The 52,481-nt window shown below is 70.8% G+C and carries 39 protein-coding genes, 2 tRNA genes and 1 riboswitch; of the genes, 25 read left to right on the forward strand and 16 right to left on the reverse strand.

Annotation, left to right across the window (positions count from 1 at the left end):
* The first annotated feature begins 214 nt into the window (after positions 1 to 214).
* Positions 215 to 1,750 (forward strand): amino acid permease, encoded by a 1,536-nt coding sequence (locus ACIBCJ_RS35345; RefSeq protein ID WP_362106919.1) that lies wholly within the window; start codon positions 215 to 217, stop codon positions 1,748 to 1,750.
* A 117-nt stretch (positions 1,751 to 1,867) separates the two neighbouring features.
* A tRNA-Lys gene (locus ACIBCJ_RS35350) sits at positions 1,868 to 1,940 on the forward strand.
* Between the two features lie 34 nt (positions 1,941 to 1,974).
* Here the strand turns inward: ACIBCJ_RS35350 and xerC are convergent.
* Both xerC and ACIBCJ_RS35360 read right to left on the reverse strand, forming a co-directional pair.
* Positions 1,975 to 3,612, reverse strand: coding sequence for a site-specific integrase (gene xerC / locus ACIBCJ_RS35355; RefSeq protein WP_365979609.1), 1,638 nt, complete (start codon positions 3,610 to 3,612; stop codon positions 1,975 to 1,977).
* Positions 3,609 to 4,295, reverse strand: coding sequence for a helix-turn-helix transcriptional regulator (locus ACIBCJ_RS35360; protein WP_365979610.1), 687 nt, complete (start codon positions 4,293 to 4,295; stop codon positions 3,609 to 3,611). The genes xerC and ACIBCJ_RS35360 overlap by 4 nt, the downstream gene beginning before the upstream one ends.
* Before the next feature lie 96 nt (positions 4,296 to 4,391).
* Here ACIBCJ_RS35360 and ACIBCJ_RS35365 point away from each other — a divergent pair, with 96 nt between their 5' ends.
* The 6 genes from ACIBCJ_RS35365 (at position 4,392) to ACIBCJ_RS35390 (ending at position 10,718) form a co-directional block, all read left to right on the forward strand.
* Entirely contained in the window at positions 4,392 to 4,631 is a 240-nt protein-coding gene (locus tag ACIBCJ_RS35365; RefSeq protein ID WP_360063471.1) for a hypothetical protein, read from the forward strand.
* Between the two features lie 287 nt (positions 4,632 to 4,918).
* Complete coding sequence (locus ACIBCJ_RS35370) at positions 4,919 to 6,193, forward strand: DUF3631 domain-containing protein (protein WP_365979611.1); 1,275 nt, start codon at positions 4,919 to 4,921, stop codon at positions 6,191 to 6,193.
* A gap of 478 nt (positions 6,194 to 6,671) precedes the next feature.
* A complete protein-coding gene (locus ACIBCJ_RS35375; protein ID WP_365979612.1) occupies positions 6,672 to 7,460 on the forward strand; it encodes a DUF2637 domain-containing protein in 789 nt (262 codons plus the stop codon).
* A gap of 336 nt (positions 7,461 to 7,796) precedes the next feature.
* Positions 7,797 to 8,357: a MobC family plasmid mobilization relaxosome protein gene (locus ACIBCJ_RS35380; RefSeq protein WP_365979613.1), complete on the forward strand. Its 561-nt coding sequence runs from the start codon at positions 7,797 to 7,799 to the stop codon at positions 8,355 to 8,357.
* Entirely contained in the window at positions 8,354 to 10,066 is a 1,713-nt protein-coding gene (locus ACIBCJ_RS35385) for a relaxase/mobilization nuclease domain-containing protein (protein ID WP_365979614.1), read from the forward strand. The genes ACIBCJ_RS35380 and ACIBCJ_RS35385 overlap by 4 nt, the downstream gene beginning before the upstream one ends.
* 130 nt (positions 10,067 to 10,196) lie before the next feature.
* On the forward strand, positions 10,197 to 10,718 hold the full coding sequence (locus ACIBCJ_RS35390; protein WP_365979615.1) for a hypothetical protein: 522 nt from the start codon (positions 10,197 to 10,199) through the stop codon (positions 10,716 to 10,718).
* A 492-nt stretch (positions 10,719 to 11,210) separates the two neighbouring features.
* Here the strand turns inward: ACIBCJ_RS35390 and ACIBCJ_RS35395 are convergent, their stop codons facing one another.
* The 5 genes from ACIBCJ_RS35395 to ACIBCJ_RS35415 form a co-directional block, all read right to left on the reverse strand.
* Positions 11,211 to 11,798 (reverse strand): class IV adenylate cyclase, encoded by a 588-nt coding sequence (locus ACIBCJ_RS35395; protein ID WP_365979616.1) that lies wholly within the window; start codon positions 11,796 to 11,798, stop codon positions 11,211 to 11,213.
* Between the two features lie 11 nt (positions 11,799 to 11,809).
* Positions 11,810 to 12,472, reverse strand: coding sequence for an SAM-dependent methyltransferase (locus ACIBCJ_RS35400; RefSeq protein WP_365979617.1), 663 nt, complete (start codon positions 12,470 to 12,472; stop codon positions 11,810 to 11,812).
* Entirely contained in the window at positions 12,390 to 12,962 is a 573-nt protein-coding gene (locus tag ACIBCJ_RS35405) for a hypothetical protein (protein ID WP_365979618.1), read from the reverse strand. Before ACIBCJ_RS35405 ends, ACIBCJ_RS35400 begins: the two co-directional genes overlap by 83 nt.
* 61 nt (positions 12,963 to 13,023) lie before the next feature.
* Positions 13,024 to 13,926 carry a radical SAM protein gene (locus ACIBCJ_RS35410; RefSeq protein ID WP_365979619.1) on the reverse strand — a complete coding sequence of 301 codons (903 nt, stop codon included), beginning with the start codon at positions 13,924 to 13,926 and terminating at the stop codon, positions 13,024 to 13,026.
* A gap of 105 nt (positions 13,927 to 14,031) precedes the next feature.
* Entirely contained in the window at positions 14,032 to 14,724 is a 693-nt protein-coding gene (locus ACIBCJ_RS35415) for a haloacid dehalogenase-like hydrolase (RefSeq protein WP_365979620.1), read from the reverse strand.
* A 97-nt stretch (positions 14,725 to 14,821) separates the two neighbouring features.
* On the opposite strand from ACIBCJ_RS35415, the gene ACIBCJ_RS35420 reads away from it, so the two are divergent.
* Positions 14,822 to 15,586, forward strand: coding sequence for a helix-turn-helix transcriptional regulator (locus ACIBCJ_RS35420; protein WP_365979621.1), 765 nt, complete (start codon positions 14,822 to 14,824; stop codon positions 15,584 to 15,586).
* Positions 15,579 to 16,046: an NUDIX domain-containing protein gene (locus tag ACIBCJ_RS35425; RefSeq protein WP_365979622.1), complete on the forward strand. Its 468-nt coding sequence runs from the start codon at positions 15,579 to 15,581 to the stop codon at positions 16,044 to 16,046. Before ACIBCJ_RS35420 ends, ACIBCJ_RS35425 begins: the two co-directional genes overlap by 8 nt.
* Here the strand turns inward: ACIBCJ_RS35425 and ACIBCJ_RS35430 are convergent.
* On the reverse strand, positions 16,034 to 16,597 hold the full coding sequence (locus tag ACIBCJ_RS35430; RefSeq protein WP_365979623.1) for an HD domain-containing protein: 564 nt from the start codon (positions 16,595 to 16,597) through the stop codon (positions 16,034 to 16,036). The two genes, ACIBCJ_RS35425 and ACIBCJ_RS35430, sit on opposite strands and share 13 nt — an antisense overlap.
* 248 nt (positions 16,598 to 16,845) lie before the next feature.
* On the opposite strand from ACIBCJ_RS35430, the gene ACIBCJ_RS35435 reads away from it, so the two are divergent.
* The 5 genes from ACIBCJ_RS35435 to ACIBCJ_RS35455 all read left to right on the forward strand — a co-directional run bounded on the left by ACIBCJ_RS35435 (position 16,846) and on the right by ACIBCJ_RS35455 (position 24,621).
* Positions 16,846 to 20,400 (forward strand): DEAD/DEAH box helicase family protein, encoded by a 3,555-nt coding sequence (locus ACIBCJ_RS35435; RefSeq protein ID WP_365979624.1) that lies wholly within the window; start codon positions 16,846 to 16,848, stop codon positions 20,398 to 20,400.
* 53 nt (positions 20,401 to 20,453) lie between these two features.
* Entirely contained in the window at positions 20,454 to 21,860 is a 1,407-nt protein-coding gene (locus tag ACIBCJ_RS35440; protein ID WP_365979625.1) for a restriction endonuclease subunit S, read from the forward strand.
* A gap of 86 nt (positions 21,861 to 21,946) precedes the next feature.
* Complete coding sequence (locus ACIBCJ_RS35445) at positions 21,947 to 23,521, forward strand: class I SAM-dependent DNA methyltransferase (protein ID WP_365979626.1); 1,575 nt, start codon at positions 21,947 to 21,949, stop codon at positions 23,519 to 23,521.
* A 335-nt stretch (positions 23,522 to 23,856) separates the two neighbouring features.
* On the forward strand, positions 23,857 to 24,228 hold the full coding sequence (locus ACIBCJ_RS35450) for a hypothetical protein (protein WP_365979627.1): 372 nt from the start codon (positions 23,857 to 23,859) through the stop codon (positions 24,226 to 24,228).
* Positions 24,229 to 24,234: 6 nt separating this feature from the next.
* Positions 24,235 to 24,621 carry a hypothetical protein gene (locus ACIBCJ_RS35455; protein WP_365979628.1) on the forward strand — a complete coding sequence of 129 codons (387 nt, stop codon included), beginning with the start codon at positions 24,235 to 24,237 and terminating at the stop codon, positions 24,619 to 24,621.
* Here the strand turns inward: ACIBCJ_RS35455 and ACIBCJ_RS35460 are convergent.
* Positions 24,602 to 25,561 (reverse strand): MerR family transcriptional regulator, encoded by a 960-nt coding sequence (locus ACIBCJ_RS35460; RefSeq protein WP_365979629.1) that lies wholly within the window; start codon positions 25,559 to 25,561, stop codon positions 24,602 to 24,604. The genes ACIBCJ_RS35455 and ACIBCJ_RS35460 overlap by 20 nt on opposite strands.
* Positions 25,562 to 25,758: 197 nt before the next feature.
* Here ACIBCJ_RS35460 and ACIBCJ_RS35465 point away from each other — a divergent pair, with 197 nt between their 5' ends.
* The 5 genes from ACIBCJ_RS35465 to ACIBCJ_RS35485 all read left to right on the forward strand — a co-directional run bounded on the left by ACIBCJ_RS35465 (position 25,759) and on the right by ACIBCJ_RS35485 (position 30,955).
* Positions 25,759 to 26,889 (forward strand): dihydrofolate reductase family protein, encoded by a 1,131-nt coding sequence (locus ACIBCJ_RS35465; RefSeq protein ID WP_365979630.1) that lies wholly within the window; start codon positions 25,759 to 25,761, stop codon positions 26,887 to 26,889.
* Positions 26,890 to 26,956: 67 nt separating this feature from the next.
* Positions 26,957 to 27,030: transfer RNA gene (locus tag ACIBCJ_RS35470), tRNA-Met, on the forward strand.
* Positions 27,031 to 27,199: 169 nt separating this feature from the next.
* A complete protein-coding gene (locus ACIBCJ_RS35475; RefSeq protein ID WP_362107000.1) occupies positions 27,200 to 28,426 on the forward strand; it encodes a PP2C family protein-serine/threonine phosphatase in 1,227 nt (408 codons plus the stop codon).
* A 224-nt stretch (positions 28,427 to 28,650) separates the two neighbouring features.
* Positions 28,651 to 28,807: riboswitch (cyclic di-AMP (ydaO/yuaA leader) on the forward strand.
* 11 nt (positions 28,808 to 28,818) lie between these two features.
* The gene (locus ACIBCJ_RS35480; RefSeq protein WP_362106904.1) at positions 28,819 to 29,862 is read left to right on the forward strand and encodes a M23 family metallopeptidase; all 1,044 of its coding nucleotides are present in this window, start codon (positions 28,819 to 28,821) and stop codon (positions 29,860 to 29,862) included.
* Positions 29,863 to 30,010: 148 nt separating this feature from the next.
* On the forward strand, positions 30,011 to 30,955 hold the full coding sequence (locus ACIBCJ_RS35485; protein ID WP_365979631.1) for an aldo/keto reductase: 945 nt from the start codon (positions 30,011 to 30,013) through the stop codon (positions 30,953 to 30,955).
* Positions 30,956 to 30,976: 21 nt separating this feature from the next.
* Here ACIBCJ_RS35485 and ACIBCJ_RS35490 read toward each other — a convergent pair whose 3' ends face one another.
* The 4 genes from ACIBCJ_RS35490 to ACIBCJ_RS35505 form a co-directional block, all read right to left on the reverse strand.
* Positions 30,977 to 32,371 carry a PrsW family intramembrane metalloprotease gene (locus ACIBCJ_RS35490; RefSeq protein ID WP_365979632.1) on the reverse strand — a complete coding sequence of 465 codons (1,395 nt, stop codon included), beginning with the start codon at positions 32,369 to 32,371 and terminating at the stop codon, positions 30,977 to 30,979.
* Between the two features lie 10 nt (positions 32,372 to 32,381).
* A complete protein-coding gene (gene trmB / locus ACIBCJ_RS35495) occupies positions 32,382 to 33,290 on the reverse strand; it encodes a tRNA (guanosine(46)-N7)-methyltransferase TrmB (RefSeq protein ID WP_399284351.1) in 909 nt (302 codons plus the stop codon).
* Positions 33,291 to 33,369: 79 nt separating this feature from the next.
* Entirely contained in the window at positions 33,370 to 34,593 is a 1,224-nt protein-coding gene (gene lhgO / locus ACIBCJ_RS35500; protein WP_399284354.1) for an L-2-hydroxyglutarate oxidase, read from the reverse strand.
* Between the two features lie 156 nt (positions 34,594 to 34,749).
* Positions 34,750 to 36,171, reverse strand: a complete 1,422-nt coding sequence (locus ACIBCJ_RS35505; protein WP_362106895.1) for an MFS transporter — start codon at positions 36,169 to 36,171, stop codon at positions 34,750 to 34,752.
* Positions 36,172 to 37,086: 915 nt separating this feature from the next.
* Here ACIBCJ_RS35505 and ACIBCJ_RS35510 point away from each other — a divergent pair.
* Entirely contained in the window at positions 37,087 to 39,204 is a 2,118-nt protein-coding gene (locus ACIBCJ_RS35510) for an asparagine synthase-related protein (RefSeq protein WP_362509811.1), read from the forward strand.
* A gap of 628 nt (positions 39,205 to 39,832) precedes the next feature.
* Entirely contained in the window at positions 39,833 to 43,132 is a 3,300-nt protein-coding gene (locus ACIBCJ_RS35515; RefSeq protein WP_365981560.1) for a BTAD domain-containing putative transcriptional regulator, read from the forward strand.
* On the opposite strand, the gene ACIBCJ_RS35520 is transcribed toward ACIBCJ_RS35515, so the two are convergent.
* Together ACIBCJ_RS35520 and ACIBCJ_RS35525 are read right to left on the reverse strand one after the other, a co-directional pair.
* Positions 43,119 to 45,218, reverse strand: coding sequence for a sigma-70 family RNA polymerase sigma factor (locus ACIBCJ_RS35520; RefSeq protein ID WP_365981559.1), 2,100 nt, complete (start codon positions 45,216 to 45,218; stop codon positions 43,119 to 43,121). The two genes, ACIBCJ_RS35515 and ACIBCJ_RS35520, sit on opposite strands and share 14 nt — an antisense overlap.
* Before the next feature lie 414 nt (positions 45,219 to 45,632).
* Positions 45,633 to 46,454, reverse strand: coding sequence for a helix-turn-helix domain-containing protein (locus ACIBCJ_RS35525; protein ID WP_362107952.1), 822 nt, complete (start codon positions 46,452 to 46,454; stop codon positions 45,633 to 45,635).
* Between the two features lie 373 nt (positions 46,455 to 46,827).
* Here ACIBCJ_RS35525 and ACIBCJ_RS35530 point away from each other — a divergent pair, with 373 nt between their 5' ends.
* Both ACIBCJ_RS35530 and ACIBCJ_RS35535 read left to right on the forward strand, forming a co-directional pair.
* The gene (locus ACIBCJ_RS35530; RefSeq protein WP_362107955.1) at positions 46,828 to 48,207 is read left to right on the forward strand and encodes an NAD(P)/FAD-dependent oxidoreductase; all 1,380 of its coding nucleotides are present in this window, start codon (positions 46,828 to 46,830) and stop codon (positions 48,205 to 48,207) included.
* Between the two features lie 180 nt (positions 48,208 to 48,387).
* Positions 48,388 to 50,055, forward strand: a complete 1,668-nt coding sequence (locus tag ACIBCJ_RS35535; protein WP_362107958.1) for a SpoIIE family protein phosphatase — start codon at positions 48,388 to 48,390, stop codon at positions 50,053 to 50,055.
* A gap of 42 nt (positions 50,056 to 50,097) precedes the next feature.
* On the opposite strand, the gene ACIBCJ_RS35540 is transcribed toward ACIBCJ_RS35535, so the two are convergent.
* Positions 50,098 to 51,375 carry an MFS transporter gene (locus tag ACIBCJ_RS35540; RefSeq protein ID WP_365981561.1) on the reverse strand — a complete coding sequence of 426 codons (1,278 nt, stop codon included), beginning with the start codon at positions 51,373 to 51,375 and terminating at the stop codon, positions 50,098 to 50,100.
* Between the two features lie 146 nt (positions 51,376 to 51,521).
* Here ACIBCJ_RS35540 and ACIBCJ_RS35545 point away from each other — a divergent pair, with 146 nt between their 5' ends.
* Entirely contained in the window at positions 51,522 to 52,070 is a 549-nt protein-coding gene (locus ACIBCJ_RS35545) for a MarR family transcriptional regulator (protein ID WP_362107961.1), read from the forward strand.
* The last annotated feature ends 411 nt before the right edge of the window (positions 52,071 to 52,481 follow it).

The raw sequence follows: 52,481 nt of genomic DNA on the forward strand, positions 1-52,481 counted from the left end.
CCCACCCACCAACCCCCCCCCCCCCCCCCCAAACCCCCCCACCCCCCCCCCCCCCCCCCGCCCCCCCCCCCCCCCCCCGCCCCCCCCCCCCCCCCCCCCCCCCCCCCCCCCCCCCCCCCCCCCCCCCCCCCCCCCCCCCCCGCTTCGCGTTGCGGTCCGGTTTCGGCCACGGAGTGACGCATGTCACGCTCGCCGCGAGGGAATTGCTGGGGGCATGACAGATGACGCCAAGGTGAGTGGGCTGTCGGACGAGGAACGGCTGGCCCAGCTCGGCTACACCCAGGTTCTGGCCCGCCGCATGTCGGCGTTCTCCAACTACGCGGTCTCCTTCACGATCATCTCGGTCCTGTCGGGCTGCCTGACCCTCTACCTCTTCGGCATGAACACGGGCGGCCCCGCCGTCATCACCTGGGGCTGGGTCGCGGTCGGCCTGATGACCCTCTTCGTCGGCCTGGCGATGGCGGAGATCTGCTCGGCGTACCCGACCTCGGCGGGCCTGTACTTCTGGGCGCACCGCCTGGCGCCGCCCCGGACGGCGGCGGCCTGGGCCTGGTTCACGGGCTGGTTCAACGTGCTGGGCCAGGTCGCGGTGACCGCCGGCATCGACTTCGGTGCCGCCTCCTTCCTGGGCGCCTACCTGAACCTGCAGTTCGACTTCGAGGTGACGCCGGGCCGCACGATCCTCCTCTTCGCGGCGATCCTGGTCCTGCACGGCCTGCTGAACACCTTCGGCGTCCGCATCGTCGGCCTGCTGAACAGCGTGAGCGTGTGGTGGCACGTCCTCGGCGTCGCGGTGATCGTCGGCGCGCTGACCTTCGCGCCGGACCACCACCAGTCGGCGTCCTTCGTCTTCGGCGAGTTCGTGAACAACACGGGCTGGGGCAGCGGCGTCTACGTGGTCCTGATCGGTCTCCTGATGGCCCAGTACACCTTCACCGGCTACGACGCCTCCGCCCACATGACCGAGGAGACCCACGACGCCTCGACGGCCGGCCCCAAGGGCATCGTCCGCTCCATATGGACGTCCTGGATCGCGGGCTTCGTCCTCCTCCTCGGCTTCACCTTCGCGATCCAGTCCTACGACGGCGCCCTGACCTCGCCGACCGGCGCGCCGCCCGCGCAGATCCTCCTCGACGCCCTCGGCGCCACGGCCGGCAAGCTCCTGCTCCTCGTCGTGATCGGGGCGCAGCTGTTCTGCGGGATGGCCTCGGTCACGGCCAACAGCCGCATGATCTACGCCTTCTCGCGCGACGGAGCACTCCCGTACTCCCACGTCTGGCACTCGGTGAACCCGCGCACCCGCACGCCGGTCGCGGCGGTCTGGCTGGCGGCACTGGCCGCGCTGGTCCTCGGCCTCCCGTACCTGATCAACGTCACGGCGTACGCCGCGGTGACGTCCATCGCGGTCATCGGTCTCTACATCGCCTACGTCATCCCGACGCTCCTGCGGGTCCGCAAGGGCGCCGCCTTCGAACGCGGGCCGTGGCACCTGGGCCGCTGGTCGCAGGCGGTCGGGGTGATCGCGGTGACGTGGGTCGTCGTCATCACGGTGCTGTTCATGCTGCCCCAGGTGTCCCCGGTCACCTGGGAGACCTTCAACTACGCGCCGATCGCCGTCCTGGTCGTCCTGGGCTTCGCCGCCACCTGGTGGCTGGCCTCGGCCCGCCACTGGTTCCTCAACCCCGACCACGAACGCACCCGCGCCCGCGCCGCCGCCCGCGCGAACACCCCCGAGCCGGTGGACCCGTAACCCCGGAGCCCCGCTCTCCCCGACGCGGCCGGGACCCCGATACCCGATCGGCGTCCCGGCCGCGGCGGGCTATGCTCGGTGTGGCAACATCACGCAACACCGCGCGACACACCGCCTGGGCCCTTAGCTCAATTGGCAGAGCAGTGGACTTTTAATCCATTGGTTGTGGGTTCGAGTCCCACAGGGCCTACGGGTGCGGGGGAGGGGATACCCCCTCTGACCTGCTACGCAGCGCTCGGATCGGCCTCGGTCGACTCGGGCGCTGCTTCGTTTTCCGGCTCTTGCGTGAGCGATGCGTGAGCGGATGCGCCTGTGTCCTGCGGATCGGCCGGGACCGAGGCGGACGGTTCGGCAGCTGCCGGACGAGACCGGGGGATCAGCTTCGCCGCCTTCTCGGCGATCTCACGGTCCAGCTCGGGGAGCAGGCTCGTGTAGGTGTCCGAGGTCAGCGTGATGGTGGAGTGCCGGAGCGTCTCCTTCACCGTGTGGATGTCGCCGCCTCCTCCGTGCGTGAGCGTCGCGGCCACGTGACGCAGGTCCCGCAGGGTGATGGGCGGCAGGTCGGTCGTGGCGAGGATGCGGCGGAAGGTCTCCGAGACCGTCTCCGGGTGGAGCCAGGAGCCGTCCTCCTTGGTGAAGACCTTGCCCGTGTCCTGCCAGGCGCTGCCCCAGGCCGCGCGTTCTTTGTCCTGACGGGCCTTGTGTTCGCGCAGCACGGCGATGTTCATGCTGTCGAGCGCGATGGTGTTGGCGCTGCCGTCAGTTTTCGGCTCGGACTCGTAGGGGTCCCAGCCGTCGACCACGATTTCCTTGGCGGGGGTGATGAGGCCGGCGCCGAGATCGACCTCGTGCCAGTCCTGGCCGACCGCCTCGCCGCGGCGGAGGCCGCGGGTGCCCATCAGGTGGAAAGCCGCGTACAGACGGTCGCTCTCGGCGGCATCGAGGAAGACGCCGAACTGCTGCGGGGTCCACACCATGACCGGGCCAGGGATTTCACCCGTCTCCCGCCAGCGCCGTACCCGTTCATCGGTCCAGAGGAGCGGCTTAGGGCGCCGGCCGGACTCAAGTTCGACGTGGGAGGCCGGGTTGAAGGTGATGAGCTGCTGGGCGATCGCGGAGTTCAGGGCCGCGCGCAGGGTGCGGCGGATCGCCTGCCGGGTGGCTGGGCCAGTGACCTTCCGGAAAGGCTTCATCTCCGCCAGCTTGGCCCGCTCGACCGCGAGGAGCCTCCGCTCGGCACCCACGGGGCGGCCGGGCTTGCTCGGCTTACAGCGGGCGATCTGCTCGCGGCGGGCCTCGTTCTCGGCCGCGATCACCTCGTTCTCGTCGGCGATCGCGTCGAACATCTCGACGAGATGGCCGACGTTGAGTCGGTCGAGGCGTACATGGCCGATGCGCGGCTTCAGGTGGACGCGGATGTGGGAGGCGTAGCCGTTGAGCGTGGTCTTGCGGCGCTTCTTCGCAGCGAACCACTGGTCCAGCCACTCGCCGACGGTGAGGCTGCCACGGAGGGCAAGGCCCGCCCTGAGGCGGCGTCGGGTCTCCTCGATGGCCGGCAGTGGGGCCTTCTCGGCTGCGACCTCCTCCAGCATGGTGACGAGGCGCTGGAGGCTGTCGGGGTCGTCCTTGTCCGCCAGGGCGAGCAGGGAGCGGACGTGGTCCAGGTCTGCCTGAGCGTCCTTCAGGGACTCATAGCCGGCGCGGCTGAAGGAGCGGCGGGTGCCGTCCTCGCGGGGTGGCAGCTCCTGGCGTATGGAGTAGTAACCGTGCTTGCGGCTCTTGCGCTTGGGGCAGGCGGAGCCGAGTTCCTTGCCGGTCTTCGGGTTACGGCAGGAGCAGCGGCGGTAGGTGGAGCCCTTCAAAGGCGTTCCTCCGGGGTGGTTTCGGTATCGGGCTCGGGCGGGTCGACGTCACCCAGCGCGGGTGGCAGGTCGGGTGGGGTGGCTCCCTCCTCGCGGAGGTCGCGGCGGAGGTGACGGAGTCTGTACTTGGCGGAGATGGCCTGGTCGGCGTACTTGCCCCGCTGGCGCTCGGCCTCTTCCTTCTCGGCGCGGCTGGTGGCTGTCTTGGCCGCGAACCGCGCCCGTTCTTCCTCTTCGATCGCGGCGAGAGCGGTGCGGACGAGGCTGGCGTGAAGCTCGAAGTCGGGGACCAGGCCCGCGTCGTGGCCGGGCACGTCCTCCTCGCCGGTGAAGCGGCGCAGGGCGTCCCAGGTGGGCACGAGGTGCTGGAAGGGGAGTTCCTGGGTCTGTTCGACGTAGCCGACAGGGAAGATCAGGCAGACCGGGTACGTCTCCAGGGCGGCGGCCAGGGCCATGACGTCCACGAGGGGGAGGTTGGCCCGGCGGCCGGACTCCATGTTGGCGATCACGTTGCGCGGGATGGGGTGCCCGAGTTCCTCGCACCGGTCCGCCAGGTCCTGTGCGCTCCATCCCATCTCCTTCCTTCTGCGCCGGACTTCGCCGGCCACGTTGGCCTTGATCCGGTCCGCCCACTCGGGGACGTCGTCCTCGTCGCTTCCATCATGGGAGCCATGTTGTGTCATGAAGACACAGTAGCTTCGTCATCCTGGTTTGTAGACGCCTGGAGACGGATGTGATGACCGCGTTCGCCGAGGGCCGCATGGAAAGGAGTGCGCTGTATGCGCGACGACGCGACGGCCGCAGACTCGAAGGGTGTGAAGGGGATGAGCCGGGAAGAGGTACTCGCCCTTCCCGTGGCGGTTGACCTGGACACGAGCAATCGGGCGCTGGGGCTCGGCCGGAGCAAGGGGTATGAGTTGGCGAAGCGGGGCGCCTACCCGTGCAAGGTGTTGCGGCTGGGCAACGCCTACCGGGTGGTGACCGCAGATCTGTGGGAGCTGCTCGGGCTGGCGGCGTGAAGGCGGGGGAGTGTAGCAGGCGGTTCTGCGCTGAGCTGACACAGAAACGCTGGACTGTTGCCGGGGGTGGACCTACTGTCCGTGTTCCCTCGGGGAGCAGACCGCGTGTCCCGAGAAGGGACAGAGCACGTGTCCCGAGTCGGGACAGAGCGCGTGTTCCGACTCGGGACACGGCGAGCCTCCGGCGCGGCAACGCCAGAGGCTCGGGAATCCCCGTCGCCCGCATCCAACGAACGATCCGCGCCGTCGGGCCTGCATGCCCGGCGCCGCAGAAGAGGAGCCGCCCAGTGCAACCTGACAACCCCGCGCCCTATTCCGCCCCTGTACCTGCCGCTTGGCCGCCGGTCGCGGTGCCGGGCAAGCCTGACCAGGGCGACACCCAGCCCACCGCGCCGGTCGAGGCGGCCGGGACTCTGGTGCCGGCTCCGGCTCCGGCTCCGGATCCGGAGCCGACCGCCGGGTCGGCGCTGCTGGACGAACTGCGTGCGCAGATAGCGAAATTCGTGATCCTGCCCTCGCCGGAGGCGCTGGACGCGGTGACGCTGTGGGTGGCGGCGACGCATCTGCAGCCCGCTTGGCAGCACGCGCCGCGTCTGGCGGTGGTGGGGCCGGCGAAGCGGTGCGGCAAGTCGCGGCTGCTGGACGTGCTGACCGAGACGGTCCACGAGCCGATGCTCACCATCAACACCACCCCGGCTGCGGTGTTCCGGTCGATCACCGAGGAGCCGCCCACGCGCCTGGTGGACGAGGCGGACACCATCTTCGGTACGCCGAAGATGGCGGAGAAGAACGAGGAGATGCGCGGTCTGCTGAACGCCGGCCACCAGCGCAACCGCTTCGTCACGCGGGTGGTCGGCAACGACCACACCCCGCACCGGTTCGCCACCTTCGCCATGGCGGCGCTCGCGGGGATCGGTGACCTGCCCGACACGATCATGGATCGGGCTGTGGTGATCCGTATGCGCCGCCGGGCGGAGGGTGAGCGCGTCAAGCCCTTCCGCTCCCGGCGCGACATCCCCGCCCTGCACGACCTGCGCGACCGGATCGCTGCATGGGCGAGGCCGCTGCTGGACGAGGCGGCGGACCTGGAACCGGACATGCCGGTGGAGGACCGGGCCGCGGACACCTGGGAGCCGTTGGTCATCATCGCCGACCTGGCCGCCGGATCCTGGCCCCGGCGCGCCCGCCAGGCGTGTGCACGGATGGTCGCCGCCGAAGTCGAGGCAGAGGAGGACCGGCCCGGCGGAGCCCGCATCCTCGCCGACATCCGCAGGGTGTTCGCGGCCCAGCGCGAGCCCGACAGCCTCACCACGGACGAACTACTCCACCAGCTTCGCCAGGATGCCGAGAGCCCCTGGGCGGAGTGGGGACGCAACGGGCTGAACGCCAAGGACCTGGCAGCGATGCTCCGGGAGTTCGGCATCAGGCCCGGCAACGTCCGCCTCGCCGACGGAACCCAGCGCAAGGGCTACATGCGCAACAAGTTCCTCGACGCCTGGCGGCGCTACTGCCCCACCGTTCACTCAGTGAACGCCGCACCGGCCGCCCCCGCCGCAGACTGAACCCCACACCCCCGGGTCCCCGTACCTGCCGTCCCTGCCGTGATCTCGCAGGTCATACGGCATACAGGCAAGACGGCAACCGGGGCCAATACGGCAACTCGATCATGGTGATCGCTGGCTGCCGTCAGGACGCCGCCCGGATCCGTCTTGTGCCGTCCCGCGCGTCCCCGCCGTATCACCGCAGGTCAAAGCCCAGTCCGCCGGGACGGCACGACGTAACGGTGCCGTCCCGGCCCGCAGGGGATACATCGAGACGCAACCGGCCGATCGCGCGCCGCGAGGCCGCGCCCCGCACACGCCGGACGGCACGCGAACGCCGCGGGTACGGCAGATCAAGGCCCTGCCGTACCGGCCCTGACCTGCGCTTGCAACGGCCAAGACGGCAAGACGGATCACACCACCCACCCCAGGAGCACCCCGCTTGACCCTCCCCACCCCCATGAGTCGGGGGCACCGCCCCGACGAAGGACGGCTGTCGATGACCAAGCAGGACATCGAGCGATACACGCTCGGTGCGGCCGGAGTCGTCATCGTCGCCCTCACCATCAGCGGATTCTGGCTGTCGTACGCGCACCTCGCCGAGGTTGCCGGCCAACACGGGCTGCGCAGCTCTCCCACCCGCCGCTGGGCCTGGCCGGCCACTTTGGACGCCTTCATCATCGCGGGCGAACTGCTCATGCTCCGTGCGGGCCTGCGCAGGGTGACCGACAAGTGGGCCATCGCCCTCACGGCCACTGGATCGGTCGGCTCCATCGCGCTCAACGTGGCCGGGGTCAACGGCACGGGCGGTGCGAGCACCGTGCCGCTGCTCGACTACGTGGTCGCCGCCGTTCCGCCGACCGCCGCGCTGCTGGCCTTCGGCGTCCTGATGCGCCAGATCCACCAGCTCGTCGACCAGCCCGCAGGCCATCCGGATCCCTCCCCGGTTCAGGCGCCGGAACCACCGGACACCACCCTCGTCAAGGCCACCGAGCCCGTACAGCCCACCGCGCAGGCGCCCGCCGTACCTGCCCAGCCGCCGGAACCACCTTCCGAGCTTACGGAGAGCAGGCCACGCGGCGGCCGTCCGCCCAGCGCCACGCTTGAGGAACTCGTGGAGATCGGCCGGATCGCCCTCGCCGAGCACGGCACGCTCACCCGGTCCCTCCTCCGGAAAGCCGTCAAGGACAAGGGGCTGACGATCAGCAGCGAGCGGCAGACCGACGTGATGAGCGTCCTGCGGCCCGAAATCGAAGCCACCGCCGAAACCGGTCCGGACGGCAACTGACCGGAACACCTACGGGGTGACCGGAACCCTTCCGGTCACACCGGCCAGCCAGCCACGTCGCCCGCTCATCCACAACCTGTGGACCGCGCGCTGGCCACCAGTGCCGGCCAGCCCTCTCCTACGACCCGCATGCGCATTGCGCCCCCTTTCGGAGAACCGCCCGTGACGTCACCCCTGCCCCGCACCGGCCACCCTGCCGACGAGCCACTGACCCAGACGAAGTCTCCTACGCTGATGGGCCGTCTGAGGAGCGCGTTCGGACGGGGTGCCCCTGGCGGAGCCAGTAGTACCCCGAGTCCGACTCAAGGCCGCACTTCGGGGGTCTCCGCCCCGGGGGTGGCGGAGACGGCCCAGCGCCAGGGGGCGCCGGACCAGGAGGTCGTGACCGAGGGCGGCTCCGACACCGACGCACTCCACGCTGTGCAGCGCGATGTCCTCCGCCCAGCCCGCGCCAACCAGACCCTCGCCGGCGAGCCCGCCGTGCACAGCGTGCAGCCTGCCATCCGCCGCTTCACCGGCACCAAGCGCGTGGTCCGAGTCGGCCCTCTGCGCTTCACCGGCGACGAACACATTCGGCTTCAACGAGCAGCCGCCGAGCACGGCTACAAGGGCGACTCCGGCTTTGCCGCCGACATCGTCCTCGCCTTCATCGCCGGACGGTTCACCGCCAACCTGCCCCTGTCCGAGGACCGCCGCCGCACCCACCACTTCCGCGCCCAGGTGCTGCGCCAGCTCAACCGGATCGGCATCAACGTCAACCAGATCGCCCGCGCCCTCAACAGCGACCACACCCCACCCGACATCCGTCAGCGCCTGACCGAACTGCAGCAGTTGCTGGAGCTGATCGCCGAAGCTCTGCGTCAGCCAGTCGACGAGGAGCCGGAGGCAGTCGCGTGATCGCCGCCATCAAACCGGTCGGATCCAACACCCGCGGCCTGCTCGCCTATCTCTACGGCCCCGGCCGCCACGACGAACACCTCGACCCGCACATCGTGGCCGGGTTCGCCATGCTCGGGATGCCCGATCCCGGCCGCAACGAGAACGCCACCCTCACCGAACTAGCCCGGTACCTCGACGAGCCCGTGCGACTGCGCAACAGCGAGTTCGGACGGAAGGTCACCGACCGCGTCTGGCACTGCCCAGTCCGCGCCGCACCCGAGGACCGCTACCTCTCCGATGCCGAATGGGGCGAGATAGCCCAGCGCATCGTTGAGGCGGCCGGCATCGCCCCGGCGGGTGACGACCTGGCCTGCCGGTGGATCGCCGTACGCCACGCTGACGACCACATCCACATCCTCGCCACCACCGTCCGCGAAGACGGCCGCCGCCCCAAACTCCACGACAGCGGCCTGCGCGTCGGCGACGCTTGCCGCGAGATCGAGAAAAACTACGGGCTCAGGCAGTTGAAGAAGGGCGACCGCACCGGCGCCCGTCGCCCCACCCAGGCCGAGATGCACAAGGCCGAACGCCTCGGCTGGGACAAGACCAGCCCCGAATGGCTCCAGGACGGTATCCGCGCCGCCATTCCCCACGTGACCAACGCCGAGGAATTCATCGCCTACCTCGCAGCCGACGGCATCGAGGTCAAGGCCCGGCGCGGCCCGTCAGGTGACCTCCTCGGTTACGCCGTCGGCCGTCCCGGCGACCTCAACGAGAACGGCCAGCAGATCTTCCACTCCGGAGGCAAGATCGCCCCCGACCTCTCCCTGCCCAAGATCAAGGCACGCCTCGAATCCAGCCTGCCCGAAGAACACCCCACCGCCCGCCGCAACCGCCCCAGCACCCCGTGGCACCAGGCCACCGACGCACTCGACACCCTCCACACCGACCTGGTCGACGACACCAACGCCCAGGCCCACATCGCAGCCCTCGGCGAACTGATCGAAGCCACCGCCCAGAAAGCACCCGGCAACCTGCGCGCCGAACTCCAAGCCGCCTCAGCGGCGTTCGCCCGAGCCCAGCGCTCCCAGATCCGCGCCGAAGACCGCGCCGCCCGCGCCGTGCGAAGCGCGGCGCGCGACATCGTCCACACGGCCACCGGCCCTGACGGCAGCGCGCTGGCTGCCCTGCTCGCAGCCCTCGTCTGGGCCGCCGTCGTCGCTGGGCGCTGGCACGAGGCGAAGGACCATGCTCACCAGGCCGATGCCGCCCGCCAGGCCGTCCAACACCTTCAGGCAGCCGTAGACCGTGCCCTCGCTCCGACGCTCGCCGAACTCACAGCCCGACCGCCCAGGAAGGAAGCCCGTCGCGTTGTCGCGAACGACGTGCGAGCTGCTGTCCCCGACCACGCGGAACGGATCCTCGCCGACCCAGCCTGGCCGGCGCTCGCCACCGTCCTTGCCGACGCCGAAGCCCGTGGCCACCAGCCCCACCAGCTCCTTATGGAGGCCGCTGCTCAGCGCGAGCTGACCACCGCCCGGCAGCCCGCCCGCGTGCTGATCACCCGTATCCAGCACACCGGCCGCAACCCGGCACCCAACCGCCGAGCCGAAGCCGCCCGCCGCCGCTCAACCAGCGGGGCATGGCCTGCGGGAGGCGCGATCCCGGCACCGCAGCAGGCCGCCCGTGTCGCCAGTCCAGGACGGGACACCCGTCCCCGGCGTTAGTGGCTGATGCTCTCGGGGATCTTGGCTTCCTCCCTGTACGTGCATTACGCGTAGTGGGATGTTGGAGGGCCGGCGCCGGTCGGGTTGTCGTCGGCCTCAGGTGTTCCACTCGCCCTAGGAAGGGTCGACCGTGGCTTCTGATCACGACATGCTGTGGCGTCGCTGCGCGCACCTGGGTCGTGTCCTGTTGCCTGTGGTGGATGAGGAGGCGTGGCGCCAGGCCCGACGTCACGAGCGTCTGGGGGCCTGGGGCATCAACATCGCGGCAGGCGAGCGGCTGATTGAAATCTTCGCGGCCCTTGCCGCCCATGCCGTCGCGATCGACACCGCCGTGTCTGCCGCAGAGCTTGACCTCCTGCCTCTGAGTACGGTGGCTGACGCGGCGACCGGTAAATGCGACTCCGAGTTGCTCGCCGGTCTCCCGGGCACCTTCGCCGACGGCCGAGATGAACTGGCCGTCAAGGTCTTTCGGTTGTACGCCTACAGGGGCGGGCAGTACAGCCGTTGGCTCTTCCAGCTGAGCACGGAATTGCGCAGTGCACTGAGTGTCCTCGCCGAACGCTCGCGCATGCCGTTGCCCCGGTGCGGGCACGTCTTTTTCTGGGCGGCTGCAGCCGGCCTGCCCGGTGATCACGGAAACTTGACGAGCTGAGGTCACGTGGCGTCCGGGGGGCGTACTGCAGAAGACCCGCCCTGGCCACGGGGCTCGTGCCGTGGGGGAACGGCAGGCTCTCCCGAGACCAGGGCGGGGGCTCAACTGCGTCGCAGGAACCTGCTCTGGCCGCGGTGCCTGCCGGTACGTCGGGCCGAGGGCGGTCCCGCGACCGTGGCTGCGGGAGAGGGATCAGAGGAAGCCGGTTCATCCCTGCTGAGCAGCGACTCCCAGACGCGCGCTTGGAGTTCGCGGATGCAGGGCCCGCACGCGTACATGGGAGCCTGAGCGCCGGCGACGCTCGCGGGGCCGATCCACAGCACGCGTGTCCAGCGTCGGCCGCAGTAGAGCCAGCAGAACCCGTCGACCCATTCGTTGCCGTCGTCCGTGGCTGCTGGGGCGGGTAGCCCGCCCCGGGCGAATTCCGCGATCCCGGGTATCACCCTGTGCTGTAAGGCGATTTCCGTCAGCATGGTTCGTCGGTTTCCTCGATCAGGAGCCCTGGGCCACCGCGGATGCGCTCTCCTGCTTCTCGTCGTCGGAGAACAGCAGGGTGGGCTCGGCGAGGATGTCGCGGCCGGCCTCGCTCTTGTAGATCTCGTCGACGCTGCCGAACCGGGCCTGGGAGTAGTCGAGCCCCAGAAGATCGGCGGCCTGGCGGACGGACGCCTCGTCGGGCCCCTCGATCTCCAGGAACGTGGGGAGGTCGGGCCAGGTGTCGAAGTCGAAGGCGACCTCTCCCAGGCGCCACTCCTCGCGGTAGTTCTCCTGGTAGCGGACCTCGGTGAGGCCGACCCGGCGGAGGATGTCGGCCATGGCGTGCAGGTCGGCAACCTCGGTCTCGATCTCCTTGGTGCCGTCGATCGTCGTGGCGTCGGTGACCTGCTTGAGCGTGAGCGTCGAGCGGGTGCCCTCGTCCCGCAGGCGGAGCCACGCCCCGCCGTCGAGCGAGTCGTTCTCGAAGATCTTGCGGGTGAGGAGGGTGCGGGGGAGCGCCTGGACGGCGCCGAGGGCAGCCAGCTTTGCCTGCAGATCGGCGACGTCGACGGCCAGGAACTTCGCCTCGTACTCGTGCTTCATGGATCCTTCTCTCAGAGACGGTCGGTGAGGGTGGACGAACGGGCCGCCAGGAGCAGGCCCATGCGATGGATGTGGTCGTGTGGCTGGCCGATGTGAGGCCGCTCGGTGAACTCGTTCGTGCGCAAGGTGAGCAGCACGTCCCAGTCCCCGAGGAAGTGACGGTGCAGGCGCTCCGGAGAGGTGTAGTGCTCCACCAAGTGATGGCGCTTATCCACGGGCATCATGAACTCCGCACCGAACACACCGCCCGGGCGGACCAGGCGCTGCATGCGGTCGACGAACTCGGCGAGAGGGCGGTGGTGGTTGGCACTGTAGTGCCACGAGCAGCTCGTCCAGACCGCCTCGCACGGCACGTCCAGAGGTTTCCCCGCGAGGAAGTCCTCTTCGATCACCCGCACACGGTCGTGGAGTTCCTCCAGCTTGAGCCGGTCGATCAACCCCATGGCGTGCACCTGGCTGTCACCCGGGAGGCGTACCTCACCTCCGTGCACGGCGAGCGCGTCGCGTTCGATGGCCACTACGCGGTACCCGGCGGCGGCCAGGGGCAGGACGAACTTGCCGTCGCTCGCACCGACGACCGCGATGGTGGAGTCAGGAGCAACACGTTCCCGCAGGGTCGCGAGGAACTGAGGGAAGAAGGTGAGGGTGTGCTCCCACAAGCTCTGTGTCTGCATGGGAGGGCGCTCCTTGCGTATCGGTGGCGGTGATCACGCGGAGGACTTGTTCGGGGGTGAGCCCCGTGGTGTCGATGCGTCGCATCGGGAACGAGGCGTAGGCATCCGCCACTTGGTCCGTGACGGTCTCCGTCAGCGCGTCCCATCGCGATATCGGCTTGTCCCGGGCTGCGAGGCGGCGCCGGCGTTCGTCGTCAGCGCAGACGAGGTAGTACGTGACGGGAGTCGGCAGCCAGGCCGGCAGAGTGACGCCGAGCCGGGCGCCCAAGGCTCGGTGGTTGGTGAGGCACCGGGCGAAATAGCTCTCCACGACAACCGGAACGCCGTTTCTGAGGTGCCGCTGGATCTCTTCGGCTGCTGTGAACAGTGCGGAGAGGTAGAGGCACATCCGAGCCTCGACGTTCGTCCGCCTGTCCACCTCGCGCCTGAGGGGCTGGTAGAAGGCTGGCACGGTGGGCACAAGGACGGCTTGACGGGCAACGGCGAGCATCGGAGCGATCGTCGACTTCCCAGTGCCCCGTAAGCCTTCCAGGCTCTCGAATCTCGGCTGGTCAGGCACGGGCGTACACCACGTCCGGTACGGAGAGCGTGAGCTCATCGGTGGCGGAGGGCCTGTGGACGATGCGGTTCGCGGCCTTCTCGTACCAGAACGCGTGGGAGTCCTTGCCCACTGCCTTGCACGACATGGTGAGCGCACCGCGCGGGTCGGCCTCGATCCGCTCGATCTCGCGGGGCCCGCCGGACGGAGCGCAGACCTCTGGCGCGCCGGACTCGGAGAGGTCCTCATCGACGATCACTTCAAGCGGCAGCCTGGTCTTCGCGAGCTCTTCGCGGAGCCGGCCGTAGGCGGTCGTGTCCGTGACCAGCAGCTCGGGGTGGTCAGCGGCATTGCCTACCGGCCGTAGGTGGTGGAGCTTCAGCTGCCGGACGCCGAGCTGCCCGAGGATGCTGGTGAGAGGGAGGACCTCGCCGATGTTCTGAGAGGTCACGGTCATGGTCGCACCCGTCGGGACACCGAGGTCCCTTGCCAGGCTGAGTGAGCTGAGGGCGCTCTGGTAGCTGCCGCGCTTGCGGATGCCGTCGTTGGTCGAGCCGACACCCTCCAGGGAGACCCGGAGCAAGTCCAGGTGCGGAGCGATCTCGGTCAGGCGGCGCTCGATCCGGTATCCGTTGGTGCAGATCTCGACGCGCTGGCCCAGTTCCTGCTTGGCGTGCCGGACGACCTGCGGCAGCTCCCGGTAGACGAACGGTTCCCCGCCGAGGAGGGTGACGGCCTCCGTGCCGTACTCGTCTCGCATCAGGGAGAGAAGACTGACGGCTTCCTCGGCGGTGAAGGCGTCGGCGTACTGAAGCCGCTTGCCGTGGAAGCAGTGCAGGCACGTGAAGTTGCAGCGGTACAGCAGCTGCAGGTACAGCATCCGGATCTTCCTGATCCCGGTAACTTCCCCGATCACATGGGCTCCTTCGGCTGACTGCCTGGTGGGAACCCTGATGGTGGCGGTCTGCCAGGGGACCTCGTCACCGCGTTCGGGGACGGTCCGAGGACGTCCTGGGACGTTTTACGTGCCCGCGAAGGACTCCAGGATGCCGAGAACCCGCCTGGTGTCCGACAGGTCCGGCAGGATCTCGTGGGCGCCGGAAGCGGCCAGCTCCTCGGCACTGTGGACACCGGAGGCGACCGCAAGGATCGCAGAACCAGTGGCCAAGGCGGCTTCCACGTCGCGGGGGGTGTCTCCCACCAGGACGACGGGCACATCGGCCGGAACGCCACGGAGCTGCTGTATGCGTTCACGTGCGACCGCAACAAGTTCTGGACGGAGCTCGGCGTCCGCTCCGTAGGCGCCGGCAGGCAAATCCAACAGCGAGTCGAGGCCGAAGGCGGAAAGCTTCACCTGAGCGTTGGCGGCAATGTTGCCGGTCAGGACAGAGGAGACCCAACCACTTCGTGCGGCAGCGGCCTTCAGTACCTCGTGAACCCCTGGCAAAGCCGTCCCGCGCAGGCGCAGATCATCAAGGCGGTCATGCCCAGCTTGCGCGAGGGCGGCCTCGATGACGGACCACTTGGGTACACGTAGCCCGTCGCGAAGGAACATGTCGCGCATGATGAGTCGATCCGTGCGCCCCTCGGTACGCGCCGGCGCCGACGGTTCGCGTCCCGCGAGTGACGAGAAGGCGGCAGCGTAGATCTCCTTGCTGACCCCCGCGTTCTCGATGAGGGTGTGGTCGATGTCCCACAGGACGATGAGCTCCATGGCGCCAGGGTAGGCAGTCGGTTCGATGCTCTGCTTCCGTGACGGCGTCCCAAAACGTCCTTGCGCGATCATGCACCGGGCCGCTTCTATGGCTCCTGTGAACGACCGACTGCACTCTGTGCTTGCGCAGCGCGGCGTCTCGCCCGAATCGCTCGCGGAAGTCTGCGAGGTGGACCCCAAGACGGTGAGCCGGTGGCTGGGAGGGCGCGTTCCACACGCACGGCATCGCTTCCGCGCCGCCCGCCACCTGCGCGTGGAAGAGACCTTCCTGTGGCCGGCGCCGCCTCGACGGTCCGGCCGACCGCGTGACGGGTTAGGCGAACTGGTCGGCGCCTATCAGAACCGTGCCAGCGTGCCGCGGGACGTCTGGCTCTCGCTGCTGCGAGAGGCCCAGCACGAGATCGGCGTCCTCGTCTTCTCCGGCACGTTCTTTGCGCAGTCCAATCCGCACGTAGCCAAGATGCTCTCCGAGCGCGCGGCGGAGGGGGTCCGTGTGCGCCTGTGCTTCGGCGACCCGGACGGTCAGGCAGTCGCGATCCGAGGCCGCGAAGAGGGAATCGGCGACACCCTTGCCGCCAAGATCCGAGCATCACTGACGTACTACCGGCCCCTGCTGGGCGAAGCTGGGTGCGCCGTACGCCTCCACGACACCACGCTCTACACGTCCATGTTCCGCTACGACGACAACCTTCTGGTCAACCCCCACATCTGGGGGCAGCCGGCCAGCGCCAACCCCCTGTTCCACCTCAAGAGGACAGAGGGGACTGGGTGGTTCGACAGCTACGCTCAGAGCTTTGACGCCGTCTGGGCCGCCGCGCGGCCGTGGACACCCGACCACGAGAGGACCAGCGCCCATGGGTAGGACTGAGTACTACAACGACCCGGCCGCCCCGAAGGCAAACACCCTCATCCCGGCCAGCAACCTGCTCGTAGTCGACGACACCGGAGCCATCCTCCTCCAGCGCCGCCGCGACACCGGCCAGTGGGCGCTTCCCGGAGGCGCGCAGGACATCGGCGAGACCGCGGCAGAGTGCGCGGTACGCGAGTGCCTGGAAGAGACCGGCATCGTCGCCGAGATCACCGGCTTCCTTGGCGTCTACACCAACCCGAACCACATCGTCGCCTACAGCGACGGAGAGATCCGCCAGCAGTACGAGAACACGTACATCGGCCGCCCCATCGGCGGAACTCCCACGATCAACGACGAGGCCGACGGGGTGCGCTTCGTCCAGCCGGCCGACCTCGACCAGTACGACATCCACCCGAGCATGCGCCAGCAGATCGGGGACTACCTGGCCGGCACCTATCCCTACCTCGGCTGAGCCGCCAGCGCCGCCTCGATGCGCTGCACAGAGGAGACGATCTCCGGCGCCGCGCGGCGGATGAACCGGCCGACCACACTGTCCGCGCCATAGCGACTGATGATCTCCGCGATCCGCTCCTGCGCACTGGTCCGGCCACCGTCGGGCGTGGTCGTCATGTCGCAGTACACGAGAGCGTCCACCAGCAACGGCTCCCCCAGCAACGGAAACTCCGACGTCAACTCGTCCCGCAGCCCTCGCTCCTCGGCCTCCAGCAGGGCAAAAGAGTGGTTCGCGACGAGCCGCACCAGCCGCTCGTCGGCCCCATGCTCGTCACGGAGGAACCTTGCCCCGTCCAGCGGGTGGAACCCCGTCACGGCCAGCCGAGGTACGTACCCGACATCGTGGAGCGTGGCGGCAGCGACGAGAAGGTCGCCGTTCTTGCCAAGAAGTCGCCGGACCTCGGTCGCACGCTTGGCCACTCCTTGAGTGTGCGCCCACCTCCGTGGAAGCAGGGTGCTGAGTTCAGCTTCCGCTACCTGCGCCGCCCACATCGTGCTCACATCGGCCATGCCGAGCTTCCTGCCCTGGTGGCGTGCCAAACACACCACGTGGTTGTCCCACTGCGGTATGCACCGGGTACAAGCGGGCGCCTTCAGAGGTGGGGAAGGCGCTCTCACCCTTGGTGTCTTCCGCTCAAGTCGGGTGATCCAAAGCCCCTTCCCAACTATCGGACTCCTTCTAGACTGTGTGCCAAATCGACACAGCAGAGTGGGCATCTCGGTCAGGTGTCCTGAGGACGGGGTAGCGGGTGGGGGACATGGACGAGCGACTGCAGAACCTAGCCAAGTCATCCCCGAACTTCGGCATCCTCTACCCCCTGAAGCCGCTGTTGTCGCTCTACGGTGCGCAAGCGGAGGCTACGGTCTTCACGAACCCGAACTCTTCGCTTGTTCAGGCGGGTCAGTTCGGCGAAGTCCTCGCAGAGGAGCTGATCACCCGGATCGGCATGCGGGTGGAAGGCGACCGCCAGATCGATCGGTTGACCGCTCTGACCCGAGCCGGCGTTTTGGTGCCCGAGATCCGTCGGGACTTCGATCAGCTGCGGGTGGACCGTAACAAGGCCGCCCACGCCCATCTGTTCGACACGGCCAGGGCGCTTGAGGCAGTACGCGTCTGTTACAAGCTCGGGTTGTGGTTCCACGACGCGATCTCCGGGCGCCGCACGGTGGCAGAGTTCGTGCCGCCAACCGATCCGCAGGCCGTTGTCTCGGACCCGGAGGAGCTCGCTGAGCTCACTGAGGCGTTGGATGGCCATCGCAAGGCGCTCACCGAGGCCCGCACACGCCTCACTGAGTCAGCGAGCGAGCTGGAGGCAGAGCGGAAGGCAAGGGCCGAGGCGGAGCGCCTCATAGCCAGCGCCGGCGCGAACAACGCCGAGCTGCTGGCCCAGCTTGAGCAGCTGACTGCACAGGTCGCCGAAATGCGCGCAGCCCAGACGGCGGCCTATGAGCAGGCCCGACAGGCCCCGCGTCCGGTCGATCCTGCGGCTCGTGACGCGATCATTCACCGTGCACAGCGGAAGGCGCCGCTCAACGAGATTCAGGCCCGTGACGAGATCGACAAGCTGCTTCGAGCTGCTGGTTGGGTAGTCCAAAACCGGAGCGAGGTCAACCCGCTGGCCGGTCCTGGCGTAGCCGTGCGCGAGTTCACGCTCGCCACCGGCCGTGCCGATTACGTCCTCTACGTGGACGGGCGGATCGTAGGTGTCATCGAGGCCAAGCGCGAGGGAACCCATCTGGCCAGCGCAGTCGCCCAGAACGACCGCTATGCGGGCGGTGTTCTGAAGGAGCACCGGCTCGCAGTGTGGCGCGAGGACGAGCCCTTCGCCTTCCGATACGCGACGACGGGTACCGAGACGTACTTCATCAATCGCCTCGACCCTGACGCGCGCTCGCGCGAGGTGTTCGCGTTTCATCAGCCAGAGACCATCGCCGCCTGGATGCGGCGTGCCGAGGAGCACCCAGAGGCACCCACCTTCCGCGCCGCTCTGCGCTGCATTCCAGAGCTGCAGCGCAACGGTCTGCGGCCAGCGCAGATCGAGGCGATCAAGGGGCTGGAGAGTTCCCTCGCTCTGGACAAGCCGCGGGCTCTGATCCAGATGGCGACCGGCGCGGGGAAGACCTACACCGCCGTCTCCCAGACCTATCGGCTGCTCAAGCATGCCCGTGCTCGCCGCGTGCTTTTCCTGGTCGACCGCAACAACCTGGGCAAGCAGGCTCTGGATGAGTTCCGCAAGTTCACCACCCCGGACGACGGCCGCAAGTTCTCGGACATCTACAACGTCGAGCGCCTGGGCGCTGCGGGTCTGCAGGACAGCACCTCGGTGGTGATCTGCACCATCCAGAAGATGTACCGCCTCCTCACCGGCGAGCAACTCGTAGATGATGATCCGGCCGATGAGGCGAATGACGACACGGCGTACGAGGAGTCCTACGCTGCCGAACGCCCCGTTGAGGTGGGCTACAACCCGGCAGTGCCGCTCGAATCCTTCGACCTGATCATCGTGGATGAGTGCCATCGTTCCATCTATGGCCTGTGGCGCGGTGTCCTGGAGTATTTCGACGCTCACCTCGTCGGGCTCACCGCTACCCCGACCCTGCAGACCCTCGGCTTCTTCGGCCGCAACCTGGTCTCCGAGTACACCTATCCTCAGGCCGTCGCGGACGGCGTCAACGTCGACTTCGATGTCGTCCGCCTGCATACAGATTTGCGGGAGAACGGCGGCGCGACGATAGAAGAGGGGACTACGGTCAAGATCCGCGACCGGAAGACTCGCTACCAGCGCTACGAGCAGCTGGCAGACGACTTCACCTACACCACCCGTCAGATCGGACGCTCGGTGGTGGCTGTCGACGAGATCCGCGCCGTTCTCACTGCCTATCGGGACAACTGGCAGAGCTGGTTCCCGGGGCGCAAGGAAGTCCCCAAGACACTGATCTTCGCGGTTGGCGAGGACCACGCGGAGGATGTTCTTGCCCAGGCCAAGGAAGTCTTCGGACGCGGAGACGAGTTCGCCAAGAAGATCACCTACAAGAGCCGTCAAGCCGGCGACGACCCCGATGAGCTGATCCGCGCCCTACGGACATCCCCGCGTCTGAGGATTGCCGTCACTGTTGACATGATCGCCACCGGCACGGACGTTAAGGCGCTGGAGTGCGTGATCTTCCTGCGGGAAGTCCGCAGCGCGGTCCTCTTCGAGCAGATGAAGGGGCGCGGTGCCCGCACCATCGACGCCACAGAGCTGCGCGAGGTGACCCCTGGCGGAGACGAGAGGGTACGTAAAGATCGCTTCGTCCTCGTGGACGCCGTGGGTGTCACCGATTCCCCGCTCGTCGACGCACGCCCGCTCGTCCCCGCCGGAGAACGCCAGATCTCCCTTGCCAAGCTCCTCGACAAGGCGGGCACCCAATCGATCAGCGCCTCCGAGGCTGAGATTCTTGCTGGTCGCCTCGCCCGACTCAACCAGCAGCTCAATGACAGCGAGCGTGACCAGCTCACCAAGGCTGCCGGTGGCCGCACCCTCTCAGAGATCGCGAGCGCCATCGTCAAGGCCGTCGACCCCGACCGGCAAGATCAGGCAAAGGCGGAGGGGGGCGAGAAAGCGGCCCGCGCACTGGTTGTATCCGCTGTGGCTCCACTCGCCGCCAGTCCCGACCTGCGCAAGCTGATCATCGAAATCCGCCGGGACAAGGACTATGTGATGGATGAGACCACTGCGGTCTCCGTCACCGACGTTCACGCAATTCCACGAGAGGAACGGGCTCGCGAGGAGGTTGACCGCTGGAGCCGTCTGCTCAGGGAGCAGCGCGACAAGATCGCCGCGATCTCCATTGCACTCTCCAGCCCTCGCTCGGTCGGCCCCACCGAGGCGTATGGCGCACTCAAGGAGCTTGCTGACAAGATCCGACGTCCCGACTTCGCCTGGACACCGCAGGTCTTGTGGACCTACTACGAAGACCTTGGCCGTGCCAACGAGCAGCCCGGCAAGGAAGCCGGCGTGCCCGACCTCATCTCGCTCATCCGGTACGAGCTCGGCGTAGATTCGGAGCTGAAGCCGTACCGTGAGACGGTAGAAGAGCGCTTCGAGGGTTGGCTGCTCCGGCAGCGACAGGCCGGTGTGGAGTTCACGGAGGACCAGATGTGGTGGCTGGAGGCCATCCGCGACGTCGTCGCCAGCGACGTCGGCATCGCCCCGCCGGACTTCCGAGCGGAACCCTTTGTCAGCCGCGGAGGGGGCAAGGGTCTTGCTTTGGCCTTTCCTGGGCGCAATCCGCACGAATTTCTGAATGAGCTGAATCGAGAACTGGCTTGAGTGAGACGGAACTTCCTCAAGGTTGGGCTTCCGCCCGCCTCGAAGAAGTGTGTGTGCCCATCGCCAAGGTCGGACGTGACGGCTACGGACGAGATCGATTTAAGTATGTCGACATTGGGTCCATCGACAGCGGAACCAATCGGGTGCGGAATGCTGAATGGGTCGACTCCGATAGGGCTCCCTCGCGTGCACGTCAAGTCATCCGTAATGGCGATACCGTCTATTCGACCGTAAGGCCGTACCTCCGTAAGATCGCAATCATTCCGGAAGAACTCGACGGTCACGTGGCCTCAACTGGCTTCGCCGTTCTTCGTGCCCACGAGGAGATTGATTCACGCTATCTGTTTTATGTGACACTCACTGACGAGTTCGCCTCACAAATCCTGCCCAAGCAACGTGGCGTCAGCTATCCTGCAGTTCGAGAGGCGGATGTACTCGATGTCACCATCCCGATTCCTCCACCTGATGAACAGCGGCGCATTGTGGAGGCCATCGAGGATCACCTTTCTCGCCTGGATGCAGCTGATGATGCTCTGGCGCACGCTAAGTTGCTCGGGCCTCTGCAGACGCGCTCGCTCTTCACTGCGGCATCAGAGGGACGGGTTGCGCACCGCGTCTCTGAATCGGTTCCGGATTTTCGTGCGATTCGTCAGGAGATCTGGAAGAAGTTCAAGGGGAAGAAGAAATATAAAGTTCCTGCATCTCCGGACCTCTCGGTCGCTCCTGTAGTGCCTGATGGTTGGAGTGTCTTTAGCCTTGAGGAGATTACGGATCCTATTCGAATCATTCGCTATGGCATTCTGATGCCTAAGGTGAAGGAGGGAGGCACCGTCCCCTATGTTGAGGTAAAGGACCTAGCGGGATGCGTGCTACGGGGAGAGGGACTGCACCTCACTAGCAGCGAACTTGACGAACAATTCGCCGGTGCGAGAATCCAACCGGGAGATCTCGTGTTGGCAGTGCGAGGTTCTTACGACCGTTCTGCCATCGTCCCGCCGTCTATCACGTCGGCGAATGTGAGTCGTGATGTAGCGCGCATCGCTCCACTTCCTGGACTTGATGTTGAGTACTTGCAGCTCTATTTTCAGAGTAGGTTTGCTCAAGCCTACCTGAAGAACCATGCTCGCGGTGTAGCGGTAAAGGGCGTAAATATTGCTTCGATCCGCGCAATGCCGGTAGTTGTACCCCCGTCCGGATCTCAACGTGAGATCATCGAATACGTCCAACAAAAGCAGACGGTGATTGGTGCAGTAGATGATGCGGTGGAGCGAGCAATCCGTAGAAGTTCTGCCTTGCGTCGAGCTATTCTTTCGCGGGCGTTGAATGGCAAACTTGTCGCGCAAGACCCGGATGACAAGCCTGCATCCCTGGTGCTAGAACGCATTCGTGCTGAGAGGGGCGCGTCGGGCAAGGGTGGTCGCTCGGGACGTGCAAAGGTGTCGACGGCGTTGAATGCTTGACGTTGCTAGAATGCCGCTATCGTCAGTCCACGCAGGGCTGTAATCATGGAATCTTAATCCACTGTCCAGCAGGAGTTCCAGCTCTAATGAGCACTGTTGAATCCATCCGGGATGCATCCAGGGTAAGCGCGCAAACCAATGCGCTCGTTGCGAAGCTCTGGAACTACTGCAATGTCCTGCGGGATAACGGTCTATCAACCATTGAGTATGTTGAGCAACTTTCGTATTTGCTCTTCTTGAAGATGGCTGATGAATTGGCAGCTGATCCATTTGCTGAGGAGACGGCAGAGCCGATCGTGCCGCCCGGCTTGGACTGGCAGTCGCTGGCCTCCAAGCGTGGTGAGGAATTGGAGGCTCACTACCGTAGGGTGCTTGCAGAGCTTGGTAAGCACCCGGGCACCACACTGGGCACTGTCTTCGCCAAGGCTCAGAATCGCATCACCGAGCCCGCCCTCCTCGAAAAGCTGGTTGTCGAGTTGATCGGCAAGACGGACTGGGTCATGGAAGGCACTGACCTCAAGGGTGACGCCTACGAGGGTCTTCTTGCCAAGGGAGCCGAGGACACCAAGACAGGGGCTGGACAGTACTTCACCCCGCGCCCCCTAATCGACGCCATGGTGCAGGTGATGCGGCCTGGTCCGCGGGATACGATCACAGATCCGGCCTGCGGGACCGCAGGCTTCTTGATTGCTGCGCATAGTTATATCCGGAAGCATTATCTCAAGGGCCTCTCTAGAGAGCAGCGTCTCGCGCTCGGGCAGGGCACCATCTGGGGAAATGAACTCGTTCCTGGCACCGCACGTCTCGCCGCGATGAACATGCTGCTCCACGGCATCGGTGAGGCTGGCGGTGAGTCTCTCATCACCACGGGGGACGCGCTCGCCGATGCGCCGTCTCGGCGTGCCTCACTCGTCCTTGCTAATCCGCCCTTTGGTAAAAAGTCGGCGATCACCGTTGTAGGGACGGACGGCAAGACCGACCGAGAAGACATTAGTTACGACAGGTCCGACTTCCGGGCGACGACAACCAACAAGCAACTGAATTTCCTGCAGCACATTATGTCGCTGATGGAGATGGATGGCCGCGCGGCGGTGGTCCTGCCCGACAACGTGCTGTTCGAAGGCGGGGCCGGCGAGAAGATCCGGCGTCGCCTTCTTCAGGAGTTCAACCTCCACACGATTCTGCGCTTGCCTACTGGCATCTTCTACGCGGGCGGCGTCAAGGCGAACGTACTGTTCTTCGAGAAAAAGCCGCCACGGGCCGACGACATGCCCAATACCTCCGATGTCTGGGTGTACGACTTTCGGACCGGCATGCACTTCACGCTGAAGCAGCGACCGCTCCGCCTCGCCGATCTCGCCGACTTCATTGAGGCGTATAAGGCGGACGACCGCTCGGCGCGCAAGGAGACCGAAGATGGGCGCTTCAAGCGGTTCACGTATGAGGAGCTCATCGCCCGTGACAAGGTCAACCTTGACATCACATGGCTGAAAGACCCGGCGCTCGACGATGCGGACAGCCTGCTCCCTCCTGAGGTCATCGCCCAGGAGATCGTGGAAGATCTCCAGGCTGCTCTCACAGAGTTCGAGGCGATTGCCGAGGCACTGGGCGGTGAGGTTAAGCCTGACCTTGCCGCTGAAGAGGACGTAGCAGAGGCATGATGCCTCGGACCTTGGGAAGTTGAGGGCCCAGGTTGCGTGAGCGATGCGTGAGCGGACGGTGCGGCACGAGCCGTCACGAGCCGCACCGCGCATCACGACGCACATGCTCTGACCAGGCAGTTCCGGACACCGGAGCAGTGTCCGGAACCACCCGGCAAGCTTTGGCCAGGACTTTTAATCCATTGGTTGTGGGTTCGAGTCCCACAGGGCCTACCGCGCGCAGGCGGGCCGTCCGGCTCCGACCTGCCAGTCAGCGCCCGAGTCCGCTTTCGCCGTCTCGGGCGCTGACTCGTTCTCGACGGGTGGACCCAAGCCGATGGTTAGGGTTTTTCGGCATGAGCACAACACTGTCCGAGAGGCGTCGGATCACCCCACGCCGGCTCGGCGCCGCCGCCGCCGTCTACGGCGTCTTCGTCGCGGGCTGGTACCTGGGCCAGCCCGTGGTCCCCGCCTGCGATGCCGACCGGGCCGCGCTCGACCGGACCGCCGAGCGGTACGACTCCGGACCTCCCTCCACGCCCGCACCGGAGTACAGCCCGGTCCCGGCTCCGTCGGCGTATCCGGACCGCACGCCGCTCGAAGACGCCCACACGATGCATGCGCAGGTGGTCCAGACCCTGACGGTCACTTCCCACGCCGTCACCTGCACCGACGACACCCGCGAACGCCCCCGCCTTCGTGCCTGGTTCGACGGCGACTGGAGGTAGAGCCGGATGACCGCCTGGACGACCCCGCGCCACCTCGGCGTCGTCACCGTTCTGTACGCGGTGTTCCTGGCCGGGTGGTGGCTGGGCCAGCCCGTGCGCTCCGACGGCTGTGCCGAGGACGGGATCACCGCCGGGGCGGGCGGCCGTCCCGCACCGGTGGAGCCGGCCGACCCGGGCCGGTACCTGGGGAGCCTCGGCTTCCTGGACCTCGGTCTCCTCGACTGGGCCGACGACATGGACGGCCGCCGCGACGGCAAGTACGGTCCCGGCGACCACAGGTACGAGGTGCGGTACGGGGACGGAACGGACGTCACGTCCGGCGCGGACCATGCCTTCTGCCTCTATACGGAGCGCGCCCGGCTGCTCGCCTGGGTCAACGGCGACCGGGGCTGACCCGGCCGGGTCCGCGGAGTGCCCGGACCATCCAGGGCTGGAAGGGCAGGTGACCGGGGATCACCTGCCAGTCGTTGACGGCCCAGACCAGGCGCCAGTACCGCTCGACGAGCGGATCGTGTCCCGCCTCGAACCGCCGCGCCATCCACTCCCGCAGCTCCGTGCCGTCGGGACGGCCGAGTACGGCGGCGAAGCGCTCCGCGACGGCGTCGACGACCGGGACGGCGTCGGCGGCCTCCGGGTCGATGCCCGCCTCCCGTGCGGCGGCGACGGCCTGCCTGACGAAGGGGATGAGCTCCGCCACCGCCTCCGGGGCCACGTCCGGCAGCACCGCCTCGTCGGCCGGCGGGAGCGCCGCCTGCGCCATGCGCCCGCGGAAACCGTCGTCGGCGATGAGTTCGGCCAGCTCCACCCACGCGGCGAGCTGGGCTTCGGACGGGTCGTCGGGGAGTTCGGGCAGGGCCGTTCGCAGGGCGGCGGCGGCGTCGCGGGCGTACGGCGTGTCGGTGCCGAGGCCGGTGACGAAGTCGGCGACCGCGCGCCGTCGTTCGTCGCTGGTGAGGCGTGCGATGCGGTGCATGAGAACGGTCTCCTCGGGGCCGGCTCCGCGCCGGGCGACGAGCCGCAGCATGCTGTGGCGCAGGCGCAGGGCGCGGATCTGGAGGGCGGTGGCGTCGGCGTGCGCGGCGGCGACATCGGCGACGGAGAGGTCTCCGTCCAGGACCCGGCGGACCGTGCCGAGATCGACGTCCAGCTCCCGCAGGACGCCGACGAGGTGCAGCCGGCCGAGGGCCGCGTCGTCGTAACGGCGGTATCCGGCCGGGGTGCGGTCCGTGGGGGGCAGCAGTCCGGTGTCCGAGTAGAACCGGATGGTCCGGACCGGCACACCGGTGCGGGCCGACAGTTCACCGATCGAGTACAGGGGCGTCGCGCCGTTCATGACGCCCACTCTCCGGTCTCCAGTCACTGGAGAGTCAAGCCGTGCCGGACGCCCGCGGGGCGCGGAGACGAAGGGGCGGCGCCTGCCCGAGGGACGCGGTGCGCCGTGGCGACGGTGTCGCCGCCTAGTGTGTGCCTCGCCGGCCCCCTCGGACCTCGCCGGACCCCGCCGCCCGCCCGCCTCCCGGAGTGCACCGCATGCCCCTGCCCCACGTCCTCCTCTCCGCCGCCGTCTCCCTCGACGGCTACCTGGACGACACCGGCCCCGACCGGCTCCTGCTGTCCGGCCCCGCCGACTTCGACCGGGTCGACGAGGTGCGGGCGTCGGTCGACGCGATCCTGGTCGGGGCCGGGACGATCCGGGCCGACAACCCGCGGCTGCTGGTGAACGCGGCCGAGCGGCGGGCGGCGCGGGTGGCGGCGGGGGAGGCGGAGTACCCGCTCAAGGTCACCGTCAGCGGCAGCGGGGAGCTGGATCCGGCGGCGCGGTTCTGGCACACGGGCGGCGAGAAGCTGCTGCTGACCACGGACGACGGCGCCCGGCGGGCCCAGGGGCTCGGGATCGGTGCCGATGTGGTGCCGCTCGGGCCGGTGTTCGACTGGCGGGCGGCGCTGGAGTACCTGCACGACCGGCGGGGCGTGCGGCGGCTCATGGTGGAGGGCGGCGGGAGCGTCCACACCCAGTTGCTCCAGCGGGAACTCGCCGACGAGCTGCAGCTCGTCCTCGCGCCGCTGTTGGTGGGCGACCCGGCCGCGCCCCGGCTGTTCGGGCCCGGCGCCTACCAGGGCGGGCGGCTGCGGCTGGTGGAGACCCGGCGGATCGAGGACGTGGTGCTGACGCGGTACCTGCCGACCGCCCCGGGGACCGGTGACCGTGTCACCGCCGCCGACCGGCACTGGCTGGCGCTCGCCTGTGAGCTGGCCGAGCTGTGCCCGCCCTCGGAGACCGCGTTCAGCGTGGGGGCGGTCGTGGTCGCCGCCGACGGGAGCGAGCTGGCGCGGGGGTACTCGCGGGAGGGCGGCGATCCCGTCGTGCACGCCGAGGAGGCCGCGCTCGCGAAGACCGACCCCTCGGACGCGCGACTCGCGGGTGCGACCGTGTACAGCAGCCTGGAGCCCTGTGCCCGCCGTGCCTCCCGGCCCGCGCCCTGCGCCCGGCTGATCCTCGACGCCGGGGTGCGGCGCGTCGTCACGGCATGGCGGGAGCCGGACACCTTCGTGCCGGGGGCGGACGGGAGCGGGGTGCTCGCCGCGGGGGGCGCCGACGTCGTCGTCCTGGCCGAGTACGAGGCACGTGCCAAGGCTCCCAACCGCCATCTGGAGGGGTAGGACACCTCAGGAGACATACCGATGTGCATTCCGCCCCCGGGATGACGTACAGTGGTGAACACAACGACGCGGGGTGGAGCAGCTCGGTAGCTCGCTGGGCTCATAACCCAGAGGTCGCAGGTTCAAATCCTGTCCCCGCTACTGAAGGCCGAGGGCCGGAATCCGAAAGGGTTCCGGCCCTCGGTGCGTTTCGCCGCGCACCGTGTCATCCGGTCGGCCCCTCACCGCTCGCCCCCCGCCCCCGCTCCCGGAAACCTGGAGCCCTGGACGGCGAGCGGCGCGAACGTGCGGGGTGGCGGGAGACGAAGTGGTGCGGCCAGGTGACGTGGAGGACGAGGGAGCGGCCGCCAGGGCCGGTGGCAGGCTCCCCGGCGATCCCGTGCCGGACCCCGGCCTCGGGGACGAGGGGCCGCCCGCCGGGCCGCCCCCGCGTCGCCGGACCGGATACGGACGGGCCTTCGTGCACGCGCTCCCCGTGCTGCTGATCGCCGTCGCCATCCTGTACGACGTCTTCACCCCGAGGTACTTCACCGCCGGCCCCCTCTACACGGCCGCACCCCTGATCGCCGCCCCGCTCTACTCACGGCGCGGCACGGCCCTCACCGGTGTCGCCGTGGTCGCCGCGGTCATCGGGCTGCAGCTCGGCAAGGGCGTCGCCCACTACGTCGACTCCCTCACCGAGCTGATCACCATCGCGACGGTCGCCGTGCTCGCCGTCCTCGTGAACGGTCTGGTCCGCCGCAGCGACGAGCGCCTCGTCTCCGTGCGCGAGATCGCCGAGGCCGCCCAGCGCGCCGTGCTGCCCGAACCCGCCGAGCGGATCGCGGGTTTCGAGATCGCGGTCTGCTACCAGGCCGCGCAGGCCGACGCCTTCATCGGCGGCGACCTGTACGCGGTGCAGGACAGCGCCCGCGGCGTCCGGCTCATCGTCGGCGACGTACGCGGCAAGGGCATGGGCGCGGTCGCCGCCGTCGCCGTGGTGATCGGTGCCTTCCGGGAGGCCGCCGAGCAGGAGGCCACGCTGGAGGCGGTGGCGCAGCGGCTGGAGCGGGCGCTGGCGCGCGAGGGCACCCGGCGGGAGGGACTGGACGCCTTCGAGGGCTTCACCACCGCCGTGCTCGCCGAACTCCCGCACGGCGCCGGGACCGTCCGCATCGTCAACCGCGGTCACCCGCCGCCCCTGCTGCTCTACGCGGACGGGACGCTGGGGGCGCTGCCCGCCCGTGAGTCGGCGCTGCCGCTCGGCATGGGCGAGCTGGGCGTGTGGCCCGACCGGGCGGACGAGGTCGCCTTCCCCGGTGGCGCCACCCTGCTGCTCTACACCGACGGGCTGACCGAAGCCCGGGACGCGAAGGGCGAGTTCTACGATCCGCAGGCGCGGTTGTCCGGCCGCGTCTTCAGACATCCGATGACACTGCTGGACACCCTGGCCGAGGACGTGCGCCGGCACTCCGGGGGCGGCATGGCGGACGACATGGCGCTGCTCGCCGTACGGCGGCCCCGGCGGGGCGATCATGATCATTGTCACGAGCCGTGACGGGGCGACCTCCCTGCGCATAACGGTTGACGCACCGTCAGAAGAAAGTGGCGTGAAGGGGAATACCGACGCCGGGTCAACTCGCCCAGATTTCACCGGCCCTGAGGGGTAAGTCCCGGCCGTTCTCGTTAACGATCAAGAGGAACGGCTTGGAATCGGAGGCTCGGGTCTATTAACGTTCGATAACGCAGCGCGGTCGTCCCAGCCGTCACAGAAGGCGGCTCCGTGCGCACGCGCCGAATCCCGCAAGGGAACCGGGGAACCACCACATTGGGGTGAATCGGGCGTATGCCGCCGTGGAATCACGGTCGGCGCACACCCGTAGGAGACCTTCCTGCTCCGAACCCGTCAGCTAACCCGGTAGGCGAAAGGAAGGAAAGGAGTACGCCCACGTGGCGTCCAACCGGCCTGCCCCCGAGGCCCCGTTCGTGCCCAGCGGGCACGGCACCGACACGTTCGGCTACGACGCCCACCGCGCCGAAGAGGGCCCCTGGGAGGAGTGGAATCCCACCGAGGAGTCCATCCGCCCCGTGCGCGGCCGGCACCGCGTCGCCAAGCAGCGCGGCGGACTCGCCCGCAGCTCCACCGTCCTCGGCGTCGGTGTCATAGCCGCCGTCGGCGCGGGCGGCATGGCCAGCGCGCAGACCGGCAAGCCGCCGGTGTCCATCTCCATGCCCGACCTGCCGAACGTCGGCTCGCTCATGCCCGGCGGCGACGAGGAGCCGGAGCCCGAGGGTTCCGCCACCCCGCTCAGCGGCATCGGCGTCACCGCCGCCGCGGACACCGGCGAGGGCACCTCCGCCGCCGGCGCCGGTGAGTCGCTGCGGGCCCGGATCATGGCGCAGGCCGAGCAGCAGCAGGCCCAGGTCGAGTCCAAGGCCGCCGCCGAGGCGCAGGCAGCGGCCGAGAAGAAGGCCCAGGAGGCCGCCGCCGAGGCGGAGAAGAAGGCCGAGGCCAAGGCCGCCGCCGCCAAGAAGAAGGCGGAGGAGGAGGCCGCGAAGAAGGCCGAGGCCGAGCGGCTCGCGAAGCTGGCCAAGCAGTACACGCTGCCGACCTCCTCGTACACGATCTCCTCGACCTTCAACCAGGCCGGCTCCCTGTGGGCCTCGGGCCACCACACCGGCCTCGACTTCGCCGCCCCCACGGGCACCCTGCTCAAGGCGGTCCACAGCGGCACGATCACGTCGGCCGGCTGGGACGGCTCGTACGGCTACAAGACCGTGCTCACCCTCGACGACGGCACCGAACTCTGGTACGCGCACCAGTCGTCCATCAACGTCAGCGTCGGCCAGAAGGTCGCCACCGGCGACGTCATCGGCCGCGTCGGCGCCACCGGCAACGTCACCGGCGCCCACCTGCACCTCGAGGTGCACACGGCCGACGGCTCGGGCATCGACCCGATGGCCTGGCTGCTGGGCAAGGGCCTCACTCCCTGACCCGCTCCGCTGACCCACCCGCACCACCGGCCCCCGGCGGTCCTGACGGAATCCCCCCGACGTCAGGGCTGCCGGTTCGCGGTGGTTTTGCGGGGTTTTTGCGGGCCTCGCGGAATGACCTGCTCCGGTACGGTCGTTGACTCCCTACATGACTTCTCTGCGCAAGCTCGGCTCCTCCGACCTCGAGGTCTTCCCGCTGGCCCTCGGCGGCAACGTCTTCGGCTGGACCGCCGACCAGGACCGGTCCTTCGCCGTCCTGGACGCCTACACGGCGGCCGGCGGCAACTTCGTCGACACCGCCGACTCCTACTCCGCCGGGGTCGACGGCAACAGCGGCGGCGAGTCCGAGACCGTCCTCGGCAAGTGGCTCGCGGCCCGCGGCAACCGTGACGACGTCGTCCTCGCCACCAAGGTCAGCCAGCACCCCGAGTACCCGGGCCTGTCCGCCGCGAACATCAAGGCGGCGGCCGACGCCTCGCTGCGCCGTCTGGGCACCGACCGCATCGACCTCTACTACACCCACTTCGACAAGCCCGAGGTGCCGGTCGAAGAGATCATCGGCGCCCTCGACGGCCTGGTGAAGGCGGGCAAGGTGCGGCACATCGCCGCCTCCAACATCTCCGCCGAGCGGCTCGCGGAGTCCCTGGAGTTTTCCGACCGCGAGGGCCTCGCCCGGTACGTCGCCCTCCAGCCGCACTACAACCTCGTCTCCCGCGACACCTACGAGGGCGAGCTGAGCGACCTCGCCGAGCGGGCCGGTCTCGCCGCCGTGCCGTACTACGCCCTCGCGTCCGGGTTCCTCACCGGCAAGTACCGGCCCGGCACGGCCGTGGACAGCCCGCGGGCCGGCGGTGCGGCGAAGCACCTGGAGAGCGAGCGCGGGCGCCGGGTGCTGGCCGCCCTGGACGAGGTCGCCGAGGCCCACGACGCCCCCGTGGCCACGGTCGCCCTGGCCTGGCTGGCCGCCCGGCCGACGGTGGCGGCGCCGATCGCGTCAGCCCGCACGGTGGAGCAGCTGCCGGCACTGCTGGGCGTGGCCGGGCTGAAGCTGACGGACGACGAGATCGGGAAGCTCACCCGGGCCTCCGCCTGAGCAGCGGTGCGCGTCGCGGCTCTAGGGCCGGTTGGGATCCGGCGGCGCGTACGGGGCGTATGAGGCGTAGGGCGCGTACGGCGCGTAGGGCGCGTACGGGGGGTGCGGCGCGGGGGAGCCGTACGGTCCTGGCGGGGCGGGCGCCGGCGCGGGTCCGTACGCGCCGGCCGCTCCGCCGTACGGGTACGCCCACGGGGGCACCGGCCGCGGCACGGGCGCCGGCGGTGCCGTGGCCCGGGCCGCGTACTCCAGCGCCGGACGGGCCACGTCCCGCAGGTGCCACAGGGCGTCCAGCAGGTGCCGCTCCCGGACGGTGAAGTCGGCGCCCGCACGGCCCCGGCGCCCGCGCTGCCGCAGGAAAGCCACCGAGGTCGCGTACACCTCGTACCGCGCCACCGCCCGCGCCCCTTCCCTCCCGGCGTGCCGGCGGGCGTACCGCCGGGCGATGCGGCGGGCCCGCATCGAGCCGAGCGCGTACGGCTCGGCGGGGGCCAGCCACCCGGCGGCGACGTACGCGGGGAGTTCGGCGCGCACGGTGCCCAGCTCGCGCTGCCGGGTCCAGATCACCAGCCAGGTCAGCAGGCCGAAGGACGGCACCATGAACGCCGCGTACACGGCGAAGAAACCGAACTCGCCGAACGCGGCCGAGCCGTTCCACAGGGCGTGCACACCCATCGCGAGCAGCAGCCCGGCCACGGGCAGCAGAGCCCGGCGCAGGCGGTGCCGGCCCGCCGAGAGCGCCGCGATGCCGAAGCCGATGCCGGTGAGCACGGTGAACAGCGGGTGCGCGAACGGCGACAGGACGACGCGCACGAAGAAGGTCGCCGCGGTGACCGAGGCGATGCCGCGGTCGCCGGTCAGCTGGTCGGTGCCGAAAGCGGTGCCCAGGTAGAGGATGTTCTCGGTGAAGGCGAAGCCGGTGGCGGTGACCCCGGCGACGACCACGCCGTCGACGATGCCGGTGAAGTCCCGTCTGCGGAAGAGGAAGACCAGCAGGACGGCGGCGGCCTTGGCGGACTCCTCGACGACCGGGGCTATGACGGTGGCGCCCAGGGTGTCCGCGCCGACCGGGTCGGCGGTCGCGGTCGCTATCCAGCGCGTCGCGAAACTGTTGGCGACGATCGCTATCAGCGCCGCCGCGCAGGCCCCCCAGGCGAAACAGAACAGCAGGTTCCGCCAGGGGCCGGGATCGACCCGGTCCAGCCAGCGGAACGCGGCTATGAGCAGTGGCACGGGCAGCACGGCGAGGCCGAGTCCCACCAGGAACCCCTGGGTGCCGGTCTGCTCGCGCACCAGGGCGAGGATCACCAGACCGGAGATCGCCAGCAGGGTGCTCAGTGCCCCGTAACGCACCCAGGCGCGCTGCCACCAGTGCGGACGCGGCGGACTCGTCGGATACGCGGGACAGGTGGCCACGGCATGGACCCTAACCGGTGGGGGGCTGCTCCCGGTGCCGGTCGCGGTGCTGCACGCGGCGGAAGAGCAGGTCGTTCACCACATGTCCCTTCTCCAGTCCCTGGCCCTCGAAACGGGTCAGCGGCCGGTGACCGGGACGTGGCGCGAAACCGCCACCGGGCACGGTGTTCTCGAAGTCGGGGTGCGCGGTGAGCACGTCGAGCATCTGCTCGGCGTACGGCTCCCAGTCGGTGGCGCAGTGCACGACGGCCCCCGGTGCGAGCCGGGTCGCGGCCAGCGTCAGGAACTCGGGCTGGATCAGCCGGCGCTTGTGGTGGCGCTTCTTCGGCCAGGGGTCGGGGAAGTAGACGCGCAGCCCGGCGAGGGAGCCGGGGGTGAGCATCTCGCGCAGGAGGATGATCGCGTCGCCATTGCCCACCCGGATGTTGGACAGCCCGTTCCGGTCCGCGAGACCGAGCAGGTTGCCCTGGCCCGGTGTGTGGACGTCGACGGCGAGGACGTTGGTGTCCGGGTCGGCGGCGGCCATCTCCGCCGTGGCCTCGCCCATGCCGAAGCCGACCTCCAGGACGACCGGGCGGGCGTTGCCGAACAGCTCGGCGAGGTCGATGACCCGCTGTCCGTCGATGTCCAGCCCCCACTGGGACCACAGCCGCTGCAGCGCGTCCGCCTGCCCGGCGGTCACCCGGCTCCGCCGCGGCTGGAAGCTGCGGATCCGCCGCTCGAAGTGCGACCCGGCGGGGTCGGCCTTCGGCCCGTCGGGGAAACGGGGCTCGCCCTTGGCGCGGACGTGCCGCAGGGACGCTCCGGACGTCACCGAGGAGGACGCGGGGGGCGTGGAGGACGCCGGGGAGGCGGAGGGGGCGGAGGACCCGGCGGGGGGCCGGGGTGCGGCTTCGGGGGTGTGGTGGGAGTCAGACACAATGCCTCGATTTTAGTCCGCGCCGGCGGTTGCCCGGTCCGGCCGCGCTCGGCGGCGTCCCCCCCGGAGGCGCGGATCGCTACTCGGCACCCAGCATCGCCAGCGCCCTGCGCCCCACCTCCCGGCCGATGGGCAGGGACGCGGTCGCCGCGGGCGACGGCGCGTTCAGCACGTGCACCGCGTGGGCGCCCTCCTTGATCAGGAAGTCGTCCACCAGCGTGCCGTCCGCCAGCACGGCCTGCGCGCGCACGCCCGCCGGCGCCGCGACCAGGTCGTCCTCGGTCACCGCGGGGAGCAGCCGGCGGACCGCCGCGGTGAAGGCGCGGGTGGACAGCGACCGGCGCAGCTCGCCCGCCCCGTACCTCCAGTGCCGCCGGGCTATCCGCCACGAACCCGGCCAGGCCAGGGTCGCGCCCAGCTCCCTCGGGCGCACCACGCCCCAGTCGTAGCCCTCGCGGGCCAGCGCCGGTACCGCGTTGGGACCGACGTGCACGCCGCCGTCGATGCCGCGGGTCAGGTGCACCCCGAGGAACGGGAACGCCGGGTCCGGCACCGGGTACACCAGCCCGCGCACCAGCTCGGGCCGCGCCAGCTCGTAGTACTCGCCCCGGAAGGGCACGATCCGCACGCCCGGGTCGTCGCCGGTCAGCCGGGCGATCTCGTCACAGTGCAGCCCGCCGCAGTTGACCATGACCCGGGCGCGGAGCACGTCACCGGCCCGGGTGCGCACGGCGACCCCGAGGCCGGGGCGCCGGTCGACGCGGTGCACCTCGGCGTCGTAGCGGATGTCCGCCCCGGAGGCGTGGGCGAGCTGCCGGGCCACGGCGCCGTAGTCGCAGATGCCGGTGGTGCCGACGTGGATGGCGGCCAGGCCCCGCACCTCGGGCTCGTACTCCTCGATCTGCGGGCCGCCCAGCTCGCGCACCGGTATGCCGTTCTCCCGGCCGCGCTGCACGAGGGCGTGCAGGCGGGGCAGCTCGGCGCGGTCGGTGGCGACGATCAGCTTGCCGGTGACGGCGTGGTCGATGCCGTACTCGGCGCAGAACTTGACCATCTCGGCGGCGCCCCGGACCGCGAATCGCGCCTTCAGCGAGCCCGGGCGGTAGTAGACACCGCTGTGGATGACGCCGCTGTTGCGGCCCGTCTGGTGGCGGGCGGGGCCCGGCTCCTTCTCCAGGACCGTGACCCGGGTGCCCGGCGCGGCACGGGTGATCGCGTACGCCGTCGACAGGCCGACGATGCCACCGCCGATCACCAGCACGTCGCAGTCGTACGCGCCGCTCCGAACGGTCCTGGTCAGCACTGGTCCACTCTCCGGTCCACTATCCCGGTCCATCTCCGGCCCACCTCCCGGCTTCGATACTGCACTGCGCCACTGACAACGCCCTCAAACCCGGGAGGAGCGGGAAGAACGGGAAGAGCGGCGGGGCGGGCGGTGCGGGCTGTGCGGGCTGTGCGGTCAGGCCGGGGTCACCAGCAGGGGGCGGGCACGCTCGCGCAGCTCCACCACGCGCGGCTCGTCGCCGTACGGCTCCAGGCGGTGCAGGAGGTCCTTCACGTACTCGGTGGTGCGGGCCGAGGAGATGCGGCCGGCCACCTCGACCGCCCGCACGCCCTGCTCGCAGGCCGCGTCCAGATTGCCCGACTCCAGCTCGGCCACCGCCGAGACGACGAGCCTGAGGCCGTGCGAGCGTACGAACTCCTCCGTCGGTTTCGACAGGGCCTGCTCGGTGAAGCGGCGGACCTGGCGTGGTGCCTTCAGGTCGCGGTAGCACTCGGCCGCGTCGGCGGCGAACCGGTCGTAGGAGTAGAAACCCAGCCACGACGGGTCGCTGTCGCCGGGCCGGGCGCGCTCCAGCCAGCTCTCGGCGGCCTTCAGGGCGGCCCCGGCCGCCACCGCGTCGCCCGCGCGCGCGTGGGCGCGGGCCTCCACCAGGCGGAAGAAGCTCATGGTGCGTGCCGTGGCCAGGCCCCGGTTGCGCTCCAGGGCGGCCTGGGCGAGGTCCACGCCCTCGTCGCCGAAGCCGCGGTAGGTGGCCTGCAGGGACATCGAGGCGAGGACGTAGCCGCCGAGCGGCACGTCGGCCGCCGCGCGCGCCAGGCGCAGGGCCTGGATGTAGTACCGCTGGGCGGCCTCCTGCTGGCCGGTGTCGAAGGCCATCCAGCCGGCCAGGCGGGTCAGCTCGGCCGAGGCGCCGAACAGGGCGCGGCCGACCTCGTCGGAGTAGGAGCCGAGCAGCAGCGGCGCCGCCTCGACGCGTAAGCACTCCGGGACCATCGAGGAACGCCAGTCGCCGCCGCCGTACTTGGAGTCCCAGCGGCGGGCGTCCTCGGCGGCCTCGCGCAGCTTCTGCACATCACTGTGGCCGACTTTGAGCGGTGCGCCGGAGTCCTCGGCCGGGCCGGCCTCGCGCGCCACCGAGCTGTCGGCCGGGGTTATCAGCCACCGCGAGGCGGGTGTCGCGTAGGCGCTGACCGCGAACGACCCGGCGAGCGACTGCCAGATGCCGCCGCCGGTCCGGCGGCCGGCGAGGTCGAGGCGGTACAGCTCGGTGGCGGACCTGACCGCCTGGCCGACGTCCCTCGGGAAGGCGAGGCCCACCTCGGGCGCGGGGTCGGCGTCCGCCAGGCCGATCTCGTGCAGCGGCACCGGGCGGCCGAGCTTCTGCCCGATGGCGGCGGCGATGAGGTGCGGCGCGGCACCCTGCGGCACCATGCCCTTCGACACCCAGCGTGCCACCGACGTCTTGTCGTAGCGCAGCGTCAACCCGCGCTGCGCGCCCAGGTCGTTGACGCGCCGGGCCAGTCCTGCGTTGCTGATTCCCGCGAGGGCGAGAACGGCGCCGAGCTTCTCGTTCGGCCCGCGTTGCTCCCTGGACATGCGCCACCCCTCGACACAGACGGCTGCCGCGCTGGCATAACCACGCGGCATTCGTAAACCCAGCGTAGTTCGCCGCATCCCATGCGTTAAGAGGCATTCTTCCGGATGGCGGGATTGTGGTCCGTACTCAAGTGCGGTGTATGTACGGTCTGTTGTCGCGTGCTCCCGATGTGTGGCCGTGCGCCCGTGCGTGCGCTCTTCTCCGGCCACGGCGGGAGCGTTTCCATGGTCGGTGCGTGGGTCGGCCCGCTGTACTGGATCCAGCGGGCTGGGGGACACCGCCGCCTACATCCCCGCGGGCGGCGGACCGGTCCGGGGGGCGAGTGCCGTCCCCCGGACCGTACGCCGCCGGCCTCGCGCCGGCCTCGCGCCGGGTGGTGTACGAATGTGTACGGAGCGTGTTCGAGTGCGATCGCGTGACGTTGAATTGGCTGAAAATCGCCGCCGGTGATTTCTGGGTGCCACTGCCCTCACCACGGGTGTTGAGGGCGCGTTGGGGCGCCAAAGGGCGCGTTGAGGGGGCGCATTCGCGTCGTCTTCGTGTCGTCTTCGGGTGGTCTTCGCGTCGTCTCAAGGTCGTCTTCGGGTGGTCTCCGGGGTGCCGTCGGGGCGGGCGCGTGGCCGGTTCGTGGCCGGTTCGCGGCGTGCTCCTGGTGGGTTCTTGGCGGGTTCGCGGTCCCTCCGGGGTGGCTCCCGGGTGGTTCGGTGGTGGCTCGGTGGCGTCCGCGTCGGTCGGTGTCCGGCGGGCCGTGGAGGAGGAGTTGACGTTCTCGCGCTCGTCCGCGGCCGGCGGAGTCGAGGGCGCACTCGGGGAGCACACGCGGCTCCGCCGACGCTCTGTGGCGCGCCCTTCATGGCAGCATGGGGAACCAGTTCGTACCGTGCACTGGTTGTCCCCAGCCTGTGGAGGCGTCGATGCGGTGGTTGGTGGGGTGGAGCAGCGCCGCCGTGGGAGCAGCCGGGATCGCCGGGGCGGAGGGCTCCGCGGGGGCCACCGGCTACGACGGCGAGACCGTGCAGCCCGTGGGCGCCCAGCCGTTGTGGGGCGACCCCGACCCCCTGTGGGCGGTCGGAGACTGGCGCCCCGACGAGGTGCGCGTCGTCACCGCGGACCCCCAGACCCGCATCGCCGTCCTCGGTATCTGCGGCGCGAGCGACGAGCAGCTGCGCGTCGCCCTGTTCGCCGCGCGCGGGGGCGCACTGCGGCACCTGACGGCGTGGCCCGGCAGTTACACGGCCGTCGTCCAGGTGGGGCGGCGGATCACCGTCTGCGGCGACCTCGCGGGCGCGCGGCCGGTCTTCCACACCCCGTGGGCGGGCGGCACCGCGTACGCGACCGCCGCGCTGCCGCTGGCCGACCTCGTCGAGGCCAACCTCGACTTCGGCCACCTCGCCGCGCTGCTCGCCACGCCCGACGTGCCGGCCGCGCTGGACGACTCCACCCCGTACGACGGCGTGAAGCGTGTTCCGCCGGGGCACGCGCTGATCCTGCGCGCCGGGGCACGCGAGATCGCCGGGTACGAACCGGTGGCCTCGCTCGCCGTCGCGGCGCCCGCGGCCGACCCCGACCGTGCGGTGGACGGTGTGCGGGACGCCCTGGTCGAGGCGGTGCGCACGCGGCTCGCCGCGCCCCGGCACGTCCCCGGGGACGGCATCGACCCCGGCCCCGTGCCGGGCATGGGGCCCGCGGAACGGCGGGCGGCGCGCGGGATGCCGGTGCCGGGGATCGGGGCCGACCTGTCCGGCGGGCCGGCCTCGGGCACGCTGGCGCTGCTGGCGGCCGGGCTGCCGGGGATGCCGGGGACCGTGCTGGGGCACGGCACCGGGGCGGGGGAGCGGCTGCTGGCCGTCACCTTCAACGACCTCGCCGTCGGCGGGCAGGAACCCGAGCTGGCGCGGGCGGGCGCGCTGGCGGCCAACCCCCGGCTCCACCACGTGGTGGTCACCGGCGGCGAGAACATGCTGCCGTTCGCCGCGCTCGACGGGCCGCTGACCGACGAACCGGGCTCCTTCCTGGTCGCCGCCGCACGGCACCGGGCGCGGCTGGCCGCGGGCAGCGCGGACCACTTCACCGGGTACGGGGCGCGGCAGGTCCTCGACGCCCATCCGGCGCGCCTGGCCGACCTGCTCATGGACCGCAAACGGCGCCACCTCGTCCGGCCGGTGGCCGCGCTCGCCAAGGCCGACGGGTCCGTGCTGGTCCCCGCGCGCGTGTACGCGGCGGCGCGAAGACTGGCGCGCACGCCGTACCGGAGCGGGCTCGAGGTGCTCGCCGAGCGGTTGCTGCGCAGACGCTTCGACCCGCCGGGCGACGGGGCGATGGACGCCTCCCTGGCCGCGCTGACCTGGGCCGGGGCCGGGCCTGCGGCGCGGTGGCTGACCGGAGAGGCGCTGGCCGAAGTATCGGTTCGCCTTCAGACGTCCTCGCAGCGGTCGGGGGTGGGGCCGGGGCAGCGGCCGGGGGACTTCCGGGCGCGGGCGGCGCTGACCCGGCAGGCCGCGGAGGTGCGGGTGCTGGAGCAGGCCGCCGAGATCCGCTTCCAGCGGTTGCACACGCCGTTCCTCGACAACCAGGTCGTCCGTGCCTGCCGGGCCCTGCCGGAGGCGCTGCGGGTGCGGCCGGGGGCGCGGGCGGCGATCCTGCGGACGGTGCTGGAGGGGGCGGGGGTGAGCGAACTGCCGAGCGGGTGGGGGGCGCCCACCCAGGCGCTGGCGGCCTCCGCGGCGCGGACGGGGTTGCGGGCCTCCGCCGACTCCCTGCTGGGGCTCTTCGACCGGCCGCTGCTCGCGGAGGCGGGGCTCGTGGAGGCGCGGGTGGTGCGCAAGGCGGTGCGCGCGGCGGCGGCGGGGGAGCCGTTGCCGCTGGACGGGCTGGCCGACCTCGTCTCACTGGAGCTGTGGCTCGGCCGCCTCCTCGCCCGCCGCGGCACCTGCTGGACCGGCACCCCGGCCCGCCAACGCGCGGTACCCGCGGGCATCGCACCGCAGCGGGGGGCGCTGGGCGGCGCGGGAGCGGTCGTACGCCGGGCCTGACAGCGGGCGGGGTGCCTGCGGCGGTTGGGTGGGGTTCGGTTCCTGCGATGCCTGCGGCGCCTGTGCGGGTTCGGTTGTGGTGGGTGTGATGCCTGCGGCGCCTGTGCGGGTTCGGTGGGGGTGCCTGTAGCGCCTTGGGTCCGGTGGGTAGTGCGGGGCCGGGGTGGGGGGTGTCCGTCCTCGGAACGGCGCGGAATCGGTCGGCCACAGAAGCGGGCCGCGTTGACGCGCCAACCGCTGCGGGCGGACACCCCCCACCCCGTCCCCTCCCCGCCGTACGCGGCTGCGGGCCGCCATCCCCCGGCGGCCCCGTTCCCGCCGTACGCGGGTGCCGGTCGCCATCGCCGCGCCGCGGCGGGTGGTCGCCGCCCCGCCGCCCCCAGCTGCGGGCAGTCGTGCCGCTGGGGCGGCACGGGTGGGCGCAGCGGCACCCCGGCAGCGCCGGGCCACGCGTCTCCTCGCCCCCGCACCCACCCCGGCCCACTGGGAAACGCCGGACCACGAGGTCCCACCCGTCCCGGGCCACCGGCCGACGCCGGACCACCTCATCCCCCGGCACCCACCACGCCGATCCCCCCCGGCCCACCGCCAGGTGCCCGCACACAGACCCCTCCGCGACAATGACCCCGTGCGGTACAGAATCCTGGGCGTCACCCAGACGGAGGACCACGGCACCGTCGCGAGCCCCGGCGGCCCCCGCCTGCGCGCGCTGCTCACCGCCCTCGCCCTGCGTCCCGGCGAGGTCGTCACCCCCGCCACCCTGATCGACGAGGTCTGGGCGGAGGACGACGCGCCCCAGGACGCCCCCGCCGCCCTCCAGGCCCTGGTCGGCCGCCTCCGCCGTACCGTCGGCAAGGAGGCCGTCGCCTCGGCGCCCGGCGGCTACCGGCTCGCGGCGACCCGCGACGACGTCGACCTGTTCGTCTTCGAACGCCTCGTACGGCAAGGCACCACCGCCCTCGCCCACGGCGACGCCGCCACCGCCGCCCGGTGCCTGGACGAGGCACTCGCCCTCTGGCGCGGCCCCGCCCTGGCCGACCTCCCCGGCCACGCCACCGGCCCCGAAGCGCTGCACCTGGAGGCGACCCGCACCCGCATCGAGGCCGGACTGCGCCTCGGCGACGCCCACGACGCCGTACCGCGACTGCGCGAGCTGCTCACCGCGCACCCGTACGACGAACCGCTGCACGCCCTGCTCATCACCGCCCTGCGCGCCACCGGCCGCGACGCCGACGCCCTGGCCGCCTACGAGACCACCCGCCGCACCCTCGCCGAAGGCCTCGGCACCGGACCCGGCCCCCGACTGCGCGCCCTGCACGCCGAGTTGCTGGACACGGAGCGGCCCTCCGTCCCGGCCCCCGAGCGGGCTCCGGCACGCGGACGCAGGGGCAACATCCGGCCGCGGCTGACCACCTTCGTGGGACGGGAACCGGAACTCGACGCCCTCCGTTCCGAACTGCGCGAGGCCCGCCTCGTCACCCTCACCGGACCGGGCGGATCAGGGAAGACCCGCCTCGCCGAGGAGGCCGCCGCCGGCATCGATCAGGCGTGGCTGGTCGAACTCGCCCCGCTCGACCGGCCCGAGGCGGTGCCCGGCGCGGTCGTCAACGCCCTCGGGCTGCGCGAGACCGTGCTGATGACCGGCGACCGGCCCGCCGTGCAGGACGACCCCGTCGCCCTCCTCGTCGAGTACTGCACCTCGCGCAGCCGGCTCCTGGTCCTCGACAACTGCGAACACGTCATCGGCGCCGCGGCCCGGCTGGCCGAGACCCTGCTGACCCGATGCCCCGGCCTCACCGTCCTCGCCACCAGCCGCGAACCCCTGGGCGTGCCCGGCGAGTCGGTGCGTCCCGTCGAGCCGCTCGCCCCCGACCAGGCGCATCGCCTCTTCACCGCCCGCGCGAGCGCCGTGCGTCCCGACGCCGAAGCCGTACTGCGCGACGAGGACGCGGTCGCCGAGATCTGCCGCCGCCTCGACGGTCTGCCCCTCGCCATCGAGCTGGCCGCGGCCCGGCTGCGCATGCTCACCCCGCGCGAGATCGCCGACCGGCTCGACGACCGCTTCCGCCTGCTCACCTCCGGCAGCCGCACCGTGCTGCCCCGCCAGCAGACGCTGCGGGCGGTCGTCGACTGGTCCTGGGACCTCCTCGACGAGGCGGAACGCACGATGCTCCGCGAGCTGTCCGTCTTCGCCGGCGGCTGGGACCTGGCGGCCGCCGAGGCCGTCGGCACCGGGTCCGCGGCGGACCTTCTCGGCGCCCTCGTCGACAAGTCCCTGGTCGTCGCCGACCCCGGCGGCGAGGGCGCCGGCATGCGCTACCGCATGCTGGAGACCATCCACGAGTACGCCGCGGAACGCGCCGCCGAGGTCCCCGGGCTGCGCGCCGCCGCCGAACGCGCCCACCGCGCCTGGGCGCGCGCCCTCGCCGAGGAGGCCGACCCGCAGATGCGCTCGGCCGGGCAACTGCCGTACATCTCCCGCCTGGAGACCGAGCACGACAACCTCCGTGCGGCCCTGGACCGCTCGCTCGGCGCCGGGGACGAGCCGGAGGCCGCCTCCCTCGCCCTCGCCATGGGCTGGTTCTGGTGGCTGCGCAACTACCGCCACGAGGGGGTCGAATGGCTGGACCGGGTCCTGCGCCTCGGCGCCGTCCTGGACGCGTGCGGCGACCGGGTGCCGGCACGGGACGTCCTCGTGCGCCGTACCTCCGCCGCCGATCCCGTCGACGCTCTCCTCGCCGTCCGGGCGGACGACCCCCCGCACCCGCTGCACTCCCTGCGCATGCGGGTACGGATGATGCACATCCTCCTCACCTTCGAGACCGGGTCGCGGGAAGGGCTGCTGGACGAGCGCATGCGGCGGTACGTACGGCGGGTACGGGACCACTTCGCGGCGGGCGGCCCCGAAGCGGCCCGGGTGCCCGGCATCATGTGGCCGCTGACCGAGTTCTTCGTCGGCGAATCGGACGACGTCCGGCCGTCCATGGACGCCTCCGTCGCCAACTGCCGCGCGTACGGGGGTGAATGGGAGATCGCCGCCAGCCTGATGTTCCGTACCCACGCGGTGGTCGACCTCTCGGGCACCCCGGCCGGCATCGACGCCGATCTGGCGGAGATGCGCAGGCTCAGCCGCCGCGTCGGCGACCGACTGGTGGAGGCCCAGGTGTGCAGCGCCTTCGGCGAGGCCGCCATGGTGCGCGGCCGCTACGAGGAGGCCAGGGCCGAGTACGAGGAGGCACTGCGGCTCGCCGAGGAGGTGGGCGCCTTCGCGGAGGCGCCGTTCCTCATCGCCCGGCTCGCCGAGATCGCCTACCGCCAGGGCGACCACGGCACGGCACTCGGCGTACTCGACGAGGCCGGCGCCGCGGCGGACCGGTACGGCGTGGTGGACTCCAAGGCCTTCGTCCTGATGCTGCGGGCCGGACTCGCGGTGGTGGAGGAGGACTTCACGCGGGCCCGCGTGCTGTGGGAGGGAGCCCGCGACGAGTGCCTGCGCGGCACACCGCCGCCGCAGTTCCTGGCCATGCTGGGGCTGGTGGAGGCCCTGGTCACGGCCGGTGAGTCGGGGCCGCGGGACGCCCTGCCGCTGCTGGCCGGCACCATCCGGGCGGCGATCGAGGAGCGGTGCGCCGACCTGGTCCTGGCGACCCTCGTCGACAGCGCGGCCGGCCTGCTGAGCGACCTCGGCGACCACGCCCGCGCGGTACGGCTGCTCGGCGCCGCCGGGCACTGGCGGGGCGACCGTCCGCGCCCCATGCCGGACCGCGCCCACGCCGAACGGGCCGAGACCGCCGCCCGCGACGCCCTCGGCGCGGAGCGGTGCGGCGCCGAGTTGGCCGGGGGCGCCGGCCTCACCCCCGGGGACGTCCTGGCCGAGGTGGAGGAGGCGGTGCGGCCGTCGGCGCCGGAGGCTCCTACGCACAGGTGAAGCGGGACCGGGCCCAGTCCGCGAGCGCCACCGTGTCGAAGGGGCGGTGCGGCTCGGTCACCAGCCGCAGCGTCTCGCGTCCCGAGATGTCCACGTGGACGGGGACCGCCGGCCCCCCGCCCCGGACCGGTCCCGAGTTCCACAGCCGGACACCGTCGGCGTACACCGAGAAGTGGACCTTGCCCAGCTTCGCCGTCAGGTCGTCGACGCCGGCCAGCGCGTCGTAGGACGAGCAGTCACGGTTGAGGTCGATGGTGACCGAGGAGCGTCCGTGGACGGTGACGCCGTGCGCGTACCGCACGCCGTCGATCGCGAGGCCCGAGCGCTGCCACACCCAACTGCTTCCGGCCAGGCGCATCTCGGGACCGGTGCCGTCGCCACTCACGTCGTACGCCAGCTCGCTCCACCGGTATTCGGCGGTCGGGGGTGGTGGGGGAGGCGCGGGGGTGGGGGGTGGTGTGGAGGGTCGTGGGGTGGGCGCGGGTGGCTTCGGGGCGGGGGGTGCGGGAGTGGGCTTTCGCGTCGGGGGCGGCTTCGGGGTGGGGCTGGGCTTCGGGGTCGGGTCCGGGGCCGCCGCGGGGGCGGGTACGGGTGGGGCGTCGGGCGGCCGCTTCGAGGGCGTGCGCGTGGGCGTTGGTGTGTCCGGGGCGGGCTGCGCCACCGGTGAGGAGACGGGCGGGGCCGCCTTCGGCGGTTCCTCGTCCGGGGAGTCGCTGCCCGCGAGCGCCAGGGCCAGGGCCGCCGCGGCCGCCACCGCGACCACACCGGCCGCGATACCGGCCTTCACCGGCGCGCCCAGCCCTTCGGAGGCGGCCGCCCCGCCCCCGGCGCCCGCCCCGCCCGAGGTACCGCCGCCTGCCGCGGCCGCGGCTCCCGCCGCACCGGCGCCCGCGCCCCCGGCGACGAGTCCCGCCACCTTCGCGTACCCGGCGGCACCGAACCAGCCGATGACCGCGACGGGCACCACGGCGGGAATGCCGCTCGCCACCTCCTCGATCTGGGTCGCGGCCAGCCGGCACCTGGCGCACTCCTCCAGGTGCTTGCGCAATCCGCGCTCGGCCCGGATGCGCAGCCTGCCGCGCGCGTACGAGCCGAGCTGGTCGGCGTAGCGGGCGCACTCCTCGTCGGTGGCGAGAGCCTCGCTGACGTGGGCCTGGAGGTAGGCCTGCTTCAGGCCCTCGCGGGCGCGACTGGCGAGGACCCGGGTGCCGTTGGCGTCAAGACCGAAGAGCACGGCCACCTCGCTCGGCGACTCGTCCTCCACCTCGGTGTGCCACAGCACGGCCTGCCACCGCTCCGGCAGCGACCGGAAGGCCCGCATGGCCATCGACTGCTCGGCCTCGTGCAGGGCGCGGACGTCGGCGCCCAACTCCAGCGTGTCGGCGTCCGGCGCCTTGGCGGTGTGCGCGGCCTGCGCGGCGAACACCGCGAAGTCCTCGACCAGCTGCTCCCGTCCGGCCGACCTGGTCCAGCCCGCGGCGACGCGCCGGACCGCGGTGAGCAGGTAGGCCCGCACGGCGTACTCGGGTCCCGAACCGCCGCGCACCGCCTGGAGCATGCGGGCGAACACCTCGGCGGTGAGGTCGTCGGCGGTGTGGGCGTCGCGGCAGCAGGTGCGCGCGTACCGGCGTACGGCGTCCGCGTGGCGCCGGTACAGCTCCTCGTAGGCCGTGTCGTCGCCCGAGCGCATTCTTTCGATCAACTCGGCGTCGGAAGACGGTAGTTCGCGCGGCGGCGGCAGGATGCCACCGGCGTACTCCTCCCGGGGCGCGGGTACGACGCCGTCCTCGTGCAGCTCACGCTGCGCCGGGACTCCGGCCCCCGCGCGGGCCCCGCCTTCCGCAGCCTCCTCCCGGCCGCCGTCCCGGGAGGGGCCCCGGCCTGCGTCGTCGGCCGGCCGGTCACCCCTCGCGGAGGAGGCGTGGCCTCCGTGACGCGCCGGTCCGCCCTGCCCCGGCACCTGCGGCGCATCACCGGTCGGGGACTCGTCGGCCCGGGGCTCGCCGGCCCGGGTGTCGGCGGCCCCGACATCACCGGTGGCCTTGTCGCGGTCACCGAATGACCCGTCCCGCCCGTCAACGCTCATCGCGGAAAGCCCCCGCCAACCTGCCCAGCCAGTCCCGACACCGGGTCAGCGTGCCACATCGGCTCCGGGCCGGGGCCTGGCTGCGCAGACCATCACTCGTCCGTGGGGACGTGCAGTGCGGCACCGCGGTGACCACGCTCAGCTGTTCGGGGAAGAGGCCACCGGTCCGCGGGCACCGGGCGGCCACGGCCCGCGGGCAATGGCCCACGGCCCCACGGGCAATGGCCCACGGCCCCACGGACAACGGGCCTATGGTCCACGGGCAACCGCCCATGGCCGACGATGTACGGGCCGCGGGTCACGAGTCACGAGTCACGGGCAACTGTGGTGCCGCAGTCCCGCTCCGGCCGACGTGCTCGTCGGTTCGTCCGCTCCGGCCGACCGGGCTCGTCGGTCCGTCCGCGCCGGGCCGTCTCAGACCGGTCGCGAGCGCAGGCCCTCCAGCAGGATGTCCAGCAGCCGGGCCGAGGCCGCCGCCTGCTGGGCCGGGTCGGGCAGCGAGGGCGCCGCCGTGGCTATCACCAGCAGGACGTCCGACACCGACACGTCCGGCCGCAGCTCACCCGCCGACCGGGCCCGGTCCACGAGCCGGCCCACGACATCCAGCAGCGCCGCGGCACCGTCGTCGCCCGCGACCGAACCCATCACGGAGTCGGTCAGCGGAGCGGCGGCGACGGCCGTCGGCGCTCCGGCCGCTGCGGTCTCCCCGGGCACCAGCCGAAGCTCGCCGGTACCCGACTGCGTCCGCTGCTGCGGCACCCGCGGGTCACCGGTCGCCGCGCCGACGGCGCCGCCGTCGTCCGGCACCTCGACCCGCAGCACCTGCGGCGGCAGCAGCCGGCCGGCGCCCGAAGCCACCGACGTCCGCAGGAAGCGGGACAGCGCCGACCACGGTTCGTCCTCCTGTCCGAGCGCCGTGCGGGCCTGGTCGGTCAGCCGGGCCGTCTCCTCCTCGGCTATCCGGCGGACCAGCACGTCCTTGCTGGGGAAGCGCCGGTACACCGTGCCGACACCGACCCGCGCGCGCCGCGCCACGTCCTCCATCGGCGCGCCGTACCCCAGCTCGCCGAACACCTCGCGCGCTGCACGCAGCACGTGCTCCAGATTGCGCTGGGCGTCCACCCGCAAGGGTGCGCTCCGTGCCGCGTCGCCGTGTGCGCCGCCCGCCGCCGTGCTCAACGTGGCGCCGGGCGCGACAGCCGACGCGGACGACCAATGAGAATCCTGAACATGCATAGACAATCCCCCGGTAATGACGTCTCCCCCCGGAGACTCTCCCCGCCATCGAAAGCCGGAGTGCGCGGAAGGGCCCGGTTGTGCGGCCCGCTCGTCGCGGACCACGAGCGCGCATCCCCCCACACTCCGTCGGAACGAACATAGTTGAGCGAGGGTCAATTCAGAAGGGGCACGTTCCGCACGGAGCGCCCCCCGATCGGAGCACCGCTCGCATACGCCCCGAATGTGCCGCTCCCGGTCTCCACGTCCACCCTCGCTGACCTGCGTGATCACCACGCGCCAGGGCGATCCGACCGGCTGCCCGTCCCAGTGATCTCCGGTCACACAATTTGCCGAGCCTGTGGACAAACGCAAGCGCCGGGTGCGTCATGGGATGGTGAAGGAACGTGCGCGCATTCTCGTTGTCGGTGGTGGCTACGTCGGGATGTACACGGCCCTGCGGCTGCAACGCAATCTCCGGGGCGAACTGCGGCGGGGCGAGGTGGAGATCACCGTCGTCACCCCCGACCCCTACATGACGTACCAGCCCTTCCTCCCCGAGGCGGCGGCCGGCTCCATCTCCCCACGGCACGTCGTCGTACCCCTGCGCCGCGTCCTCGGCCAGTGCGACGTGGTCATCGGCGAGGCGCACTCCATCGACCACACCACCCGTACCGCCACCATCACCACCCTCGCCACCGACGAGGAGAAGACGGGCGCCCGCCGGCTGACGTACGACGAGCTCGTCCTCGCGCCCGGCTCCGTCTCGCGCACCCTGCCGGTCCCCGGACTCGCCGAACACGGCGTCGGGTTCAAGACCGTCGAGGAGGCCATCGGCCTGCGCAACCACGTCCTCGAACAGATGGACATCGCCTCCTCCACCCGCGACCCCGCCGTCCGCGACGCCGCCCTCACCTTCGTCTTCGTCGGCGGCGGCTACGCGGGCGTGGAGGCCCTCGGCGAGCTGGAGGACATGGCCCGCTACGCCGCGCGGTACTACCACAACGTCACCCCCGAGGACATGAAGTGGATCCTCGTCGAGGCGTCGGGCCGCATACTCCCCGAGGTCGGCGAGGACCTGGGCCGCTACACGGTCACCGAACTGCGCCGCCGCAACATCGACGTACGCCTGGACACCCGCCTCGAGTCCTGCGCCGACCGCGTCGCCGTCCTCAGCGACGGCTCCCGCTTCCCCACCCGTACGGTCGTCTGGACGGCCGGCGTCAAACCGCACCCCGTCCTCGCCTCCACCGACCTGCCCCTCGACGACCGCGGCAGGCTCACCTGCACCGCCCACCTGTCGGTCGACGGCGCCCCGCACGCGTGGGCGGCCGGGGACGCCGCCGCCGTCCCCGACGTCACCGCGTCCGGACCCGGCCGGGAATGCGCCCCCAACGCCCAGCACGCCGTCCGGCAGGCCAAGGTCCTCGGCGACAACGTCACCCATGCCCTGCGCGGCGAGCCCCTCGACACGTACGCCCACAAGTACGCCGGTTCCGTGGCCTCGCTCGGCTTCCACAAGGGCGTGGCCCACGTCTACGGCCGCAAGCTCAAGGGCTACCCCGCGTGGTTCATGCACCGCGCCTACCACCTCAGCCGGGTGCCCACCGTCAACCGCAAGGCGCGCGTACTGGCCGAATGGGTGATCGCCGGCCTCTTCAAACGGGAGATCGTCTCGCTGGGTTCACTCGAACATCCGCGGGCCGAGTTCGAACTGGCGGCCGGTGGAAAGCCTTCCCAGGAGCCTCCGCACAACCCGAAGGGGTCGTCCTGACCGGACGCAGGAACTCCCCCGGCCGCTGGGGCGTCTGACGGATGTCGGCCGGACGGGCACCCTGCCAGACTGGTCGACCACGCGGGCGCGCCGCCGCTCGCCCCAGCGCGGCCCCCGGGGCCCGGGCCGTCCGGCCCGACCCGGTCCCCGGCCGCCGACAACTACACGAGGCAAGGATTCGTGAACTTCACGCGCTGGAGCGCCCGACTCCCCGGAACGCAGCGCCGCGCCGCGGCGCGGACCGACCCGGCGGTCTCCCCGGACCGCCGGGGAGACGGCTCCGTACCCGCGGCCCGCGCCGAGCAGCTGACCGACGAGGCACCGCCCGCCCCCGGCTTCCCCGGCGTCGACGAACTGCCCGTACGCGACGTCCTCGACCGCGTCCCGGCCCTCGTCGCCCTCGTCCACGGCCCCGACCACCGCCTCTCCTACGTCAACGACGCCTACGTCGCCGCCTTCGGCACCCGCGACCTCGGCGCCCGCGCCCGCGAGGCCCTCCCCGAGCTGGACGAACCGGGCCTCTTCCCGCTCCTCGACCAGGTCCAGCGCAGCGGCAGACCCCGCACCCTCAAGTCCCGCAAGGCCCCGGACGGCCGCTCCTACACCTTCACCTGCACCCCGGTCGCCGAGACGGGCGGCGGGGACGGGCGGGACGGCCGCGGTGTGCTCGTCTTCGCGACCGACGTCACCGACCACGCCGAGGCCGCCGGCCGCCTGCGCGCGAGCGAACGCCGTCAGCGCGAAACCGCCGTCACCCTCCAGCGCTCCCTGCTCCCGCAGGAGCTGGAGGAGCCCGACGACCTGCGCGTCGCCGCCACCTACCACCCCGGCGGCACCGAGGCCGCGGTCGGCGGCGACTGGTACGACGTGATCACCCTCGGCGGCGGCCGCACCGCCCTGGTCATCGGCGACGTCATGGGCCGGGGCGTCCGCGCGGCGGCCGTCATGGGCCAGCTCCGTACGGCCGTCAGGGCGTACGCCCGCCTCGACCTGCCCCCGCACGAGGTGCTCCAGCTCCTCGACGGTCTCGCCGCCGAGATCGACGCCAACCAGATCGCCACCTGCGTCTACGCCATCCACGACCCCAACGAGGGCCGCCTCGTCTACGCGTCCGCCGGCCACCTGCCCCTCCTCGTCCGCGACGAGAACGGCACGGTGCAGCGCGCGGACGAACCCACCGGCCCTCCGCTCGGCACCGGCGGATGGATGCACGCCTCCGGCTCGATCGCCCTGCCCCCCGGCTCCACGGCCGTCCTCTACACCGACGGCCTGGTGGAACGCCGCGACGAGGACCTCGACGAGGGCATCGCCGCCCTGGAACGCGCCTTGTCCGGCGCCACCGGCACGCCCCAGGTGGTCTGCGACCGCCTGATCCGCTCGGCGGGCGTCACCCCGGAGCACGACGACGACGTCGCCGTCCTGGTCCTCCAGCACCCCGCCCGCAAGGGCGCCGAGGCCGAGCTGTTCCGCAACGCCGCCCTGGAGCTGCTCGGTGGCGTGGAAGCGGCTCCCCGCGCGCGTGCCTTCGCCTCCGGCGTCCTCACCAGCTGGCGCTTCCCCGCCGACCTGCACGACCTGGGCGTTCTGGCCGCCAGTGAGCTGGTCGCCAACTCCCTCCAGCACGGCACGCCCCCGATGCGGCTGCGGCTGCGCCGTACCGACCGCCGACTGATCATCGAGGTGACCGACGGCGACGACCACCTGCCCAGACGGCGCCGTGCGGAGCCCGGAGACGAGTCCGGCCGCGGCATCGCCATCGTCGCGACGATCGCCTCCAGCTGGGGGTCCCGGCGTACCCCGGGCGGCGGCAAGGCGGTCTGGTGCGAGTTCGCGCTGCACAAGGAGTGAGCCCGGGCGGGCGCAAGGGCCCCGCCCACGCCCCGGCCCGCCTCACGCCTCCGCGGCCACCACCGCGTCGGCCGGCGCCCCGCCCTGCGTGACCACCCGGCTCCTGGCCAGCGACGGCTGGTTCTGTACGTCGGTGAGCTGCCGCCCCAGCCGCACCGCCAGCACCGTGATGCCCAGCGAGAACAACAGGAACGCCACGATGTACGGGCCGTGCAGCGAGGCCCCCAGCGGCCCGCCCACCGCCGGACCGATCGCCAGCGCGAGCTGCTTCACCAGGGCGAAGGCGGAGTTGTACTGCCCGGCGAGCCCGGTCGGCGCCAGGTCCGCCACCAGCGGCGCCAGCGTCGGCGACAGCATCGCCTCACCCAGCCCGAACAGCGCGTACGTCGAGATGAACGCGGCGGTCGCCATCGCCTGGCTGCCGTGTCCGAGCCCGGCGTACCCGGCCACGGCCCACGCCACGGCCCAGATCAGCCCCACGGACGCGATGACCCGCGACCGCTTGCGCCGCTCCACGAACTTCAGCACCGCGAACTGCGCGACCACGATCATCAGTGTGTTCGCCGCCAGCGCGGTCCCCAGCGCGGACGTGGAGATCCCCGCCGCCTCGACGCCGTACGCGCTCAGCCCCGACTCGAACTGGCCGTAGCAGGCGAAGAACAGCACGAAGCCCAGGACGCACAGCTGCACCATCGCCCGGTTCCCGAGCAGCTGCTTCCAGCTCCCGCCGCCGGTCTGCCCCGGCGCCGCCTCGATCCGCGGCGCGTGCGGCGACCGCACCGTCGCCATGACGGCGGTCAGCACCAGGAACATCGCCGCCTCGATGGCGAAGAGCAGCGTGAAGGAGGAGGCGCTCGTGGTGTCGACCAGGTGACCGCCGATGAGCCCGCCGACGCCGAGCCCCAGGTTCTGCAGGAAGAACTGCATGGCGAACGCCCGGGACCGGGTCTCCGTGGTGGAGCAGTCCACGATCATCGTCGCCAGCGCCGGCTGCATCACGGCCTGCCCCGCTCCGAGCGCGGCGGCGGAGGCCAGCACCGTGCCCGCCGAGGCGGACAGTCCGAGACTCATCGCACCGAGGGCGGCGGTGACGAGGGCGACCAGGAGCACGGGCAGCGGGCCGCGCCGGACGATGGCCCGCCCGGCGAACGGCAGCACGATCAACGCGGCGACGGCGAAGACGGCGAGCACGAGGCCCGCCGTGACGGATCCGAGTCCCCGTACCTGCGCCACATAGACGTACAGGTAGGGGACGGTGAAGCCGAGTCCGAACGCGCTGAGTGCGTTGCCCACGTGAATCCGGCGCATCGCCGCGCCCATTGCCCTGGTCACGTTCACCCTCTCTTGATCTCTGGGGATCGATCGCCTCAGCCGTTAGAGCTGAAGACTTAGAAGCTAAAGTTCGAAGCTAAAGAGTACACAGCGAAGGACTTCAAGGCAAAGGAGCCGCGTGCCATACTGCGGCCATGGGCGACACCTCCGGCGCCGGCGAGCCGACACTCGAAGAACAGATCGCCGCCTACCAGCGCGAGTTCCAGGACCTCGACCCCCAGGTCGAGAAGATCGTCTCGGCGCTCTCCCGCCTCAACCGCCGCATGAACGTCGCGTACGGCCGCCAGACCGCCGAGCTGGGCATCAGCACCACGGACTGGGAGGTGCTCAAGGCCCTCGTACTGTCCGGCGCCCCCTACCGCCTCGGCCCCGGTGAACTCGCCAAGCGCCTCGGCCTCACGCCGGCCGCGATGACCCACCGCATCGACCGCCTGGTCGCGGAGGGCCTGGTCACCCGCGAGCGGGACGAGACCAACCGGGTCCGCGTCATCGTCGCGATCACCGCGGAAGGGCGCGAGAAGTGGCTGGAGGCGATGCGCCTCGCCACGGTCTTCGAGGAGGACCTGCTCCAGGACCTCTCCGCCGACGACCGCAGCGCGCTCGGCGAGGTGCTCACCCGCCTGCTGCGCAGGGTCGAGCACGCGCAGCCGGACGCCGGTGGCCGACTCACCGACCTCGATTAAAGATCTTGACAGCTGTGCTTGACAGCCTCCTGAGGGATCCGTAAGGTTCTTCGGGTTGCCACGGGACCGTAACGGTTCTGCGGGAGCACCTCCCGCCGCAGCAGCGGCACTCACACCACCAGCACGACTCCCCATGGGAATGACTTCGGCACGCCCGAATTCAATTCCACTGGGCACTCGTCGCCCCGATCGGACTCGATTGGGAATCGCCGAGAAGGTCCGCTAAGGTTTGAGACGTCGGAACGGCCCAACAGCCGGGACGACAACCCCCTCTGACGGGGAATCAGAGCCCGGAAGGATCTGATAGAGTCGGAAACGCCGGAAAGGGAAACGCGAAAGCGAGAACCTGGAAAGCACCGAGGAAATCGGATCGGAAAGATCTGATAGAGTCGGAAACGCAAGACCGAAGGG

The organism is Streptomyces sp. NPDC051136, assembly GCF_044455745.1.
In the GTDB taxonomy this organism is placed as follows: Bacteria; Actinomycetota; Actinomycetes; order Streptomycetales; family Streptomycetaceae; genus Streptomyces.

Bases quoted from the DNA above. Each gene is read 5' to 3' on its own strand.
- ACIBCJ_RS35345 (WP_362106919.1), top strand. From the start codon at position 215: ATGACAGATGACGCCAAGGTGAGTGGGCTGTCGGACGAGGAACGGCTG.
- ACIBCJ_RS35360 (WP_365979610.1), bottom strand. From the start codon at position 4,295: ATGACACAACATGGCTCCCATGATGGAAGCGACGAGGACGACGTCCCC.
- ACIBCJ_RS35365 (WP_360063471.1), top strand. From the start codon at position 4,392: ATGCGCGACGACGCGACGGCCGCAGACTCGAAGGGTGTGAAGGGGATG.
- ACIBCJ_RS35375 (WP_365979612.1), top strand. From the start codon at position 6,672: ATGACCAAGCAGGACATCGAGCGATACACGCTCGGTGCGGCCGGAGTC.
- ACIBCJ_RS35395 (WP_365979616.1), bottom strand. From the start codon at position 11,798: ATGAAGCACGAGTACGAGGCGAAGTTCCTGGCCGTCGACGTCGCCGAT.
- ACIBCJ_RS35400 (WP_365979617.1), bottom strand. From the start codon at position 12,472: ATGCAGACACAGAGCTTGTGGGAGCACACCCTCACCTTCTTCCCTCAG.
- ACIBCJ_RS35405 (WP_365979618.1), bottom strand. From the start codon at position 12,962: ATGCTCGCCGTTGCCCGTCAAGCCGTCCTTGTGCCCACCGTGCCAGCC.
- ACIBCJ_RS35415 (WP_365979620.1), bottom strand. From the start codon at position 14,724: ATGGAGCTCATCGTCCTGTGGGACATCGACCACACCCTCATCGAGAAC.
- ACIBCJ_RS35425 (WP_365979622.1), top strand. From the start codon at position 15,579: ATGGGTAGGACTGAGTACTACAACGACCCGGCCGCCCCGAAGGCAAAC.
- ACIBCJ_RS35430 (WP_365979623.1), bottom strand. From the start codon at position 16,597: ATGGCCGATGTGAGCACGATGTGGGCGGCGCAGGTAGCGGAAGCTGAA.
- ACIBCJ_RS35435 (WP_365979624.1), top strand. From the start codon at position 16,846: ATGGACGAGCGACTGCAGAACCTAGCCAAGTCATCCCCGAACTTCGGC.
- ACIBCJ_RS35445 (WP_365979626.1), top strand. From the start codon at position 21,947: ATGAGCACTGTTGAATCCATCCGGGATGCATCCAGGGTAAGCGCGCAA.
- ACIBCJ_RS35450 (WP_365979627.1), top strand. From the start codon at position 23,857: ATGAGCACAACACTGTCCGAGAGGCGTCGGATCACCCCACGCCGGCTC.
- ACIBCJ_RS35455 (WP_365979628.1), top strand. From the start codon at position 24,235: ATGACCGCCTGGACGACCCCGCGCCACCTCGGCGTCGTCACCGTTCTG.
- ACIBCJ_RS35460 (WP_365979629.1), bottom strand. From the start codon at position 25,561: ATGAACGGCGCGACGCCCCTGTACTCGATCGGTGAACTGTCGGCCCGC.
- ACIBCJ_RS35465 (WP_365979630.1), top strand. From the start codon at position 25,759: ATGCCCCTGCCCCACGTCCTCCTCTCCGCCGCCGTCTCCCTCGACGGC.
- ACIBCJ_RS35485 (WP_365979631.1), top strand. From the start codon at position 30,011: ATGACTTCTCTGCGCAAGCTCGGCTCCTCCGACCTCGAGGTCTTCCCG.
- ACIBCJ_RS35505 (WP_362106895.1), bottom strand. From the start codon at position 36,171: ATGTCCAGGGAGCAACGCGGGCCGAACGAGAAGCTCGGCGCCGTTCTC.
- ACIBCJ_RS35510 (WP_362509811.1), top strand. From the start codon at position 37,087: ATGCGGTGGTTGGTGGGGTGGAGCAGCGCCGCCGTGGGAGCAGCCGGG.
- ACIBCJ_RS35520 (WP_365981559.1), bottom strand. From the start codon at position 45,218: ATGAGCGTTGACGGGCGGGACGGGTCATTCGGTGACCGCGACAAGGCC.
- ACIBCJ_RS35525 (WP_362107952.1), bottom strand. From the start codon at position 46,454: ATGCATGTTCAGGATTCTCATTGGTCGTCCGCGTCGGCTGTCGCGCCC.
- ACIBCJ_RS35530 (WP_362107955.1), top strand. From the start codon at position 46,828: ATGGTGAAGGAACGTGCGCGCATTCTCGTTGTCGGTGGTGGCTACGTC.
- ACIBCJ_RS35540 (WP_365981561.1), bottom strand. From the start codon at position 51,375: ATGGGCGCGGCGATGCGCCGGATTCACGTGGGCAACGCACTCAGCGCG.
- ACIBCJ_RS35545 (WP_362107961.1), top strand. From the start codon at position 51,522: ATGGGCGACACCTCCGGCGCCGGCGAGCCGACACTCGAAGAACAGATC.